This window comes from Paenibacillus sp. RC334, from assembly GCF_030034735.1.
Taxonomy (GTDB): domain Bacteria; phylum Bacillota; class Bacilli; order Paenibacillales; family Paenibacillaceae; genus Paenibacillus; species Paenibacillus terrae_A.
Genome location: NZ_CP125370.1, coordinates 3,977,139 through 4,034,809 on the forward strand (window position 1 = coordinate 3,977,139; position 57,671 = coordinate 4,034,809).

Consider the following 57,671-nt stretch of genomic DNA (forward strand, 5'->3'; position numbering starts at 1 on the left):
AGCTGGATGGCCTCCAGCCCGGATTCTTTCAGATCCCCGCCAGCAGAAGGACGTAACGTATTCAAATTCCCTTTTAGCTTGCTCTTATCCGCTGTAAAATCAAAATACTCCAAATCTTTATCTGCTGTTAAATTAATGTCCCGAAACGCAACGACGGCAAATTGGGAGCCTGATGGAACCGAATCAACAAAGCCCTTAACCTTCTGTCTTACATAATCCAGCGTTCCTGTCATACTACTCGTAACATCAATAACGAAAACGATATTAGAAGATTTGGTGATGGTACTGGATATATTGTTCAGTATGGTAGGCTTCGATTGTGGCTCAGTGTTGCCCTCGTCTTCATCCATTAATTGTTCACTTTCATTTGTTGTTAAAATCTGTTGCGGGGCAAGAAAGATCACAACACTCTGAGCGGCAATATTCCATTTCACCTTGGCTCCCAGAGCCTCACTTACAAATCGAATAGGAACCATCACTTTGCCGTTAATTAATCTCGGCGCCGCATTGAGACGCACTAACTTACCATTGATATAGGCATCTCTGGAGCCTACGGTTAACTTAATCGTTGTATTCCCTTTGGTCGCGGTAACGGTCTTCGTAGCACCATCCCATTTCACCTTCGCTCCAAGCGCCTCAAAAACAGCACGAAACGGCACCAGCATGCTTCCGCTAATCGAAGTCGCAGGCTGCTCATATTGTTGCAGCTTCCCATCAATAAACACCAAAACCTGAGCTTTATTATTATTTACGGGAATAAACTGGGGCACAGACGCTGCCGAATTGCCCGACTGATCCATCATTTTAATATAAAAGTAGTACCCGCCCGTAGACAAGTTCAGGTTACTCAAAGGGTAGCTAAACGTTGTTGCCGGATCGAACTGGATGCGTTTAACCAATTGTTCTTCCGAATTTTTCACCATAACGTAGGAAGTGTACGTGGGCTGAATATTTTTCATCTTCAAACGAATCGTAAACGAAGTACCCGAAGAATTGATCGTAAACGTACCCGGAAAGTGTTCTCCAGACGGTATAGACAAAGGAATCTCGGGCGATTCATCTACAGCTTGATCCTCTTTAGACTCGATAACGGGCTGCGTTACTTTCGTCTCATCAACAGATGGAGCAGCCACTGGTTCACTGACCGTTGGAGCCATTTTGGATTCCGCTTCAAGCTGAATGATTCTTGGATCACGGAAAAATGATATTATTGAGAATTTATCGGATGGCTCTGTGTCGATGGTTTCCAATTTATTGTAGTAAAATTCAATTTTCGCCCCAAAAGGAGGTGCTGGTGCTTTATTTTCAATCGTTAGTGTTTTGTTCACGTAATCAACTGTGAAATTAGAGGGAGAAATGTGCGTATTGTCAATAATTAAATGGGTCTTGGTGCCCTCTTTAATCACGTTGAGGGTCTTTATTTTAAAAGTACGACTCAGACCATCTCCATTAGGAAGAGCTACACCCCACATTTTTCCAGCAGACCATTCCATGTCTGGTTCAATCGGAAACTCAATATAATTCTTTGATCCTGGATAAGGTGCTGCGTGAGTATCCGAAATTGTTATCGTAGAATTAGCATAATCAACCGAAAAATCTCCGGGGAAAATTTCAGTAAGATTGCTGTACAAACGAATTGGAGTACCTTGCTTAATACTATAGTCCATATTAAATTTAAACTCTTTGTTGATCCCGTTACCATCATCAAGAATAAGTATAAGCTTGTTTCCATCTCTTAGTACCATAGAATTGTCTGCATGTGCTCTTTCTGTTCCTACAGCAAACAAACCCATGAGCATCGTTGAAAACATAAATAAAAATATAGTCCTTCTGAACTTCATCCTTATTTCCCCTTTTTGAATCTTTCTTTTTGGTAAATCATAGCATAGGGTTAGATGAAGTTCATTCCATCTGATGACAATTATGGATATGGAACCTTACTTTTTTCACTGTTGTTCCATATTCATATTTAGCTCCTTGAATTGATTCTCATGCCTGAGTAGCCATTCCTTTCTCCATAAGCCCCCCGCATAACCCGTTAATTTCTGGTTGGAACCAATAATTCGGTGGCATGGAATCACGATACTCAGCTTGTTTTTCCCATTGGCGCTGCCTACAGCTCTAATGGCTTTTTCATTTCCAATCGAAAAGGCAATGTCTTTATAGGCCGCTGTTTCACCGTAGCCTACTTTCACCAAAGCATCCCATACATTTTTCTGAAAATCTGTGCCCTCAAAAGCATAAGGAAACGTAAACTCATAGCGCGTACCTTTAAAATACTCGTCAAGCTGACTAGCGCACGCCTCTAAAACGGGGTGTGAAGTCTCGTCCAGCATCGTGGTAGTTGATGTATCCCGATCAGAGAACATGATAGAATGGACGGCCTCATCTGTGCCCCATATTTCTATCTCTCCAATCGGGGATGCATAATTCAATAAATATAGCCTGCTCATAAAAGGATAACAACCTCCTGTGTGTATAGATCTACAGCATCTATTCACCTGTTCAGCTTCCTGTATTCACTAGGGGAACACTGCTTCAAACAGCGAAATGCCTTATAAAAATTCGAAGGACTTTGAAAGCCCGTCTCATAGCAAATCTCAAGATTGGTACAATCCGTGCTTTTAAGCAGATATGCTGCTTTATCCACTCTTATTTTTTCCAGATAGGTACGCGGGGTTTCTGAGGTTTCCTGTTTAAAGATTCGATCCAGATAAAAGGGACTTGCTCCAGCATAATCCGCAATATTCTGCAATACCAATCTTTCCTTATAGTGATTGACCAGAAAGGTAACCACAGTCTGGACAAGCCTGATATACGGTGAATGATCAATATGAGGCTGACATCTTTTACAGGCACGAAACCCCGCCTTTTCCACAGTGTCGATGTCATCATAAAACTCAACATTTACTTTTTTCGGCTTTTTGGATCGACAGGAAGGTCGGCAGTATATTCGGGTTGTTTTCACCGCGGTAAAAAACAACCCGTCATATTTACGATCACACGCCATAATTTTCTCCCACATTTCTTCAAAAGAAAGATTGATTTCAGCCATGAGCGAATATCCTGTCCTTTCCTTTCTAAAGTTCATCATCCCCCATATAAATGCGAAGTATCTTGTAGCTCTATTAACTGCTCGGCGTTCTTTTGCAAAGCAACCATGATATGATCCGAAAAGGCATTGCCAAAGCTAAACCGTTTCACTCCCAATTGCTGAAGCTTACTGACATTCGTCAGACCCGGCAAGGATAAAATATTAAGCGGAGCACGTACCTGATATACCACTTCCCTGATCTCATCGTCAACCCTCAAACCCGGAACAAAAATTCCGCTGACTCCACTCTCCACATACGCATTTGCTCGTTCGATCGTTTCCAAAAGCGGGGTATCCTTTTGCAAATATGTATCCGTTCTTGCATTTATAAAAAAATCGTTAAATCCATGAGCATCCAGTGCTGCTCTAATCTTGGACAGAAGGTTACTATGCAGAACCACTTCTCGAAGTCCCTTTTGCTGTTTTAATGAATCTTCAATATTAATCCCTGCGACTCCCACATCTGCTGTCCTTAAAACATGCTCGACAATCGTTGCTGTGTCCTCCCCATACCCTGCCTCAATATCTGCCGACACCGGAATCTGGACATGATCTGCAATCGTCTGAATAATCCTTATATGCTGGTCAAAATCAATAAGCTCACCGTCGGACAATCCAAGCGTATTTGCAATCCCCCAGCTCGTCGTGCCAATCGCCTGAAAGCCTGCCTTCTCCAAAGCCACGGCAGATAACAAGTCCCACGCATTCCCCAAAAACAAAAGTTCCTCTGATGTATGAAGTGCTTTAAATTGCTGTATTTTATTCATAAATATAGCCTCCTGATATGTGATGTAACTCATTTTATCAAGAGGCTGTATTTGTTTCGTCCTCATTCTTGCGCTTATGGTCTGTGGGAATCTTATTTGCTCCGAATCCATTAAGCAAATTGAAAATATTTTCGGCATTCTGTCTTCGGAGGTTGCGAAGCATCTTATGCTAATTGCTCAAAGGATGCTGGCTCAGAGCGGAAAAGACTGCCCTGGAAGCCCGAAACTTGCAAGCTCCTGAAACAGTCTTGTAAAATGTTCCTTAAGTCGAAAGGGAGGTCGTTAGATCAAACGATAGCCGGATGGAAGTTTCCCGGTACTGCGGATATTACGGATTTGCTGCAACGTCAAACGTTGATTGGTAGAGATAAGAGATTCTACATCATTTCCACGAATCAGATCATCCAGGTCGGCGAAGCGGCGATTGCCTCTAAAGACTTGAAAATTACCTTTAAAGCGCGTGCGGGTAAAGAGTACCAGTGTAGCATCGCTGCTTGTAGAAAAGAAACGCAGGCTCTCTATGCCATCGAGAACGGTTTCCGTATCACGAATACCTGAATTTCCCGTATATACTCTGCTGGCCCCCCGAAAATTTTCTTCACCAAAGACAGTAAGACGCGGATACGTTTGAGATACAAATGCTTTGCAGATCATGTTGTAATCCCTCCTTTTCAATTCTAGCTTATGTCCACTGGAAGAATTGGTTTGGGCCTGGGATTACCATTTCACAAAATCATTCTATGATTTCATAAACACGTGACAGACTTGAAAAAGGAACATACGTTCTGTATAATCTAGCTTAGCACATTGTATAATCCTGAACTAACGGAGATGCGGACATGGACACTAGATTTATTGAGGAACTGCGTGAAATTAGCAGAAATGACAAGCGGAGATCCGAATTTCTCATCAAGGGAATGAAGGAAACACTTCAGGAAAGAAAAGAAAAAAACTTTATCGAAAGATGGATTTGGCGTCAAAAGAATAAGAAGCGTATAGCGCAGAAGTTCAAATCCTGATAGATTCAACAAGCTTTCTCACTAACTGTTTGCAGCCTTCATCCAATCAAGTTTATAAGGATTTATCGAGGGTGGTAAAATTACTGCTAAGTCAAAGAGGGCCTCCAAACCACCTCCATGGCCGGGTCCCCTCTTTTCTACTTACCAATAAACCTTATTCCGTAACACTCACTTGCGTTTGAACTGAGGATCTCCGTGAGAGCAAATACGTAGCCACAATGGCGATAGCGACCCCTGCTGCTCCAAACCAGGTGATAGAAGCCAGCGAAACCTGACCTACAACCACGCCACCAATTCCGGCTCCAGCTGCCATTGCAAGCTGCATCGTAGACTGATTAAGACTCAGCATCACGCCAGAAGACTCTGGTACAAGAGTGACCAGATTATATTGTTGAGTCGGCCCCGATGTCCAGGCTGCGAACGACCATAGGATCAGTAAAGCGAATACTGCGATCAGGGAGTGAGCTGCAAAAGGAAGTAAGAGTAACGAAATCATATGCAGCACCATGCCTCCGAATAACGTAAAGGGAATGCCCTTTTTATCTGCACTGTATCCACCGATTTTCGACCCGATCAGACTGGCAATCCCGAAGGCGAGTAATACGATGCTCAGCATATCCTCTCCTACACCTGATACATCCAGTAAGTATGGTGAGATATAGGTATACGCGAGGGAATAACCCCCAAGCCAAAAGAAGGTAATGCCTAATCCCAAAGCGACTTCGGGCTTTTTTAGAAGAGAAAACTGTTGCAGTAAGGGAACGGGTTTATCACCTTTTATACGGGGAATCGTCATAGCGATAACAATCAGGGCGATAATCCCTGCCAAAGCGATGCCGACAAATACGGTTTTCCATCCATATGCCGAAGATATCATTCTGCCAAGCGGAATACCGATAATTAGCGAGGCTGTAAAACCCATGGTGACCGTAGCAATGGAGCTGGCCTGCTTCCCGGCTGGAGCAATTTTCGCTGCAATACTCAGTGCTGTAACCACGACCATCCCCGCCCCGAGTGCCATGAGAATACGTGCGGCAATAAACATGCCAAAACCCGGCAAAACAAAGGAGAGCAGATTGGCAACTACGAACAATCCGAGGGAATACAGGAGCAGTTTACGTCTGTCCATTTTAGCAGTGACTGCCATCAGAATCGGCGTGCCAATCGCGTAGGCAAGGGAGAACACTGTAATTAACTGACCTGCGGCAGCCACCGTAATTCCCATTGTAGTTGCAATTTGATCCAGAATTCCTGAGATAATATATTCAGACGTGCCTACCAAAAAACTGATTATTGCCAAAATGTATACTTTCCACGTGCTCTGCATTTTATATAACGCCTCTTTCCTATTATATTTTTATATTTTTATATTTTTATATTTTTACAAATATCGAAATTAAAACTAAAAAAATTATGTCATCAGGTATGGGGCATATTTCTTCGCTACTTCAACATCCAGGCTGTAGTAAATAAAGGTTCCCTCTTTACGGAACGTCAGCAGTCCGGATTCTGCCATTTGCTTCAGGTGATGCGATAACGTTGAAATTGCAACACTGTTCAGCTTCTCACCCAGAACAGAGCAGCACTGGTCATTTTCCTCTTTCAGCAAAAATGCTATTTTGAGACGAGTCGGTTCTCCAAGCGCTTTATATATTTTTACAGCTTGCTGCATATCTGTAGCATCTTTCACCCTGTTCAGCCCCCTTCTGCTTCCAGTCTTAATTTCGATGTTTGTCGAAATAAAATTATCATAAACGTTTATGAAAGTAAACCACTATTTTTTTAATCCTACTTTTTTCACACTCCGCTGCCGTAAATACGATCTTTCTGATTACACCATAAAATAATCCCCCATTCACAAGGGATGGAGGATAAGTCACATGGAAGGCCCATGCTAGCACAATTGCGTTGCGGCCAGCAGCAGTGCAGTACAAGCTACAGAAACGGACATGATACTTTGTGACATGACCTAACATTCCTTTTACAGAAAAAAAATAAAAATCTCTCTGCTCAATCACGTCCAACCATAGGCTTGCGGATCACGGACACGCTCGATTCCCTGACGATCAGACGAGGCTCGAATTGCACACGCTCGTAATCGCCCGGTGTCTGCTCCTGAATCCGCTTGAGCAGCAGCTCCGCAGCCAATCGTGCCACCTCTTCTCCCATAATGGAAACAGAGCTGATCTGCGGCGTCGTTACCGTAGCCCATAAATTGTTATCAATGCCGACCACAGCAACTTCTTCCGGCACCTTTACACCCAAAGCCTTAAATCGGTTGACGATTCCTATCGCTACCATATCGTTAACTGCATAAATGGCATCCGGCATGTGCTTCAAGCTATAAAAATAATCGGCTGCACGCAGCCCTGTCTCAAAAGAGAAATCATCGCCAAAATAAACAAGGGAAGGGTCCACATGCTGGAGAGACTGCTCATAAGCGAAGTATCTATCCTCGATTTTATCCTTCGCAGCGCCTGCGTAGGCAATTCTCGTTCTCCCGATTTTAAGCAAATGCTCCATCACAAGCCGCCCCTCTTGTCGGGCCAAGCTGACGATATCGGCTTTGACGTCTTCGCCCAGCTTTTTACCATAGTTAATAATGGACACCGGAACGCTGGCTTTGTTGATCAGATCGACCAGCATTTTGGGATACGCCAGCGGCATAATAATTAGCCCGTCCACATGCAGCTTCTTGACCTCACGTACCGTTTCAAGCTCCATTCTCGCGTTCCCGGCGGTATTAATTTGCACGACACGGTAACCATGCTGCTTCGCGGCCTGCTCCACAGACCAAGCGATCTCGGGAATAATCGCATTACGAATATCCGGCACAGCCAGCGCAATTTGGAATGTCTGACGCACCTTCAGGCTCTGAGCCGAGGTGTTGGGCGTAAAGCCCATTTCTTCAATCACTTGCAAAATCAATGCTTTCGTTCTCGGGCTGATGCCCTCACTATCGTTAATAGCCCTGGAGACAGTCGCAATACCGACCCCTGCTCGCTTGGCTACATCCTCTATGGTTACTTTTTTTTGATCTGGCACACCCAAAATCCTTTCACGGTCGGAATCGTTTTCTGACTTTCAAAAATAAAGTCTCTATATTGATATTATACCATAGAATGAGTATCTAAAAATTGAAGTAGTTTTCTCCTCATCGCCGCTTCACTAAAAAAAATATAAAATCTCTTTATTCAAAGCGATAAGCCAAATATAGCACTGTAGTAACAAGTGATTATATTCACACAAAAATCAAGTGCTTTTTGTATGAATTTGGTTTGACAATGTGTAAAAATTGTGACATATTATTTTTCGGAAACGTTTCCTAATTCATTCGCTTTTATAGCAATTAAGGATCATATATTCGTCAAGGAGATGACAGACATGCAAGCATTGAGATGGCATGGAGTAAAAGATTTACGTTTGGAAAACATTGAGCAGCCCGCTGCTCTGGCAGGAAAAGTAAAAATCAAAGTAGAATGGTGCGGCATTTGCGGAAGTGATCTTCATGAATATGTAGCAGGACCTATTTTCATTCCCCAAGATGCTACTCATCCTTTGACTGGAGAAAAAGCGCCTATCGTAATGGGACATGAATTCTCTGGACAAGTAGTCGAAATCGGTGAAGGTGTAACCAAGATTCAGGTTGGCGACCGTGTTGTCGTAGAACCGATTTTTGCGTGTGGAGAATGTGCTGCATGTAAACAAGGCAGCTATAACCTTTGCGATCAATTGGGCTTCCTCGGTCTGGCAGGCGGCGGCGGTGGATTTTCTGAATATGTCGCAGCTGATGAGCATATGGTACACAAAATTCCGGAAAGTGTGTCTTTCGAGCAAGGCGCTTTGGTAGAGCCTTCGGCCGTTGCTTTGTACGCTGTTCGTCAAAGCCAGCTGAAAGTCGGCGACAAAGCCGTAGTATTTGGCGCTGGTCCTATCGGATTGCTGGTTATTGAAGCTTTGAAAGCTTCCGGAGCATCTGAGATTTATGCAGTAGAGCTTTCCGAGGAACGTAAAGCTAAAGCTGAAGAGCTGGGTGCTATCGTGATTGATCCTAAAACATATGATGTTGTGCAAGAGCTGCACAAACGGACTAACGGCGGCGTAGATGTAGCCTATGAAGTCACTGGAGTACCTCCTGTGCTGGCTCAAGCTATTGAATCCACTAAAATCAGCGGACAAATCATGATCGTCAGCATTTTTGAAAAAGAAGCTCCGATCAAACCGAACAATATTGTCATGAAGGAACGCAATCTGACCGGCATTATCGGCTACCGAGATGTATTCCCGGCTGTAATCAGCTTGATGGAAAAAGGATATTTCCCTGCTGACAAGCTCGTTACCAAACGTATTAAGCTCGAAGAAGTGATTGAGCAAGGTTTTGAAGGTCTGCTGAAAGAAAAAAATCAGGTTAAAATCCTGGTATCTCCAAAAGCCTAATTTAGAATGAAAAATCAGATGTCTGCCATATGCAGGCATCTTTTATTATAAAACCGGGCAGCAAGGCAAGAATACATGCGAAGTTAAAAAGACAAAACAAACAGCGCTCCCCTTCTGCGGCATCTGCCGTTAAGTGGAGTAGCGCTGTTTGTTTGCAATCCATATTATTGAGTTACACTTTTCAGGACATCATCAATCATTTGTCCATTTGCGATGGTCCCCGTATACAACCAGCTGGAATCTTTCCCAAAATCGTATACATGTCCTGCTTTTACGGCCGAAATCCCTTCCCAGACCGGATCTTTAATGATTTCGTCCTTGCTTACACCTTTGCTGTTCACGATAAAAATATAATCCGCATCCAGCTTCGCCAGTTTCTCCAGGGATAAGTTGCTCCAATTCGCCTTGGCTGTTTTGGAAATCTCCTGTACGACTTGCGGAATCTTGAATCCCAAATCTTTATATAATACATCACCGCTGGATAAATGCTGGTTCACGACATACACGTTTTTATCCGTTACCCACAAGGCTGCTGCGGTTTTTTGTCCAACAGTCTGGATCAGCTTGGCTTTAGCTTCTGCTGCTTTTTTGTCATAAGTGCTCAATGCCTGCTTCGCTTCACTGCTCTTGTTCAGCACCTCACCCACGGTCAGCAACTCTTGCCGCCAATCGTTGTTCAGATTACTGCCTACGACATAGGTTGGAGCGATTTTAGAGTATTGATTATATTTGTCACCCTCCACCATACTCGCACTGTCCATAATGATTAAATCCGGCTTAAAGTTCAGGACCGCTTCAAATGGAAGGTCAGAGGCGATGGTAGGAACGTCCTTCAGCTCTTTTTGCAGGTAACCTTGAACCGAATTTTTACCTACCGACCATTGAGCTACAGGCTTAACACCCAGTGCAACCAAATGATCCTCCAGATAAGAAGCAATCACACGCTGAGGCTGAGCCGGAACCTTCACCTCATGCCCAAGTACATCCTTCAGCACCCGCTCCTGTGATGCCTGTTCCGCCGATGTATTGTTGCTCCCTTGTGCAGTGCTGTCCGTCGCTGCAGGATTGGATGTGCCCGAGCACGCACTGACCAGCAGGATAAAACTAAGCAATAAAATAAATGCCATGGAATGCCTTGCGTTTCTATTCATTCGTAAAATCCCTTCATCGTAATTTTGATAATGATTATTATCCTCAATACCAGTATGCAGGGCGCCACTTATCGAATCAATGGAACATTCGGACAGGCTTAATGGATTATCCAGACCTATATCTCTCACAAAAGCAGATGAATATAAGCTGTCCCGGTAATGAACCGGGGATACGCCAGTATATTTTTTGAATGCCCGGCTAAAGAAATAGACATCCGGGTACCCCACACTGGCAGCGATATCCTGTAAAGTGCCATCTGTCTTCCGCAGTAGCTCCTTCGCCTTGTCCATTCGCAGCCGGATCAGAAACATAATCGGACTGCAATCTGTTTGTTTTTTAAATAACCGGGTCAAGTGCCTTGGACTGCATTCCAACAATCTAGCCAATCGTTCCAGCGTTATGGACTCCGCATAATGTACCTGCATAAATCGAATCGCCTGTGTCACCATATCCCGTGAAGGCATTCGAGTCTTCTGCTCCTGCCATTGCCGCATATATTCATATGCAAAATCATAGAACCTGCCCTGAGCCTGCAACCTGGACAACGTATCCTTATCATACCATGCCTGCTCCAGCAGTTGCAGCTTTTGATACAACATAACCGGATACGGCGGCACAAAGCCATGAGCTACAGGGGCAAGGTTATACACCGTATGTCCGGATAGAGAAGCCACTTTATATAGTACAAGAATATATTCGATCCCTCGTTCCGAGGCTGTCATATTCAGTTCCAGGCCTTTGCTGCCATGCAGCACGTACCATGAATGTCTTATATCATCCTGATCCTTAGTAGGCAAGCGTACACTTCCCTGTAACACAAATACGAAAGCCTGCGCCGGAAGACGATACGGTTGAAGCCGCTCTTCCCGCTCCAGCCGAATATGTCGGACATCCATAACACGGATCGACGAATGGAGCCATGCGGAAAGCAGCTTGTTCAGCTCATCAGCCTCATGCTTCTTGCCCGTCCCGGTTTGGGAACCTGTCCGCTTTTTCCGTTCCTGCTTCACTTGTCAAAGCCTCCGCTTCATAAATACCATCCTATTTTTCAAAACCAACCTCATTATATATCATCTTCTACTATGTCTACCATGAGACAAAAATTCCTGCTCGAAATAAGGCGAATAAACGATTTCCATGGTACAATTTGTATAAATATAACGATTTTGAAATACATAGGAGGTAGACAGCATGAATGGTTCAAAAATGGTATTAAGTACAGGAGCTAATGCACCTTTAGGTAAGGAGGATACAGTACGGATCACAATTACATGGGAGCATGCGCCAGCCGAGCTGGATGTTAGCTGTTTTATGGTAGGCCAAGATGGTAAAGTCGCTTCGGATGACTATTTCATTTTTTACAATCAACCAGCTGATCCGCATGACCATGTACGGTTACAGCGTCCGAATGACAAAACTGCTGAATTCACTGTAGCCTTAAGGGCTTTGCAAGGAACTGGAGTTGATAAATGTGTATTTGCCGCCACTCTGGATGGTCCAGGTACTTTTGCCGATGTGATTGGCTGCACATTGACCGTTCAGGGCAGGCAGGTACATATCGCCTATAGCATTACCGAGGCCACCAAAGAAACGTCCCTCGTATTCGCTGAAATATACCGCCATACGTCAGGCTTCAAACTTCGCGCAGTTGGACGTGGCTTCAACGGGGGCCTGAAACCGCTTGCCGAGGCTCATGGCGTCACCGTGGAAGAAGAGGAGCCGTCAGCAGCGCCGACGAATACTGTGAATGCCAAAGCGGAGGCGAATGCTTCCTTTCCCGGTAGCGGAAAAATTAATTTACTTAAGCAGAGTGTGCAAATTTCACTGAAAAAGAAACAGATAGACCGTGAAAAGGCACGAGTAGCGGTTGTATTAGACGCTTCTGGTTCCATGGGGAAGCTGTACTCACTGGGAACCGTGCAAAAAGCCTTCGAACGTGTGTTGGCTGTAGCCGCCTGCATGGATGATGACGGTGAAATGGACGTATGGTTTTTTGCAGACAAAGCCCAACGCGCTCCAAGCGTCACGGAACGGAATTACGAGAATTACGTAAAACGAACTTTCCCAGAACCTGGATATGGGAAAATAGGAATAGGTAACAATGAGCCTGAAGTGATGACGGATATCATTTTAAAATATACAAAAGAAGTACCTAATGAAACAATCCCAACCTACATTATCTTTTTCAGTGATGGCGGCGTGTATGAAACGAAAAAAATATCAAAGTTGCTGATCAAGTACTCGAAAGTTCCGATTTTCTGGCAATTCGTCGGACTCGGTAATGCCGATTATGGAGTCCTTCAAAAGTTGGATGATCTGCGCGGTCGCGTAGTGGATAATGCAGATTTTTTTGCCTTGGATGACATCGACTCCGTGACAGACGCAGAATTGTACGACCGTCTGCTAAACGAATTTCCTGGTTGGCTTAAGCAAGTGCGGGCCAAAGGAATATTGCGCAGCTAATCCTTCACCACAATGCGATACCCCTGCATGATCACTTAAATATCCGCTGAGAGTAGTAATAAAAGGCAGAATGACCGCAGACAAATCAATCGTCAGCACCATCATTCTGCCTCTAAACTGCTCTTCTACACATTTCTCATCAGTATCCCTCCCATTTTAGTCATCGTAGAATAATATATGGTTAATTCCTTGCCAAATCCTATTTCTTTCATTTCCTAATTGGATATTTTCATGTAGTATAAATCTAATTGAAGCAACCCTGTTTGGGCTTGCTGAAGATCGACTTGATGAAGGAGGATTTCGGATTGAAATCAAATGAAGCAACTTTGCACAAAAAGCTGCTCCCTAGGCATATTACCTTTATGGCTATGGGTGGAGTTATCGGTACCGGCATTTTTAAAGGAAGTACCGAAACGATCAGCTTGGCGGGGCCTGGAGTTATTTTATCCTATGTCTTCGCGGGACTTCTACTCCTGGTCGTCATGGGCGCGATTGCCGAGATGGCTACCGTCTATCCCAACATGAATATGAAGGATTTTATTCGCAAAGCTTTTGGAGAACGGCTTTCCTTTATCATCGGCTGGTTGTATTGCTTCATGTGGCTGGCCGTCTGTATCATTGAGGTTATCGCAGCGGGAAGCTTCCTGCAATACTGGTTACCGGACGTTCCCCTATGGGTACTCAGTTTAGCGAGTGCAGCCTTCATTATTGTGGTCAACATGCTGAGTGTCGGCGGTTTCGGGGAACTGGAATTTTGGCTTGCGGGTATTAAAATTGCCATGATTATCATCTTTATTGCATTGGGTGGCTGTATCCTGTTCGGCATTATCCCAACTGAAACTCCGCCTTATCTGAGCAATTACTTACAGCATGGCGGATTTCTCCCCAATGGCTGGCTGGCTATTTTCTCAGCGCTGCTGGTGGTTACCTTTTCCTACGGAGGCTCTGAGCTGATTGGCCTGACGTTAACAGAAACAGAGAATCCGGAAAAGGTACTTCCCAAGGTGGTTAAAAGCTTTATTTTTCGCGTTGTGTTGTTCTATACGCTGCCGATTCTCATCATTTGCGGCTTGATTCCCTGGAATCAGCTGGATGCGAATACCAGCCCGTTCGTACAGGTGCTGTCTTCGGCAGGACTTCAAGGCTCGGCCCATGTCATGAACTTCATTTTGATTACCGCCGTACTGTCTGCCGCCAATTCGGGGATTTACGGGGCTACACGCATGCTGCATTCGCTAGCAGTCAACGGAGAAGGTCCTAAATCACTCGCCCGGGTATCCTCGAATGGGGTTCCGGTGAATAGTCTCAAATGGTGTGCCGTGATCCTGATTGTCGGTTCGATGGTCGCTTATATCGCTCAAGACGGACTGTTCCGTATTCTGATGGCAGTACCGGGCTTTGTCGTTTTGCTTGTCTGGAGCTGTATTTGCCTGTCCCAGTTAAAGCTGCGCAAATCTTACCCGATAGAGCCAAGCTTCAAAATATGGGGATTTCCTTATATCACAGCGTTAACTGTCGGATGCCTGTGGGTGATTGCATTCCTGTTCTTGCTTGATCCGCAAAATCGGATCAGTATCAGCGTATGCGTGGCTTTCATGGCGTTCCTGATTATCTGGTCTTTGGTGAAGTTCCGGGGAAAGCAGGCGTAAGCAGCTCATGATTCAAGCGTATTTATTTCCTGTTTCTTACGCCTTTCTTGCCTTTCCTTTTGCCGCGTTGCTGTTTACGCTGCCTTTTCTAATCGTACAGTACCGCAGGCATGGTTATATCCATAAAACGAGAGCATTGCTGCTTTACCTGTTGCTTTTATACTTGATGAATGCTTTCTTTCTGGTAATTTTGCCACTTCCGGCATCGCGTCATAATACGGCGTTAACCGGAGGCGCATTGCAGCTAATGCCCTTACAGTTTATTCACGACATTATAAGGGAGACATCCCTCTCTCCCTCCCAACCCTCCAGCTATCTGCATTTGCTGAAGGAACGCGCTTTTCTCCAGGTCGTTTTTAACGTTCTTATGACTGCGCCTTTCGGTATGTTCTTACGTTATTATTTCCGTGCACGGTGGGGATGGTGTCTGGTCCTGTCCTTTGGCCTTTCCCTCTTCTTTGAGGTGACGCAGCTAACAGGACTGTACGGATTTTTTGACCATGCGTATCGTGTGTTCGATGTGGACGATCTGATGGCAAATACATTGGGCGGCATGCTGGGCTTTCTTTTGGGCGAGTGGTTTTCGCGTTTTCTCCCGCGTCTGGAGCATCTGGACAAGCATTTGGACATCACAACCAAGCGGGTATCCTATACCAGACGGGGCGTAGCCTTTTTCGTGGATTCCATTATCTGGGCAGGTTTGCTTGGTGTTATGGAATACCTCCGTGTACCCGCCGCCTTCTGGGTATCCAGTGGAGTATACTTCGTGCTGATTCCTTACCTGACGAATGGACGAACCCCGGGTAAATGGCTGGTGCGGATACATCTTGCGGGGACAGGAAAACGTATTTCCCTGTGGGAGCTCATGAAGCGCTACAGCCTCTTGTACTGGGTGTATTTTGGCATTAATTACGTACTGGGTGGACCCGTGTTTTGGCCTCAAGTCCCTCCATGGGCGAGTGTTCTGATCAGCCTGATATTGTTGGTCATCAATACGTGGTTCTTTTTCCATCTGGTTATACGTCTGTTCAGGAAAGACCTGTTATTTTATGAGGAGCTTAGCCATACTACCCACCGAATTACATGGCCCAAGCGACTTCACAGCCCTCTGCCTGACCCTGTTGACCCTGCCGATGTGTCGGAAAGTTAATACGAGAACTCGATGATCATAGGATTAAAATAAGTTTTATTGCACTCCAGCAGCACAAAAACAGGCGAAGCAAAGGATTGTTCCTTTGTCCGCCTGTTTTTTTTATATATAGGTATTAATTCGTTTCTATTATTTCCACTGTGCGATTTGGTCAATCGGCAGACGAGTGGATGGATGGCCTTCATTGGTTCCTTTACCTATGGAAATGAGCATTACAGGTACATAACGATCTTTATCAAGACCAAAGGCTTCAGCGATTCTGCTCTTGTCATATCCACCGATTGGATTCGTATCGTAACCGTGAGCACGTGCCACCAGCATCAACTGCATGGATACCAGACCACCGTCGATCAGGACGGTTTCTTTGTTCACGACTGGATCAAGCGCTGCAAAATGGGCTGCCACTTTCTCCTGCTGCATTTCTTTAATATCTTTTGGCATATAGCCCAATTCTACAGCTTCTCCGAAAATTTGCTCGAAATTTTCAAAGTTGTCCAAATCTCCGAACACGGCAATAACTGCCGAAGATGTCTCGACTTGACGTTGATTAAAGCTGGCGAGCGGTGCCAAGGTTGCTTTACCTTCCGGGCTGTCAATCACAAGAAAACGCCAAGGTTGTAGGTTAATGGACGATGGAGCGCGTGTCGCTTCAGTCAGAATCTCTGTCATTTCCTCGCGGCTGATTTTCACGGACGGATCGTATACTTTGACAGAACGGCGACCCAGTGTGATTTCTTTAAAATCATTTGTTTTAACGATATTGGATGGGTTCGTATTACTCATTCAAATCTCTCCTTATTTCCCCTATGGGTGTAATATAATTGGGGTCAGTCCATCTCGGACATATGACCATTCATAACTTGCAGCATATCGGCTAATTGGTGTCGCTGGGCCTCGTCGAAGCTTTGGAGCAGCCGGGCCACAAACTGCGAGCGTTCCTGTCTAAAGGTAATAATACGCTCACGTCCAAAATCGGACAGGCTAACCAGCGTAACCCTGTTGTCCTCCGGCTTGGTGCGTCGTGTGACCATGGCTGCCAGTTCAAGCTGCTTCAAATGGCGGGTTACGGCTGCACCGTCGATGCCAACCTCTTTTTGCAGCAAGGTTTGACTAATCTCCTTCACCTGATACAACTTGCACAACAGCTGTAATCTGGATGCGCTGATTCCTGCACAACGCTCAAACTTGGAGCTAATCTGCTTGTTCAACAGCAATAGCGCGTCAAAAATATAGTCAGCCTCGGGTGATGTCTGGGTGATCGTAATCTCTCCTCCCTTAAGCATGTCACTGGGCATGACGATCCAACCTTTGATCCATCAATTATTGATCCATCAAGTAATATACATCTTCTTTAAAAATAAATCAAGACCCTGTGAAAAATAAAGTGACCCTATCAAATAAAAGCTGAGCACCCCTGCAAGGGCACCCAGCTTCTTCTTGTATAACTACTTATGAGATCACGTATAAACTACATTCATACGATAGCAGATCAGGAGAGCCATACAGACAACGCTGTACAGCTTTCTTGCCCTCTCCAGCCCGTTTGTATTATCCCCGATTAAATGATCCCGTGAGACAGCATAGCGTCAGCCACACGGACAAATCCGGCGATGTTCGCCCCTACAACCAGATTCCCAGGCACGCCGTATTCCTCAGCCGCCTTCACGCTGTTCGCATAAATATTCTTCATAATATCATGCAGCTTGGTGTCCACTTCCTCGAAGGTCCATGACAGGCGCATGCTGTTCTGTGACATTTCGAGCGCAGAAACCGCAACCCCGCCTGCATTGGCCGCTTTGGCTGGTCCAAACAGAACCCCATTGCCCAAAAATACTTCAATAGCCTGCAGCGTGGATGGCATATTCGCACCTTCACCCACAGCTTTTACGCCATTACTTACCAGCAATTGTGCTGCTTGTTCGTCAATTTCGTTCTGTGTGGCACACGGCAGTGCGATATCGCATGGAATCGACCAGATACCGGAACAGCCCTCCGTATAAATTGCGCCTGGACGCTCTTTGGTATACTCGCTAATGCGCAGACGATTGGCTTCTTTAAGCTGCTTCACCAGATTCAGATCAATGCCGTCCGGATCATAGATGTAGCCATTCGAGTCACTACAGGCAACGACTGTAGCGCCAAGCTGCTGTGCTTTTTCAATCGCATAAATGGATACATTCCCCGAACCCGACACGACCACACGTTTACCCTCAAAGGATGAGCCTTGAGCATACAGCATTTCATTTACAAAATACACGCAACCATATCCAGTCGCTTCTGTACGTGTAAGACTGCCCCCGTAATGAATTCCTTTACCTGTGAGGACGCCACCTTCATGTCCCCCGCGAATCCGTTTGTACTGCCCGAACATGTAACCAATCTCACGCCCGCCTACACCAATATCCCCTGCCGGAACATCGGTATCCGGGCCAATATATTTGTACAGCTCGGTCATGAAGCTTTGTGTAAAGCGCATAACTTCGTTATCTGACTTCCCTTTGGGATCAAAATCGGAGCCGCCTTTGCCGCCGCCAATTGGAAGACCTGTCAGCGCATTTTTGAAAATTTGCTCAAAGCCCAAAAATTTGACAATTCCCAGATACACCGACGGATGAAAACGGATTCCGCCTTTATAAGGACCGATGGCACTATTAAATTGCACCCGGAAGCCACGATTGACCTGTACGTTCCCTGCGTCGTCTACCCAAGGCACACGGAAGGTAATGACCCGTTCCGGCTCCACAAGCCGTTCCAAAAGCCCCTGCTGCATATACTTGGGATGCTTGGCCAGTACCGGAACCAGCGAATCCAATATTTCCTTGACGGCTTGATGAAATTCATTCTCATGAGGATTGCGCGCGATAACCTTCTCAAAAACGGACTGCACATATTCGGCTGCTGCCTGTTGACTCTGCTCTGAACGGATAATGGTCACTTTTCTAAAACACTCCTTTATATTTAACTCCTCTACTAGAGAACGGAACGGATTTATTCCGTGTTCTTGAGAGTAGGGTTTTATGTATTCATAAAATTTAGTTAACTATACATGATTTTTTATAAAAATACATCTAATTTGCTCATAAAAAAATTTTGGCCCCTTCATCAAATATCTCTATGAATCTATCATTTCTTGTCATATTACCAAGCCAAAATCCTTTGTTCTACGGGGATTTTTACGATGAAACGAGGTATTTATACCTTACTCCACATGGTACAATAATGTGAACAAAATGAGATTTACATCTATAATCCAGAATGGACGTTACATGGATAGTTTATCCAAAAGTATGAAAATAATTAAAAGAAGGCTACACACGGAGCATAGCCTTCTTGGGGTTCAATCGTATCATGATGTCCTGGCACCCGTTCTTAGCGTGATTGTCTTCTACACATAGAAGGCTTCAAGCTGACGTACAATTTCCGCTTCGTCATGCTCTACCACCTGCTGTTGCTGCGATTTAGAGAACAATTGCTCAATCTGCGCTGGGAACTCCTGCTTAATGTCCACCAGACGGATCGCTTCATCGAATTTGGCCGGGTGCGCTGTTGCAAAGGTCACACATACTTCTCCCTCGCCATTATACGCCTCATACGCGGCGATACCGCAAGCCGTATGCGGGTCCAGCAAATAGTCATATTCGGCTTTGTATTTGCTAATCAGTTCCAGACACTTTTCGTTCGAAGCGCCCAGGGCTTCAAAATCCTGCTGTACGCGTTTTAAATCTTCCGCACTGATCACAATCCGTCCTTCGGTTTTGAGGGTATTCATGTATTCAGTGACCTTCGCTGCATCTTCTCCAAGGAAATAGTACAGATATCTTTCGAAATTGCTCGCCACCTGAATGTCCATGGAAGGACTATACGTGCTTTTGAAGCCGCCTGGTTTGTATTCGCCGGTCTTCACGAAGCGCTCCAAAATATTATTTTCATTCGTCGCAATGATCAGCTTATGAATCGGCAAGCCCATTTTCTTCGCGAGAAAGCCGGAAAAGATATTGCCAAAGTTGCCAGATGGCACGCTGATATTGATTTTTTTCGTACCCGCAGTCTCCTGTGCCCGGAAATAAGCATAGAAGTAATATACAGTTTGCGCCAAAATACGCACAAAGTTGATCGAGTTAATCGCCCGCAGATGATGTTTACCTTTGAAATCCAGATCGGCAAACAGGTCCTTAATGACCTTCTGACAATCGTCAAAGTTCCCTTTTACGGACAGGTTTAGTACATTTTTATCATCAACGGTCGTCATTTGCAGCTCTTGTACCTTGCTCACCTTTTGGTGTGGGTGCAAAATACAGATTTTAATGCCTTCCTTGCCACGCACGCCCTGAATCGCTGCCGCCCCGGTATCGCCCGAGGTTGCGCCCAAAATGTGAATGATCTCATTCTGTTTCTTGGACACGTAGGAATAAAATTCACCCATAAATTGCAGCGCCACATCCTTGAACGCGAACGTAGGCCCGTGGAACAGCTCCAAAATATATAGAGAATCGTTGATCTTCTTCACTGGCGTGACTTCGGGATGACGGAAGCTCGCATAGCTACGCTCCACCAGTTGCTCCAAATCTTCACGAGGAATTTCATCATTGATATACAGCGCAAAAACTTCCAGCAGCAGCTCTCTGTAGCTCAATGTTGCCCATTGCTCCAGCGTAGCTGCCGACACCACCGGAATTTGCTCCGGTACCATCAGGCCACCATCATCAGCTAACCCCATGAGCACGGTATCAATAAATCCTTTGGCTTCTACTCCACCTCTAGTGCTTATATATCTCATATCCATCCCCCAATAAAAATTCAATTCGAAATTTTTGTCGAATATATTATTGTCTATAATACCCTGTCGCGGTGCTGTAACCAAGCCCTTTTTAAATATTTTAAGAACTTTCTCCTACTTTACCATACCCCGATGTCCCAAACACCTGTAATCCGCAGGCAATCGGGGCATCAGTAACAGGCTGTGAGTATGGAAAAAGAGGAGGTTGCTCCTGTGATTATGACCCTGAAATCGAGAGTGCAGCCAGCTTGAGCGAAGGTGAAGTGCAGCTTCCCGTAAAACGCAAATCGTTGCCAACTTCCTCTACCTGCTGCAGCACGTCAAAGAAGTTGCCCGATACGGTAATTTGATTGACTGCTCTGACCACTTTCCCCTGCTCAATCAAGTATCCCAGACAAGCCAGCGAAAAATTACCAGACGCCGTATTCGTACCTGCATGCAATCCTTGCAGCTCCACAATCATCACCCCGCGATCCATCTTGCGAATCATGTCCTCCAAGGTAGAAGAACCGGGAGCCACATACAGATTATGATAAGAGACGCCGATTTTACCGTTGTAGCCGCCTTTAGAAGCATTGGAGGTACTTTGTACTCCGGCTTTGCGGGCTGTCTTGCGGTTATGGAAGTATGTCCGTAGTACCCCGTCCTTGATAATCTCGTTGCGACGTGTAGCACTACCTTCAGCATCGAATGTGCTACCTGCCGGAACATTTTCCATCAGCGGATCATCCACCAGCGTGAGCTTGGTGTTTGCCACCTTTTCCCCTAATTTCCCTGCTAAACGTGAGAAGCCTTTATCCACTGACTCCGCTGAAAATACCGACGTATACGCAGCCAGCAATTGCGCTGCTGCATCATGACGGAAAATGACGGGATAGTTATCCGATTGAATCGTGTGCGCACCCAGCTTGGAAACAGCCTCTTTTACGGCTTTATGCGCCACATCTGCAATATTGATTTCTTCCACACTCCGCAGGGAATAATCATGCCAGCCCCTGGTAACCGTCTCGTCATTTTCTTTGGCAATCACGTAGACATAAGCGGTCGCCAGACTTTTGCGGCGATGACAGTGCAGCCCCTTCGTGTTCACAATCAGGACTTCATTTTCACGAATGCTGACCGAGCAATGTCGAGCCATTACAATCCGTGGATCTGCGGCAAGCGCTGTACGCTCCATCTCCATTGCAGCCTCAATGAGAATTTCAGGAGCCGTGTCAGCTAACGCGGCGGCATGGGCAGCCTGCTCGGGATAGCTTGCAGAGCCTTCGAACAGTTCATCCTGTTCCTCGCTCTCCAATATGTCCGCGTTGCTGCGTGCTTCCTCCAATAAAAAGTTGATCACGTCCGGCTCCAGCTTCTCCGTAGAGGCATAGCCCATTTTCCCGTTCATGACGCCCCGGAAGGAAAGTCCGCCATTCTCAACGATTGTATATTGTTCAATTTCTCCCTTCAGTACCTTTACCGAGGTAGAACGTCCATTTACATAGTAGATTTCCATATCCGCGTAGCCGATTTCCCGACCTTTCGTGAACAACGCTTCCTGAAATTGCTGAATATTCATCGCCTATTCCCCCTTCCGTCCGCCGACGGTCATTTCGGACACTCGAATCGTCGGCTGTCCGCAGTTGACCGGAAGACTTCCGCTGACCGAGCCGCACATCCCCTGACCATGATCCAGATTGTTACCGACCATATCAATATTTTGGAGTGTTTCAATCCCTTTTCCGATCAGCGTTGCGCCTTTGACCGGCTCGGCAATCTTGCCGTTGCGAATCATGTACGCCTCTTCGACCGCAAAATTGAACTCGCTCGTCGAGGTGTTCACTGAACCGCCGCCCAGCGATTTGGCATAGATCCCGTACTCCGTATTCGCAATGATCTCTTCACGGGTCGAATCTCCGTTAGCAATAAACGTATTATTCATGCGGGAAGCAGGCGCGAATTTATAGGACTGTCTTCGTCCCGATCCTGTCGCAGGTACACCCATCTGGCGCGAGCCCATGCGGTCGATCAGATATCCTTTTAAAATACCGTTCTCAATCAGTACGTTGCGCTGTGTCGGCGCTCCTTCATCATCTATATTGAGCGATCCCCACGCGTTCTGAATGGTTCCGTCATCCACAGCCGTGACGAGCGGCGAAGCCACCTGCTGCCCGATCTTATTCGCAAACACGGAAGTTCCATGTGCCACCGCCGTAGATTCCAGCCCGTGACCACACGCCTCGTGAAAAAGAACACCACCGAAGCCGTTCTCAATCACCACGGGCAGTCTGCCGCTAGGCGCATATCCTGCTGTTACCATTATGGTAGCAATACGGGCCGCATCTCTCGCATTTTCTTCGATATTCAGATTCTCCAGGAATTCAGTCCCCGCATAAGCTCCCGGCCCGCGAAAACCGGATTGTCTATGCTCCCCAGCGGTCGCAATGGCGCTTATTCTCATCCGAGTATACGTGCGGGTATCCTCCACCAGCAGTCCGTTGCTATTGGCGATCAGCACGTTCTGGAACGAGTTGCTAATCCCAATGGAGGTTTGCGTGATAGAAGGATCGTATTGGCTTGCCGCCTCATGCGCACGTCTCATCATGTCGATCTTGGCGCGTTTCTGTGAGCCGTCGGGAATGATAGCAATCGGATGGTGATTAAGGATCGCGTGGGGATGGAGTGTGATCGGTTGTGTACCTGACGCTCCACCCCCGCGAATGGCCTTGGCAGCCGATTTGGCCAGTCGAATCAGGCTCTGCTGGCTCATGTCACTGGTGTAGGCGTACACCGAAAAATGTTCCTTCATGATCCGAATACCAATCCCGAAATCCCGGCCTGACAGCGCCGTATCGACGACTCCCCCGGTCATACCTAATTGTCCATTGGTGCGGTCCTCGACGAACACCTCTGCAAAATCTCCGCCCGTCTCCAGCGCGGCTTGCAGCATATCCTGAATCTGTGTTGGATGTATCATCACGTTCCTCCTCGTTTTTGCATTTTTGCATTATAGAAATAGTACGGTTAAGCATAGTGGTCTGCGGGTTCATGTTCATTTCCCATAACTTTACTATACATGATGTTGGGAGTGGGTGTAACTATCTGGGTGTCGGCGTTGGGAGGGGCGTGAAGATCTATGCGCGGGGATCGGGAGAGGGATAATGGGAAAACCCGATTAGACCGTGAAGGGTCATATCGGGTTATTTGACGCATTTTGATTACGGGCTGGATTGAGAAAGTATGTGCATCTAAGGCCGCTACGTGGACGGATCATTCTTTCGATCGCTGTTGCCCCCAGGTTTTTTATTATATTTTAACGGTAAAAATCCGGTGAAGGTTTATGCTTACGAAGCAGTTTTCCTACGGAAAGCTTTCAGCCGAACGCTCCGCTTCTTTGACCGTTTCCATGTGCAGTACGCTCGCTTTCTGCGAAATAATAGCCAGCGCATCCAAAATGAGCTTTGTGCAAGTTTTAAGTCTCTCTATGTGTTCGTCTTCCTGCTGCACCAAGCTTTCATATTGATCAGCCGTATTTTCGGATGGCTTCGTATGTTCCTCGCTCTTTGGCTGTTTCGGTTGAGTATCCAAGTTATCATCTCCTTTATATAAGCAGTGTAGCAAAGGATGGTACTAGATGTGGTACGTGGATACGTAGCAATGGTAGGAAAATAATAGTGACCTAGATGAATTAATTCTGGAAGATGTAGGCCGAAAAATATCGGAAGACATTAAAATAAACTTATGATACTCTAAACCCTTGTATAGCAAACATGCAATACACTCCACATGTGTCGAGACAGTGAAAGGGATATATTCCTTTTTATTATATATATTACCTATAATATCAAAAGCCGCTCCTTCTCACAACACCCCCTTTTCCCAGATGATGCCTGTTCCCCCTTCACTTCTGTCGATCCTACTAATTCCATATGAGCCTGTATTTAATTTACCCGAATCCATAATCACAATTAAATCAGCCCCCTTCCTGACTTTGAAAAGCAATTGCTCAAAATTACTATCAGCTTTCTCTATTCCCATACCTCTCCCTTCCAAAAATACACATAGTAAATACACCAACCAATGGGTCATTCTGTAAACTAAATCCCTCTTTCAACCGATAAATACATATGCTGGGTTCGTAATTAAATATCTTCTGCTGTCCTTTTGTTTCTTGAATGAAATCTTACTTGGAACTCCTGTATCTGATTAAGAACGTTTTTGTACCCAATAAACTCAGTGATACATATCTATCTCGACTCAAATTTGTACCATCCATTTCTTCTATTCGTCAGACTCGAATTAAACATGCTGCACTTTACTTTTGAAATCAGCCATCACATCTGGAAGGGAGACATGAACTCAATTGAGCTTACTATCAGATGGAATCGGGTATGAAAGCCTACGCTTTTATGGTCCCTTTCAGCCACAACATATTGAACAACTTCAAATAACACGTACCATTAATGATCATACCTTTTTACATATCAGTGGTATGCTCTCCGAAGAACAGGGAGCCGCTTGTATCGGACAAAATATGGAGCAAGAGCCGATTGTGATTCGTCAGTTGGATAATCAGGGACAATCGCTGAGAAGACTGTTCCACGGGATCGTTACGCAAATGTCCGTACATTGTATACGTGGAGTATATACCTTTGAACTGAAGGCTGCTTCGCATTCCTATCAAATGGATATCAAGCTAAAAAAACGTTCCTATCAGGATATTCACCGTACCTATGATGATCTGGTCACCGCGATGGTTCGTAAATATGAGTATGGAGACGCCATTGATACCGTAACTAATTATGCCAAACTGGATACTTTTGTTTTACAATATGAGGAGACCGATTGGGCATTTTTAAAACGCCTCGCTTCTCGCTTTGGTTCAATACTTGTGCCTGAGGTAACCGCAGCTTCACCCAAGGTCTTCTTTGGGATGCCAGAAGGCAAGCAGTATAAGGTGGAACGAGATGTATTTTATCGGGTACGAAAAACGTTTCATGAGCTGGATGCGGAAAAGCCCGGAGAACAACGTGCTGGCTCGTATGTCACCTATACAATTGAAAGTTTGCAATACTATGCGCTGGGTGACCTCATCACGTTACCCATTGGACAAGGTAAAGAACTGGTCGTGGTTCGGGCAGTGACACGGTTAGAGGATGGCTTACTGCGTACCCGTTATGATCTCCAAGCGGAACAGAATATTCGCTATGCCCGGTATGAAAATGATCAGGCCACCGGGATTTCGTTGACAGGAACGGTACTGAAGGTACAGCAGGATTTTGTGCAGCTTCAACTGGACATCGACCCGAAGCAAGATCCTGCCAAAGCCTGCTGGTTTCCCGTGGCGACTCGATATGTAGCCGAAGAACACAGCGGTTGGTACGATATGCCTGAAATCGGGGAACAAGTCGAACTGTATCTGCCTACACACCGCGAACAGGATGCCTATGTAACGGATTCGCTACGACAACAACGCCACGCTCATGGACAGCCGAATGTGAAGGCTTGGCAACATGTGCAAGGTAGCGGCGTAGAAATGTCTGAGCATGAATTGACCCTGTCCACCTCGGATGGATTTTCCATTACACTAAATGAAGATGGTGGCATCACCATCAACAGTCCGGGGGATGTACAGATTCAGGGTGGTCATGTGAAGCTCGATGCAGGTGAGGAACTGTCGTTAGAAGCTGGAACAGCCCTTCATCTAAAAGGTGGGGCCAGTAGCATGGTGCTGGATGGTGAGACAGATACCAAAGCTCCAGTGATTTATCAGGAAGGTACGGTGAAAGCACCCGTTTTCGTGGCTGACCTCCCTCCTGTACCTGAACCGCCGTTAATGAGTATCAAAGCATATGAAGCAGCTCAATCAGCAGCTAAGAGCAGCCAAGCCTCTACTCCTAAAGCAAAAGTTACAACTCCAGCAGCACTTCAACAGGCAAATGCCTTGATGGGAACGGTATCCAAGCTATTAGGTTCCATTCCCGTAGTTGGGAACGTAGCCAGTGTGATGTTGAATACGGTGGGTGGGCCAGCAGGTAAAGTGGCGGCAACGGTGTTACAAGCAACTGGAGCCATCCCTATTCGTAGTAAAGGAACGCCCACGGTTGGAGGCAGTAAAGAAACGGGGTTGCACCCGCTCAAACACTTGGCTGGCTTAGCACTCCAAGGACTAATCAGTCAATATGAGCATGAGCAAGCGAGACAAGCTTACTATAGCAAGTGGATCTTAGGAAAAGCATATACAAGTGCGCGTCATATAGCTAATTCCGGCGGCCCACTGGAGCTGGTGCAGAACCTACTGAAAGAATCAAATGCTATGGCTCATGCCTATCAGCAGATTCCTGTAGATCTGAGACAACGTTGGAAGGACAAGCACGATAGCTACATGGCAGCTGAAAAAGCCAAAGTATCCTATAATTTTGATGAGTATGATAAAAAAATAGTAGGAACTATGTGGGTTCTCAGCAAAAATGGGGTTACCGATCAGAAAGCTGCCCAAGCCACTCTCGCCTATAACGAAGCTATCAAAAATGGAGAAATCAAATTACATCACGAACCAGAAAATGTGGATATTTTCGTAGAACAGATTAAAGCAGCTAAAGAAGGAAAGAACTATTGGACAGGCGAAGAAATACCAAAATGGCAGGCAAATGCGATTATTGTAAGTAGCGTATTTTCTGAATTTCAGATGGTAGGAAGTTTATACGGTGCTAAATTTGGTGGGAATATAAAGATACCTTCTAAATCAATTAAAGTTCCAAAGTCTACCGTTAAAGAACCGCCAATCGGAAAGCCTGCTCCTTCCAAACCTATTGAAGCACCGAAAACTGAGGGAACAGCTAGTGGTAAGCCTAAGTTACCTTCTGATAAAAAATTACTTGATGCTGCAACTGAATGGTCAAGTATGCAGAAAAAGCTTGCTCCTTCAAAAAGAAAAATGGATAATTTCAATACAGCTGCTGTTGCCTATGACGCAAGAACAGGAAAATATTATTATGGAATGAATAAAGGTATACAGCTTAGTGGAGATAAGAAGAATACAATTTTATTTGGAAGCAAAGACAAACCAGGATTATTACCAAAAGATTCTCTTAATGAATATGCAGTAGGAAATTGTGCAGAAGTAGATGCAGTGAATCAAGCGCTAAACCAAAAGGCTAATGTGAATGATTTATATATATACACTATTAAAACAACGCCAAACGAGTTTGGATCAGCAAAAATAGCTTGCGAAAACTGTACATTTACTTTTAAAGGAAATGTTGCTGACGCACTAACCGGGTGGTATAAAGGAGACTAGTGATAATGGATATGGAAAAATTTAAGCATATTTCAATGAGAGGTAGAGTTGCATATGGAGTTAGCTGTTTTGAGAACGCTATAATAGCCTTGAAATATGATGTTAATGATTGGAGAATCGTTTTGAATTATTTATGGGAATTCACTAGTATCCAATACTTAGATGATTGGAATGATATAGTTGTTGAATTAATCCCTGAGAATTTAACGGAGTTTAAAACATATGAGGAGGAAGAGTTTGAGCGGCTGAGTAAAGATGAATTCATATATTTGTATAGCTTATATCAAAATATTGATGGATCAGTGGATGCCTTACTACGAGAAATTTATGATCTTGGTATCAGTCATACTTATACTGTAATCGAAGGATACGGCGAAAGCAGTTTGAAATCTTTGGAGAGAATTATTAAGTTCATGATAGATTACAACTTTCCATTGCCAAGCATCGATCCATTCCTAAAATTTTCTATAGAAGAAAATAGAGGATGGGGTCACAAGTTTGATGGTACAAAATTATCTAAAATTCTGTAACATAGAAATTGAATAGGTTTATGTGTACCTTAATATTAAAATTTCAAAAGCTTATTCCAACTTGAATCATGAGTAGGGATGAGCTTTTTTCCACACTCAAAAACAAAATGACTTGCCATCCCTCCCCATCAGAGTTAACATACACACACTCAAACAGCGGGAGGGAAATGTGTTATGTCAGATTGGCCAGATTGGTTTCAGGAAGCATTACGCCAACGTTTTTATCAATTAGAACTTGTTAGTGAACAACAGGCTTCAAATTTATCAGAGGATGAACATCTATTTACTCAAATGGATCAATTCAAAACCAACCAAAACGAAGATATTCAGCAACTGCTATCCGAATGGGAAGAAGCCATAGGTTATCAGCTAAGTCAGGATAAGCAATCTATCTATATGGAAGGAGTAAAAGACGGGATTGGATTAATTCTTCCCGTCGTACAACCCACAGTTACTCGTTAGCTTTTGGTTACTTTAGTCTATGATTTTTTTAGTCCAATATTTCATCTATGCTCATTCCACTTTTCAAAGTAAATACAAAATGCGTTGGTGAGAGAACGGTTATCTTCTCCACCAACGCATTAATAGGTTATCATCAGCGGCCCATAAAAACGGTCAATTTCCATTATTGTTTACTGTTTTTCTTACGAATCATACCAAATAAAAAAATTAATAATAAAACAGAGAACAAGAATGTATACCCTATTAACAAAGATTTTAAATTAAATTCTCCTATATTGGTATATATTCTTCCTAGTAGAATAAGAAGCATTACCAATGATAACCCAAAATTCTCACGGTTATATTTCCTTATCTTATATTTAAAAATTCTATAAATCAGAAAAAATAGTAGCAAGAAAGATACTATTGAGATGATAACGAAAATCATATTTGCATGTCCCCCTTTAAAATAAAATTAGCAAAGGTTTAATATCACCTTTGCTAATTTTATTACTCTTCATTCGAAAATTACATACGTTGAATATAGTTATATGCTTGCTTAAGACTAGATCTAGCTTGTGAACGATCATTAACTACACCAGCGGCCGATGCCGCTCCAACAAGTCCAGAACCGACTAATCCCACTACTGTTTCCCATGTAACAGCCGCTACACCAAGAGCAATCAAAGTTTGAGCCAAATTATATTTCATACTGGCGTGAGAAGTAGCAAACGCGTTTATGTTACTTATAGCCAGGGATGTATACGGGCCTGAGATAGAGACATTTGTTTTGGAAACATGGCTTCCATCTGGTCCCCAACTAGTCCATATTTTGAAATCATTATAACTAAAAAAGTTATATGTTTTATAGTTACCATAATAATGACTTATTTCAGGTATACCACCTGAATCATTTGCTGCTGCAAGAATAATAGATTGAGGTGCACTAAATGATTGCGGGGTATCTAAACTTTCTTGAGTAATCGGTTGTTTCAACTCTTCCTCTGTTAATTTTTCACCATCAATGTAATATTCATCTCCCTTGATTTTAATATCAAAGGAATTTTCAGAATCTTTAAAGGCTTCTTTTTGTTCTATAGATGCAGATGGCAAAAAATCAAAATGTTCCTTCGAAATGACTTTAGTATTTATAGTATCTTCTGTAACTTCTCGATACGTTGAGATATCAACTGTTCTTATAGCAATTGTTTTTCCTCCCACCACAACATCATACTTACTAGTATTTGAATCTGTAAGGGCTTTAGGGCTTGCAGAAGCAGGGCTTACAAAAGCGGTGCTTGTTACAACAAGAGCAACTACCACAACTGATGAGATCATTTTCTTTAACTTATTTTTCATTTCAAACCTCCTATTAATATTTTATGTCCTTATTGTAAATTATTATCATATTGAATTCATATCGTCCAAATCAACTATATATATTCCAATATGCGACAAAATGTTACAAAACAAGTTGCATATTAATCTCTATTTTTTCATATTTCGTTTTATAAAATGCCTATATATACAGTTAACCTTCCATTGCCGTTCTTCTAAAAGTACTACCTCCAAGCCCCATTTCCAGTAAAATGATATAGCCAAACTCCCCTAATAACTTGATTATGAAAATTCTTAAACTTTTAAAGGCTTATTCCAACTTGGATCATGAGTTAGGAGTGAGCCTTTTTACACAAAACAATGACTTGCCATCCCTCCCCATCAGAGTTAACATACACACACTTCAACCACGGGAGGGAAATGTGTCATGTCAGATTGGCCAGATTGGTTTCTCGAAGCATTACGTCAACGTTTTTATCAATTAGAACTAGCTAGTGAACAACAAGCTTCATGTTCATCAGAGGACAACAATCTATTCACTCAAATGGCTCAATTCAAAATGAATCAAAACAAGGATATTCAGCAACTGCTATCCGAATGGGAAGAAGCCATAGGTTATCAGCTAAGTCAGGACAAACAATCCATCTATATGGAAGGAGTTAAAGACGGGATTCGATTGATTCTTCCCGTCATGCACTCCACAAATATTCTCTAGCCTATTGATCGTTTCAGCCTATGGTTTCGTTAGTCCAGTATTTCGTCTATGTCCATTCCACTTTTCAAGGTAAAAACAAAATGCGCTGGTGAGAGAATGGTTATCTTCTCCACCAACGCATTAAATAGGTTATCATCAAATTGTTCCAGTATATCTTGCCGTGTGCTTAAAATTTGAATGATTTCATCGACACGTTCCTTGAGTTGTGCCTTTTGCTCATGCTCCTGCTCCAGTGTCAGCTTCTGTTGTCGCAGCTCGTTGAGTTCACTTGAAAGCCTGTTTGTTTCTTCTTCATATACAATTTCATCAATCTGATTCCGTAGCTTGAGATTCACTAATTCCTTCAAGTCGGATTTCAATTGTTGCATCTGTCCTTCGATGTCCAATAGCGGTTCTTGCCCTACTTTGCTGGAATGCACCGATTCAATATTGGCTTTCAACGTCTTCATGAATACTTTCTTATTCTCATACATCCGGTTGAACAATCGTACAAACGCGGAATGTAAAATGGGTTCATCGACTGATTTGGCATCACAGGCTACTTTACCTTTATTGACATACGTTTTGCATTGCCATACTACTTTTTTGGATGGATTATTGCTGTTCCAGGTTCGGCGTTTAAAAATAGCTCCGCAGCATCCACAATATACTTTGCTACTGAGTGCATATTTACTGGAGTATCTTTTACTCTCCCCCATCACACTCCCTTTCAGCATGGCCCTCCGTTCCTTTTCCTTTTGTACCGCTTCAAATAGTTCCTTGGATACAATCGGCTCATGGTTGTCCTCAATTAAATATTGCTGTTCTTGTCCTTTATTTCTTATTCGTTTGTGGGTTAGAAAATCTACCGTTACCGTCTTTTGCTGAAGCAAAGCTCCGTAATATTTCTCATTCGTCAGAATTAAGGTAATGGAGGAATCCCACCACGTATCGCCACCCGTGACTGTTTTGATCTTATCTCGCATCAATCCTCTGGCAATCGCCTGATAGCTTTTTCCATCCAAGTACTCCTCATATATCCTGCGTACAATCTCAGCTTCTGGCTCGTTAATCACCAGTTCACCATGTTCATCCTTATCATAGCCGAGGAAGCGGTTCGTGTTGCAAAAGACTTTGCCGTTTTGGAAGCCACGCAGTATTCCCCAGCGACTATTTTCAGAAATATTCCGACTCTCATCTTGTGCAAGGGAACTCAGGATGGTCAGCAATACTTCACCTGTGGTATCCAGCGTATTAATATTCTCCCGTTCAAAGAATACAGCGACTCCGAGACTTTTGAGTTCCCGTACATATTTCAATAAATCCAATGTATTTCTGGCGAATCTCGAAATCGACTTGACAAGAATCAGATCCAGTTTACCGTTTCGAGCATCCTGTATCATCCGATTAAAATGTGTTCTATTTTTGGTACTGGTTCCGGTGATCCCTTCATCGGCATAGATATCCGCCATTTCCCATTCCAAGTTGTTTTGAATGTACTTTGTATAATGATTGACCTGATTGGTATAGCTCTCCTTTTGCTCCTCGGAATCGGTACTGACCCGACAATAGGCAGCGACTTTCTTCTTTTGAATCGATTGAATTCCCTCTACAATGTCCATCGTTTTAATGGGAACGACGACGACTTTTTTTGCGATTGCGGCTTGTGCCATAGGTATTTCTCCCTTCCATATCTTCTTTATACGGTCACATGGTATAATGCTTGCGGCACATCATCAAGTCCATTTCTGCCCATGTGATAGCTACTTGAAAGATTTTTTATTAAGCTGGTCAATGGCTATAAATTCTTCTTCTGTAATGACATTTTGTGATCTCAATTGTTTTAACAGGCTTAGACTCAGTAGATAATCAATAGATTTTCGTTGCATATGTATGTGCTCCTTTGAAATAAAAAATGGCTCACCTCTAAGGCAAGCCGGTAGATATAAAGCTCAGAATAAATTTTTAAGGCTAATGGTCTTTTCTATGGTCATGCTAGGATCACTTGCTAAGGTGGCTGTTAATATTAATGCTTTGTTGCTAGACCCACTACTGCTTCCTGCTTTCACCGTCACGCTTTTTCCTGTGCTGGCTGTTATGCTTCCCATGATAGGAGTTGAATCATCTTGATTCCGTAAGCTCCACTCTACAGACTGGTCAAACACTTCCACTCCATGATCATAGATATGACTGACATATGAGGCGCTTTGACCTGTTTTGAGCATGGGATTACCAGTAATGGCTATCGAATAGATATGCGTTCCCGTTTCGACGACTCTCATTTCAATCGTACTCAGTATCGTAGGGTGATATGTTAATTTTACGGTGATACTTGCTTGGCCCAAAGCGATGCCCATAACCCGACCTTGCTGATCTACACTAATCACACTCGGATCACTGGATGTATAGGTAATCAGCGGATTGGCTATCTCATCCCCATTATCCGTAGCCGTTACTTCCAAAGATAACGTTTCGTTGAGCTGCACATGAGCTATCGTTCCCTGATTGATATGTAATGCGTAGGTATGAGCAATCTCATATTTCCATCTGTCTGCAATGTTATGTTCCACATCATCATAAGCTGTATTTATGCTATCTAATGTGCAGCTTAACTGGATGATGCCATTCAATGTATGATTTATTCCAGTCACTTTAAACGGCTGATGAGTAATGTAGAATCGTTGGCTTAATGTAATGCCCCTCGTATCTGTATTGTCTTGTACGGTAATCAGGATGTTGCCCTCCGGCATGGAGATAACTTTACCTGTTTCTGTTGAAAACGTTCTGGATTCCACCACAGCATCAAACCATTTCACCTGTCCACTCCAGTTCAAAGCCAGCCGTTGGTTACACTTTTTCATTCTGCCTCGACAAGACTGTTCATTTCGATCCACCTGACTGGTGATCAGATACCGTTCATCACGATAATCCACGATATCTCCTGTATGTAAAGGTGTCGCTGCCCGAATGATTTTTTCATCGGTCATCCGAATGGTATCTGTCGCATCCCGGATCAGAGCAAGCTGCTTTACACTATTAATTTGCACAAGCTCTCCCTTCTCTCTCAGAAAGAAATCCAGCATCGACTCTAGGCTCCTTGTCACTCCTCCACCTCCAATGCAAAATCTGGCTTACAGCGATATAGATACAATTCCACATAATCACTCCATTCCTTCATGTCCAAAATGATAAAGATATCCTCACCAATTCGGACATAGCCATTCGACTGCAATAAGGATTCCAATGGACAGAAAGCTCGATGTATCGTCTCCAGTGTATATCCATCTTCAAAGGAAAAGCTTTTGCGATAAGGTTGTACATCTGCCATGATTAACTGGACAGGAGTGAAATTGATATTATCCAAAATTTCCAACTTCGTATCATAGAACATTAATCTGTCCCGACCTTGATTTTAGGCAGAGGAAGAGCAAGTTGAATACTTGTCGGAATCCCCGTTTCATAGGTGGCTGAGCGTTCACCTTCCTGCTTATTGGTTAAAGCAACCGAATCCCGATTTTTATAGAGATACACCGCATAATCGACCATGACTTCATCATATTCCACTGGCAGTGTTACCACATTACAATAGCCAAAAATATTTCCTCTAGCTTTATTCAAATAGTGGATCAGGATATCATCCTTCGATATGTCTGTTGGTTCAATGCCTAATAACCGTTTAAGTAAATTCAATGAATCACTCATGTGCTGCCTCCTGTTCCTCCTTTATCTGTGCCTTCTCGTTACGCTTCATATTTCTTACAGTTTGGGCTTTCGTTTGGGTTGCTTCTTGCTTAGTCTCATCTGGTTGAGGTTCCTCCACTTGCTCATAATGCCCACTAGCCTGTAAACGCAGCATTAACTCCTGATCTGTGATTTCCCATGTGCAGCCTGTTTCTTGATTCAAAAACCACATCTTATCACCCTCCAAAAAATAAAATAGGGCATCCAAAACGGACACCCCGAACGTGTTTCTTCTATTATAATGTGTTTTCATAATCATACATTTTCAATTATGACTTATTGGCTGTAAGTACAGCAATGGCTTCGGGCTTAATACATTTGGCTCCGAATACTTGCAACCCTTTCACTGCATCCGAAAATTGTTTCTCTGGTCTGAATGCTTCGACCGAATCCACTTGACCTGCAAAGGAAATGGCACTTTTATGACCTGCAATAATTTTATACTTAGCTCCTGCGGTATTCGGCACATTATTGGATTTATACACCGTCATCCCATCAATATCTCCGACATAGCCTGTGCGGATAATATTCGAGTCTTTGGTGAAACGAGCATCTTTCAGTAGCAAGCCATAATACCATGCAGGAACCACCACAAATCGTTCCGATTCAGGTGCATTATTTTCGTCCAATAGTACGCCTAAATCAATCAGCAAATCATAGGCTGTATCTTTCGTTGGGACAATAGGTGCTGTATCATTGCCCATCGTATTCTCAGCTTTGACCTCTGTGTAGAATCCAGCAAGATACTGATCCACCACATTGGCTAGTCCATAGGAAGCTTCCACGATCCCACCATCCAATAAGTTTACATTCGCTTGCGCAGCATCTACATCATCCACTTGAAAATTGAAATACTTCGCTTGATCGATCACCAACGTTTTTTGCGTAGCATCCAACTCCTGCGGATTACCAATCCCAATTACCTTGTCATAATTGCCAATGCTTACTGCACCAATCGAATTGATTTTTACTGTGGAGCCTTGCCCTTGAATCTCACCTTCATAATCGGTGTTGACTACGTTCCCATACACCAGATTCTTCTTCAAACTTTCATTTAAACGTGCGCTCCAAATTGTAGGAATAAAATGTTGTACTGTCATATCTATTCACCTTGTCCTTTTCTATTGATTATTATTTGTTTTGTAATGCTTGTTTGACTTGATCCCAATGCTGATTAATCTCGTTTGGCGACATGCCTTTAATCGAATCCAATGTAAATGTGTTACTTGTTGAACCAGCCGGAGGTGTGTAGCCATCTCCTTTGAGTCGTTGCTCGACTTGCTGTTGAATTGCCAGTTGTAACGATTGTTCCAACATACCTAAATTCACTGTCGTCGCTTCTTCATCTGCGCCAATAAAAAAATCCACTAACGGGAGTGGAAGTTTCTTCTCGGATGCTATTTTTACCGCTTGGCTGGTTAATCGTTCACGCTGCTTCTCTAGCTTCATATTTTCGACTTCGGCACGTAGCTTCTCGACTTCGATTTCTTTCTCATCCTTCGCCGGGAATCGCTTCTTGATCTCAGCATCCACTGCACTTTCCAAATGATTGGCTTTCCACGTTTCCAGTGATTTAGCGGATCGTTTGTCCACCGTGCTATCGAACCAACTTTTTGCTCGCTGATTAGATTGGATATATTGCTCCATCCCCTGCACGCTATACGGATTCAAACCCTGAAGATACATTTGCCATTCCTCTTTGGTTTGGTTTTCTTCAATCAACTGCTTCATTTGTTCTAAATTCATTTTAGATAATCTCCTTTATTGCCCATTCGACTACGCAGAACCGAACACGCTTATATATGTATGGAGCCGTTTAATGTCATGCTCAGGACAGTAATGTAACGCATTAGAAATCACAAAAACGAGGAAAAGGTACAAACATACCAACTCCCCACTTTTAGGTATTTTTAACCCTTATTTCATTTGGATTTTTGACAGCCTAAAGCGTAACAACGAGTCTGTTTGTGGTCGAGCTTTCAAACACGTATATGTATGTTCAATTCGTTTAACGTCATATCTGCTACAATGATGTTACGCATTAGAAAACGTAAAAACGAGAAATAGATACAAACATACCAACTCCTCATTTTGGGTTGTTTTTCATCCTTAGTTTATTAGACTTTTTAAACCTCTAAAGCGTAACATCAAGCCTGTTTTTTCCTCATCTGACGCATCCGTAATTTCGACTTTTCGTTTGCATTCTTATCCTTACACTTCTCACAATATTTCTGCCGATTCGAATTCGCTGAAAAAGTAGCCTTACATTTCTGACAGTTCACCCTCGGTTTCGCTGTATTAAACCCAACCTCTACATTACGTTCAGACTTATATTCTCGTTCTAACTTTTCATCTATGGGTAAAACCCCATTTTCAAAATAGCTACAACGGGGCAGATCATCATCTTGAGCGAAAAATACACATGGGCCATCTTGTAAACAGCAATAGTTTGGGATACCGTGCTTTGCTCCGAGATAACCAGCACAGCTATTCTTCACGAGCCGCTTGATCCTATTTTTATTATGCATTCGATTTCTCCTTACTCACATCTGTTAATCGTTGCTGCTCCGAATGAAATTTATTGAATTCCAACTTTGGATTCTCCACAAACGGAAGCAACGTGAGCAACGTTTCCTGAGAAACGACTTGCTGCAATTTAACGATTACATCTGCCATCCCCACTAAATCTGTCGGTAAGTTGCGAGTAAACTTCACAGCGATATCACGGTAATCATATTTCACGCCTTCTTTAATGTGCAGAAAGGTGAAGAAGTTACGCAGACGTTGCTTGATTGCCTTTTCCATTAACGCTTCACGCATCGCCACTCGATTCTCCAGATTAAGCAGCTTATTTCGCAGAGCCAAGGATGAGGTATTACTGGCCCAGTTTTCATTAAAATTAACCTGATCCATCATGTCGAAAATTTTGCGCTCAATATTGTCTAGCTCGTTCTTCACAAAAGAATCGTTTATCTCCTTCGTAAGCCAGCTTACCTTTCCTCCAGCCGGAACCTGAATAATGCCCATCTTCTTCATATTCAACAAGTCTTCGACTTCCAGCTTGGCATTCTCAATCACCAGATAGGCGTTGCGATGATCTGCAATTTCATTGACCAGATCGGAATTCAATTCGTTATAGGCATCAAATAAAGAAATCACATCATGAAAGCCACTTTTTCTCTCCGTATTGGCTGGACAGGAGATAAGCGGGACTCTTCCAAAGATGTGATTATGTTTGCCGATATATTTTAATTCAGGTGATTGATTTTGCTTCATTTGATTGCCTTTATCATCGTTGCCGATAGTATAATGTAGAATTTCATGGTCGGTATACACGTCAAGGTACACTTGCTTATCAAACCGCTTCGTAAATTTATGTAGGCCAAGTAATACGTTTCTTTCTGCTGTTCCGTCCTCCAACACATACGCATTCAAAGGGGATAATACAGTGGCTGAAAACTGACCATCCGAGTCGATATAGTTCAATTCAATACTTTCACCGAATATTTCAGATTGTTTCCGAAGCTGTAGATTATGCTCTTTGTCCCAATGACTCATATGTACGTCTATGTTATGTATGGCTTCATCCTGATCCGACTTGGACACATAGTTTACTGGCTTACCGAGCAGGTAGCCGACTTCATTATCTACGAACTTACGTGGAAAGTTGAAAATGAGCTTTTGATTGCTTCGGCTTTCTTGCATCGCATAGGTCTTGAAAATGGCATGCTGACCATTGTAGTAATCTGAATATTTCTGTTTGGCTAATGCAGCCGATTGGAGTTCATTTAGACACTCTAATATGATTTGTTCCGTTATTTGCAAATAGGTTCTTCCTTTCAAAATGGGCTACGTAATTGTTGCTTAAATAAAGAAAAGAACCACCTTTAATAAGGTAGTTCCTTGTTGAACTAACGTTCTCCGTTAGCGTAATCAGAAGTTCTTGTTTCTCAATAAGCGGGATTTGCTTTATGATAATGACTTGAACAAACAAGGTGTGTTTTACTATATTTCTTGGATGTTCATGATTTTTTTTACTGAGGCGAAGGCTCTAATGTTAATCATTACAAATGCAATTTGATTTGTAATGGCAATTATCGTTAGGAACCATAGAGAGCTATCATTATTCTTAACATAGGAAAACATTAACATTATTACACTGGAAACCACGAAGAATGCGATTGACCTAAAGTCATTATTAAGATCTTCTCGAAATGTCTTGAATTGCTGCTTGTGCTTATAGAAAATTGCTGCTAAACCTGCAAATAATGCAATATATCCAAGGGCAATTGTGATAAAGACCTGTGCGAGCACCTTACACAACTCCGACAGTGAATTATAATCCTTTTGACACCATAAGATCTCATAACCAACTATAAGTACAACTATAATGTAAAGTATTAAATAAATTTTTGGCAGATGAAGTTTAAACCAATTAGACTTTTTTTTATTTCCCATTCTTGAAAACCACCTTTGTTTTATTAATTATATTTAAATTAGCAGATTTCAAGATAGATGTCAGTAGCTTACACGTTCTATAGAAACGTACGTTCGTAAATTAGATCAAAATAAAGAATGAATATCTAGCATAAGTCTCAAAATAACAAACTGCGATCATAAAATTTCAGACTCTTTACCGATTGAATCAATTGAACAGCCCCATATAAACTATCTGGCGCATCGTCGTATGTACAGTTTCGATTGTAGTCCTTCACTTGATGATTATATCGAAGGTTATCTGAATTGAACAGAATATGACCCTTCTTCACTTCCGGCTCCAAGCTAATAATACGTTCATGCTTCTGCCCCTTGGAATGGACACTTTCTACGGGCGTATGTATATTTGCTTTCCATAACTCTTCTTCAAATTTTTGCTTCATATAGCTTTGTGCCTGATTGACTTCAAATCCCAGCTTATCTACAGGATAAAGCTTTAATTTTTCAATAGCTACTTGAAACAAATCATCCGGCAATAGTTTATAGATATTTCCATCCACCACATACATTTGCTTCGTCTTCTTGTGTTGTCCAATAATCGAAATAGCCGAATAGTCATTTTTCTTCCCTGCTTTAATCGCTGGATCAATGTACATGGCAAGTTCCATCTCCTCAAACTCAGGCAACCTGCCCCAATACATGATATTCTGGAATATGTATTCATCGGTTGAACGCGGATCGTTTTGTAATTCTTTATAGAAACTTTTCTCGCCCATCGCTTGCTTCTTGCACATCAAATAATAGTAGTCTAAATACTCGCTCCACAGAATTTCCGTACCCTCTAACATTTCCTCCTCATTCGCTATAAAAAAAGACAAAGCCGTATTGATCCTGTCCTCATCCTGCAAGTTATTATATTGTCGTTCCCACTCTAACCACAAATCATCACGCTCTGAAAATTGAAGCACGGCTGCTTTACGGACACTTCGCACACCAGGGATTTTACCCTTGAGCAGATCAGCCATGATATCTTCTTCGTTCAAAATCGTTCCGCAGATCAGAATATTCGTATCCCTTGTTCCAATAGGAAGAATCACATCCGTAAATGTATTTTTAATCTGTTCTCGTTTGGCTTCGGATCGTGCGGTATCTTCCTTGAGCAAGTCATCCATTAAAACTAGCGTAGGACGGTGATGCTTGTAATGAATACCTCGAAGTGAACCGTCAATTCCACGAATCATAATGCATGAATCTAATCCACCTTTACTTTTCAACCATATCTCATTGTTGTTCCAGCGACTACCTTTACGAATACCGAAATCCTCAATCAACATCGTATTCGTTTCTAACTCATCTTTGATCATATCAAGGAACGGGAGAGCAATTTGCTCTGTCGCTGATATAATCAATGTAAACTGTGATTTATCATATAAAGTCGCATACAGCGGAAATAGAAAAGAACTGATCGTGGACTTTCCATGCTCCCTTGGGAGTCCGAAAGCTGTAATCAGTCCTGTATGGGCAAGCATATGTCTTAATTCCGTGAATAGCTCTTTGTGAAACTGTCCAAACGCTCGATCAAAATATTTAGGGAAATAGGCTAAAGCGAAAAACTCAATGTCCATCTCACCAATAAGCTTGCGTAATTCGGAGAAAGAGAACGTTTCGATCAATTGTTTCATTTTGGGCGGCTTAAAATGCTTCTCCATATACTGCTTCAGCAACTCAGCCTGACGCTCAGCTTCTTGCTTTATTGTTTCAATAGTAGTGGCTCCTTTCTCATATGTACCGTAAAATCATCACAAAAATGTCTGCACCCTTTGCTGGCGGCTCTGTTTCTACATATAGAAGACCCCCTCCATCCACGACAAAAAGAGTGGCTGCTCACCACTCGATATTTGCCAAGGCTAGTTCCATATCCTGCTGTGTCGTCAGCGTATAGATATTGGTTGTCGCTACGTGATCATGTCCAAGGATTTGCTGGATGGTCGTCAAAGGAGTCGTCTTCACCAGCTTATAGCCAAGCGTATGTCTGAGCATATGTGGTGTGACCTTTACATTGACCCGATTTCCGTATTTGTTCAAGATCAAGTTGACCGCATTCCGCTCCAAGGCTCCGCGCTGCCCAATAAACAAGTGTTCCGATTCAACTTGTGGCCTGACTTCGAGATATCGGGTGATGGCTTTACGTACATCCTTATTTGTGGGTATCGTTCGGAAGGAGTTTCCTTTACCAAGCACCTTCAATATCCCCTTACGTTCCGTCATTTCGATATCCTTCAACTGGATGCCAACCAATTCGCTTACTCGTATGCCAGTCCCAATCAATAATTCGATCATACAAATGTGCATTCGATTACCCATACGGTGAATTTCATTCCGCAACTTCCACAAATCCTTTTCCGCTAACCCTTTGTATTGGCGAACAACCTTGTTCCTGACCGCTTCGATATGTGTTTCTTCCTTAATATACCCTTGTTGATGCATCCATTGTGCAAATACGTTGATACTGGCAATCTTACGGTTAATGGTGAGTACAGCTTGATTGGTGCTTTGCAGATATTTCTTGTACTCTACCCCATCCAATTCAATCCACTTGTCCAGTCCATATTCCGTCTTGCCCCGATACCACGCTATGAACTGTAACACGTCCCGAATGTAGCACGAAACTGTGTTCTCACTTCGATCCTTACTCCGTAAATGCACTTCAAATCCTTGAATATACTCCATATTCGCCCCACCCTTCGCTTTGTGTGTCACATCATACCGTTGATGTGGGGCAAAGTCCACCATTTGCATAACCTATCTTATGCACTGATTTTGGGCAATTTACAGGCTAATTCAGGGCTGAAACTGGCGTTTATCTATACAAATACTGACGGCATAACGTTATGGATGCGAATCATCTGGCTCCACATATCCTTCTTCAATCTCGACCGATTCCTCAATAGCCTCATAGTCGGCATCCACTACATCAGCTTCAATCATATCCAGAAATAGCTGCTTCCGCTCCTGTTCCAGTGCTTTCGTATTCACCACCAGCTCACGCCGATCATTCCACTCGTTAGGTGCGCGATTCTTTAAGTAGAAGATCATCGCTGTCGGATTCGGGGGCTGATATCGTTTTACTTTTTCGATGCGTGTCTTCTTTTTTCCATTTTTGTCCTCTTCAATAATCGTTTTTATTTCTTCATATTCATACCCCGTTGCAGCTTTCAAAAGTGAATTTTCCACGTGGGATATGGGGACAGATCTGCTCCATTTGACTAGTTCAGCCAGCATCGGATGTTTATCAATATATTCGTACCAAGTGGTTTTACCAATGTCGAGTTCCTGATGATGTCCTCTGCATTCACGCCTTCTTCGAACCATTGCTGAATCTCCGCTAGTCTAGGATATACATGGGTTTCCCACTTGGTTGGACGTTCCAATACTTCAGCAAATTTGGGATGTTTCCTTCGATAGTCACCTAGTGTCCAAATATGAATATTTAGCCGTTTCGCAATCTCCTCATCTGTGGCTCCTTCACGTACCCAAACGGGAATATCCTTCAGTCTTGGCACAACGAATTGATCATATTTAGTCAGTATTTTTGGTTTATTTCTTTTGGGCTTGTCACTATTTTTGCTCATTCTGCTCACCTCCATCACGAAAAAAGGGAACAGCCAACTATCGACCATTCCCTATATGTATTCTAGCTTACCCTTCCAATTCAGCCTCGTAAAACAATTCGATATCCTCAATCACCTTTTGAATCAACTCATTGTCCTCTTGAGCTTCCTCAGCCCCTAGCACAGTTACCTTCTCGGCTTGCATGCCCTTTAGGAATCGAATCACCATATTCACTTTTGTCTTACCCACTTGAATCACCCTTTCGGTTTAGTCAGCACATGATACCTCTGATCTTGCTGGCTCAGCAACAACTTCTGAATAGCCCATCTTCACTCCATCCCGAATCAAATATACATCACTATCGCTTCCAACGTGGGCAATATACCGCTTCACAATCACATCTACATATTTGGGATCAAGCTCACTGGTATAGCAAATCCGATCCGTTTCCTCACAAGCAATCAACGTTGAACCTGAACCACCAAATGGATCAAATACGATATCACCAAGCTTACTAGAATTTTTAATCGGATAGCTAATCAAGGGAATCGGCTTCATCGTGGGATGGTACTCATTCCTAAAGGGGCGATCAAATTGCCATAAGGTTGTCTGCTTCCGATCACTGTTCCAGTAGTGTCCACCTGTCGGCTTCCAACCGTATAATACGGGTTCGTGCATCCAGTGATAATCTTGTCTACCCATAACCATCGCTTGCTTAGCCCATATACAGCATTGTGCCAGTTTGAATCCGGCTTCAATAAATGCCTTCCTAAAATTCAAACCTTCACTATCCGCATGGAATACATAAATACTTGCTCCATCATCAGCTACTTCATACATCCGAGTATAGGCAGCTAATAGGAAATCATAAAATTGGTCGTCATCCATCTTATCGTTTTCAATTTTCAATGCAGCCTTCGTCTTGCCCGTATAGTCCACGTTGTAAGGTGGATCGGTCACAATAAGCTGAGCCTTCTTGCCATCCATCAATGTTGCGATATCCTGAGGATTAGTCGAGTCTCCGCAGATTAGCCTATGCTTCCCAAGTAGCCAGATGTCACCTTTACGAGTGATCGGATGTTCAGGCAATGCTTCTTCCACATTAAAATTATCCTCCTCATCCACGGATTCTTCATGTAATGTATCCAGCAACTTCTCCGCTTCAGACCAATCAAAGCCCGTTAGCTCAATATTATATTCTACTTCTTTCAACTCATCCAATAATGCAGCCAATGCTTCAAAATCCCACTCCCCTGTAATTTTGTTAAGCGCTATGTTCAGGGCTTTCTCTTTTGACTTGTTCACATCGACTATAACACAATCAACTTCATCGTATCCGAGTGCCTTCAAAACTTTGGCACGTTGATGGCCTCCCACGATGGTATAATCGCTATTACAAATAATTGGTTCACAATAACCGAATTCCATTACGCTATTCCTAATCTTTTCAAACTCTGGATCACCCGCTTTTAAATCCTTCCTTGGATTATATTCGGCATGTACCAGTTGATCGATCTTCAATTTCATCCATTTCATTTATAGAATTTGCTCCTTTATGTCTACAGCTTTCTCATTGTTTCTGGCGTTTTTTATGTATGGTATGGGCATTTCTACGTTTACGAATTCGATTTCCAATCCGGCTCATTCTCCTCTCACTCAGAATTACAGTGAAGAATATGCTAAGCCAAATACAGATTTCTATAGCTAATGCTAGTAACAATATAATCATCCTAATTGCTCCTCTCTAAATGAAAAAGGAACCCTAGCTGGTAGCCAGAATCCCCATGTATGATATGTATTTTTAAATTTTTCATATTTCAATCATTATTCAACTTGCTAAATTTCTTGTCGTAAAACTACAAATTTTAAATCGTGACTCAGCTGCTTCTACAATTCAATTTGATCGCTTATATCACTAATGACCTCTCGCCAACATTGCTCCCGTTGGTTGTCCAGTACATGATATACTTCCTCATCCAATACCTTGTATCGTTCACTTAATTCAGGCGAAAGGTGAAGCATTCGCTGACGTACACGTTCTTCCCAATGGGCTTCACGTAGAATTTCCTTCATTATTTTTTGCTCGACACGTTGTTGAATGCTTTGTTCCAAGCTACGAGTAAGCGTTTCTAAATCTGGAATGACCTTGCCTTTATCATACTCAGACATCTTCCTTTCCAGCCAAGAAACAAATAACTCAGAATCCATAGCGTTCAACTCGACTCGATTCGTTTGTAGCCAATCTTTCCATTCGCCAGCTACATAACCCGCTACAGGTTTCTCGTCTCTCTTCCTTTCTAACTTTTCTACTTCTAGACCCATATGAACAGCTTCCTCTGGATCAAGTCCCAAATTAATCACTCGTACTTTTCGACCTGGGCGAGCTTTCGTCTCCTCAACCAATGTCTCATAGATTTTAGTTCCAGCAGCATCAGCGTCATGGATACAGAAGAATTGCAGTTCCTCCTCGGTTTCCCCTAACATATCCAGCAAATCCTTAACGGCTCGACTGGCATATCCCTTCGACGTGACCAATGCACAATCATACCGTTCAGGAAATTTGGCCTGTTTTAATAATGGGAATAAACCTTCCTTTTCGCAATATAGGATTTTATTAAATGTCCAATTCGGTCGACTATAGTTCTGAACCGTCAATGTACCAATAGGAATCTCCTCACCTGTATGAGGGTGATACAATACACCTCGATTATCCCGATACAAATTTGGAATCTCTCCACATTCATTTTCATAGTTGGTAATGATTCCACAAAAATGTCCATATTCAAGCTGCCGACCTAACTCTGAAATGATGTAAGGACGAATGGCATAATACAGTTGGCGTAAGCTGAAGGGATACTTACCGTTACCACTTGCTTTGTCGATGGCTGCTTGCAAATGAATCAGGATGATATCCTTCTGTGACTTCTTCTTATCCGTTTTGCTTATATGTTTCTTCGCTCGTTTTGCTGCCTTCTGAATAGCTTCTTTAATTTCATTCTTCATCCAATTTAAATCAGGCTCCTTACCATCACTCACAATCGGCATATAAGGAGTCGTGATATTCAGAATAATGTGGCAAGGCTTTATTGCAAATTTTTCATAGAAGCCACTTGCGAATACAGTAACTGATTTTTTATCTACGCTAAGTTGGTTCCATCCTGTAGTTGGAGATTTATTGACGAGGATATCCAGTCCAGAAGACTTATTGAAATCAACCCAAGCTTCAACTGTAAACGGGATTTCGGCGTCATATATTCCTCTACCACTTTTCACTGTAAATTCACCGCTGGACTTGTAATATTCATAACCCGTTATTCCATTCATACTACTGTAACGAGATCCATTGACCTGTTTACTGTGATTCCGAATCGCACCAAGCAATAATTCCGTTTCATCAAACAAAAGCGATTGAACCAATTTGTTTTTATAGTCGCTTGCCACTTTTCCAGCTTTCGTCCCTGTGCAACCATCAAACTCTGCAACCAACTCGCGTACACTACCTGTATAACCTTGGCACAATTCATAAAATGCTTCTGACGTGTACCAATAGCCAGATGTTCTCCCCTTATACTCTTCGCCTTGATTATACTGAATGGCTAATTCTGCCCAATGTAGGTCTGGCGTTAACGAATGACCAAATTGAATCTCAATCTTCGTTCCCGTATGAGGAGAATCGCCTACTTGCTTAACCGTAGAAGTTCCATCTGCTTGGAAATGAATCTGATATCGGTGTCCTTGTGTGGATACGTATAAACTCCCACCTGAAGCGATAACAGCACCCGATACGACACGAAGTCCATTTCCCAATGCACCCCGAGTTGGCATCCGTAATATTTTACTGGACAGAAACGGACGATTAATGGAGAATAGCTTGGGCAATAATTCAGGATTGATCCCCTCACCCTGATCCTTCACATAGAATCCATTCGGTTCCACATATCCCACTTCACAGTATCCACAATGATCCAGAGCGTTATCTGCCAACTCTTTCGCAACCAATAGTCCAAGTTTGTCCCGGCTGACCCCGGCTTTCTGTGGTAGTGTTTCTAAATTTCTAAATTTTGTCCAATCCTGAGTTGTGATCAAATCCAAGTTTAAAATCTCTCCCTTTTCGATTTTTTTGAGCAAGATTAATTTCAATATGAAACATGAAAATTTTAAAGCGATAATCTATAGCTCTATTAAATTCGCCGTTGAATAGAACGTGTATTCACATCACGACCTCTCTACGGGCTGACAAGCCCTGTGCGAAGCACACTACTACATCAATAGTCTATTTAATAAATTCTCTAATCATTATGTAAAATTAGTTTTAATGGAACTTTATATTATTCATCTACTCGTGGGATAGGGGAAACTCAAAACCGCGATAAAACCACTTCGCTGCGCTTCGTAAACGGTAGTATCGCCTGCCCCCGTTTCCCCTCCCACACCCAACCCCTTTGTGGCTAATTAAGTTCACTTTTTCGTAATTTTCTAAGTTTCCTTAATTCATAAAACGGTTGATTTTATTGACTTTACTATCATCTGGACAGCAAATCATGGATACATGTATATATATAGCATTACTCCACAATTTGCTGTCCGAGATTAAAAAATCCTTATATATACTACCTTTTTGGCAATATCGGAAATGAGAAAAATTTGATTTTTTTGTTACAACCGACTATTCGTTAAATTTGCTGACTAACCAATATCGCTTCCCTTTATGGGGATTGTTGCTTCCATCTTCTAACTTTTTTCGGTTATCTGGAAAACTAGCAATCGCATATTTTAATTGATTCGATTGGAGGTAGGACTGTAATTGGCTAATATCCTTTTGTAATCTGCCTCGATAATCCTTGATATCAAATTTCTCAATGACTTGATTTTTACCGTCTTTGTATATTCTTTTACCGACTATCGTGTCTAAATAGCTACATAATTCTTCTTGCTCAAATCGTTTCTCAATCAACATGATTTTATTTTTATGTAATAAGTTCGAAATGTACATCATATAGGCATCGCTTTCCTTTCTCCCTCCAGTTTCTTCCCTAAAATTATTGGTTTCTCTGTTCTGATCCAGCATTGCTTTGATCCGATCTCTCATAGCTACAGCTTGAAGATATTTAACTCTAGACACTGTCTTCTTTGATATATATTTGCCATCACTTATTGCGTTGTCTTTAATGATGTAATTGGATTCCCTCGAAAATTTCCCCACTAGCTTTTTCCATTCTTGAACTCCACCTTTGATAAAAGCGTCAGCCTCATCCAGTTTCTTCTGGACAGTTCTCAAGTAATTATTCAAATTCCTATTGTTTCTATTCAGCAACACCACATGAACCTTATCCTGGTCATTCTTGAATCTCTTTCGCCCAATACACTGTAGCATCGTATCCACGTCAAATATATCGCATACAATTAATTTTATGTGCTCATCCTTCAAATCAAAACCATTATCAAGCACCGTCGTCGTGAATAGATATTTACAGTCAAACCTATTTTGCTTGACCATGGACTCCACTTGATCATTGTCTACATGTTTGAGATACTTTCTGTTTTTGCTGCCGCTTTGGCTACATACGAATAATGAATCGTCATACTTCTGGTAAAGCTCAAAAGCCTTTTGGATCGTGTCTGCAAAATATATAATTTTATCGTTAGCTTTATTGAATTTGCGCTCAATCCATTTTTCTACTGCATAAAAGTCTGTATAAAAGGATAACGATGCAATTTGATTGAATTTCCTTGGAATGGTATACGTCCATATCTTATTCCCGGTTCGTTTGAGCTTACGTCTGTATTGATCCTTTATGTAAGAGAATAACACATGACCCGTTGCGGACATAAAAATCCTAATTTGAGATTGTAGACCGAGTATAGCTTGAAGGGAATCATCCGAATTATCATTAAATCCACTGTCCGTAGTAAAGTAATGTGATTCATCACACACGATGTATGTATATGGAGAAAAATCGTACTCCTCGTCATTGTTTAGCTGGTTCTCAATCGTTTGATATAATTCAACTTTGATTCTTGAGAATAATGAATTGTCGATAGCTTCTTTATTCTGTTTATACAGGTTCTTTCGATTAACTAATAAAAGTATGTTCACATTTTGCTGATCCGCTAGTTGTTCCAGCTTGTGTCGAATAAAATAGGATTTACCTGATGCTGTCCCACTGCTAATTAAAACGATATCTCCATTTTTCCATTCAACCTCCTCCCCGTTTATCTTCTCAGTTACATTTTGCTTTGGCTTATACTCATCAATTCTCATCAAATGCTCCTCACATCATTTCTAACATCTACATTTTAATGATTCGTTGCTTCCCATTCATCAATGGCTACAGATAGTTCTGGTGTTTTCAGATACATGGAAAATAAAACATTCGCCTTATAGTGTCGTGCCTTCGTTATAAACGAAAATCCCTTACTCGTCAGATAATTAAACAAATGGATATCATAACAATAAAAGTAGCTCATTCAGATTTACTCCTGTCATTGTGGAATTGCACCCATAAAGCAGGTGTCACCTAAGCGCCCGTGTTAACAGGCGCCTATCATGACAGACCTATGATTTAATTTATTCGATATGGACTATCGCCTTAAAGCTTGATTTCGCGACTTTCTCAATAGTTAAAAATTCAATTGCTGCTCCATCAAAATCCAGTAAGGATAATCCCTCATCTCGGCGAATCACCTGATCTCTTGGAATTATACATTTCCTTTCTCCATGCTCATCTACAATATGAACATAGCAATGCTCGACCACCTGAATCTGTAATTTTTTGCCCAATACCTGGTCAGCTACCGACTGCGATTCTTCCTCCGATTTTTTCAATGTGCTGAAGCCGAGCGAATAATTCCTCAATATTCGTCTTGTACTTTTCTCGTCCAACAGGGAAGGCGTATTACTGGTTTGTACTACGGTTTCCCGTTCAGCTTCGTACCCAATAAAAAATTGTCCCATAATCTCAAATAATGAATACACACCATCCCGCACATGGAATGGAAACTCCAGATCATCTATTATAGCCATGCCAGCTTGAATGGTAAGCTCTTTGCCTTCTACAATTCGATTCGTAAGCCGGTTCACCTTTCGTACTTCCTTTTTCATCACATTTTCATGCTGCTTTAGATTTTCCAGTAGTCCATCTACAAACGGCCATGCAAAGGAGTATGTTCTGTAGTTTTGATAAGCGATCTCGACAGCAACACTGGCAAGTATCGAAGGATAAGGACAGATCTCTTCACACCGAGTTTTGTATTCCTCTCTTAACCTGGCGTATTCAGTACTGATCGCTTTCCGAGTATCATTATCTCGTTCCCATTTTTTTAGCTCATTAAATTGCATACGTCGATAATCAATTGGTGTTTTCTGCTCATTGTATTCTGTATACAACGGTTCAATACGAGCCAGATAATCCAGAAACTTGCACTGGCTAACCTTCCTCATATCCTGTAACAGTTGTCTCGTACTCTCGATGCCCAAAATCGACTGATCCAGTTTGCCATCTTTCATGTTAAACTTGTCATCTATGTACTTCTCTGCCACAACGCAAAACTGGTTAAACGGTGATTTTTTCGAGTACTGATAATCATCCGCTTTGCCACCATTAACGAAACGAAAGAAATACGGCATTTGGGTAGCCAGACGATCCAACACAAATGGAATCTCTACCTCTAGCCCATTTTTGGTCGCATCAATGATTTGGCCTTGGAGGAATTTGAGGACAGAGTTTTCCAAAACCCGTGCTTGCAGGTTTCCTTCCTCCAAGGCTAAATTCTGAAAATACGTATTCACATTCGTACATCTACCCGTCAGGTTATGTAGACTTTTCAGCTCCATCTTGACGATACTGTCCATATTATTCGGTACTGGAGCAGCTACTTTTTTATCATCCTCATTGATGATGGTAGGAGCATCAATCACGACTGAGAGTATGGTGGGATCGTTGGTACAGAGAGCCGTATCTCCATCCACATCTCCGAGTCCAAGTCTTGCCAGTGTTAAATCACAACAGTTCAGCACAATCATATTATCTAAATGACGTATATATCGGTTATGTACTTGTACAAAATCTAGCTTGCCAACTTCATTAAATATGGTTAGCGGTGACCGAAATAGCGCATGCATTCCACGTTTCCGATTCATAAAAGCCTGGTTCTTCTTCAATATACCTGTTACTGGTTTTCCACTGGCATGCTCCATAAACGCAATCGGATCGTTGGTTAGATAAAAGTAGCTACCTCGAATCGGGATACGACCTTTCAACATATCCTGTACTTTCAGCATGGCTTGCTTCACGATGAATTTACGGACATTACCGTCATACAGCATCAATTCATTCAAATCGATAGCTTGGATAATTTCATTTATAAACTCTTTCTTCTGTCCCCGTTCTATTTCATCTTCCTGTTCGTCGGGTTCCTCGTCAACATCTTTAGGTTCATCATCTTCTTGGACTAGCATATGTAGGAACGCTTTCGTGTAAGCAATATCTCGAAGCCACTTTCCATGGGTGTCATTTTTTTGTCCATGTAGTACACGTTTGATGACATCCATGAGAGGCGTAGCTAATTGAAATAAATCGTTCAGCGTGAGATTAAGCGCATGAATATATTGGTATGTCAGTGGTGTGTAGGCGTTCATTTGGTATTATGGCTTCGCATAGTTCGCTACCCAAAAGTGATTATGATTATGTACTTTCAGTAATGCTTCGTATTCCGTTATATTTTCAAACAAACACTTAGGCTTTGCTTCTCCCTCACTGTATTGATGCCAAGCTTTGAAGCAGGATTTGGTGAGGATGAGATCAATAAGACGACCCTGTTTGTCGATGATCGGCTGTAATTCACCAAAAACATCCTTTATCTCGGTCACGTTGTTTTCCTTGAACCATTTCATCAGATCGAATCGGATAAAGTTACCTTTAATATATGGAAGTCTTCCTTGAACTGCATTGGGTGAATAGGATAGGTTCAGACGTTGTCCAATACAATCGGCAAACTGAAAACTCATTAAACCTTGACCATCGAAAAATTGAACATTCTTATTTTCATACTGTGGATATTCGACTCGCTTAAAGCCGATGGATTGTTCATTGATTGCTATGATTGGGATTTCTTCCGTCTGCTCGATGGAATAGCAAGGGTATAGTTCGTCATTATACGTAACTGAACGAGCAGGAAAAGAAATTGCTTCTAGCTTCACACGACGATTCTTTTTATTCCATCCATTGAAGGTTTTGAAATCTGATTGATCAGGATTAGACTTCGTGCGACCATTCCACGAGATCGTTTTATTCGGTATACGTTCTAACTTATGTAATTGTTCCTTAGATGGTTTCAATTCTTTCTTCGCTTTGAAATATTCACGTTGCTTCATCTTTTCATCGAATATCAACTTCTGTTGCTCCAAATCTTCAGCACACTTTTCCACTTTCCATACATCCTCAATGATCGTATCTTTTTCATAATCGGGAATGACGACAATACGAGGGATATAAGGCACTCGCTGTGCTGCTGAACGACTCACACCAAGTGCAGCTTCCCACTTATGGATATTGGTGAGTGGTGGCATTTTGCCGAGTGTAATGCGTCGATACAGATCAGCAACATATTCTTCTTGGATGAATTCTGTTCTCTGAGTACGTCCCATCGCAGGTGACTTAATCGAACGGACATATTTCTCTCCATTACAGTAGATGCCCTCTCGTAGCATACGTTCAAACAAAGCAAGTTGGGATGGATCATCTTCGTCAATTTGATCAGCTTTGAGCATAAAGATGACATCAGTAACATCGGTGGAAGGATCACATTCTGCTACGACTCGTTTGAGTTGATCGAGATAGATGCTGTTCGATACGGTGATGAGACGAGTGCTGGATTGCGGAGCACAAAGTTGGTCGCCTACATGAGTGATTTCGTTAAAGTGGAACAGTTTGATTTGGTATTGATTTCGTGTTGGATTAGTGGACAAATTTTGGCCTCCTGTTTATTGGTTTGAGTGATGTGATTGCGAACATTCTATCCTGATGTATTTTGTATCTACGCCAAAAACGGAAACAAACGTTCGTATTTAATTATAAGGAATATATGTGCGCATTACAAGAGCTAATTTCGAAGAATTGTTTATATAGAGAACAAGAATTCAAGAGAAACAAGAAAAGCCGAGAGTTCTAGGCTCTCAGCAGTCCATAACTTAGATGAAAAAAATTGAAATTATAGTACCTTATTTGCACGTTTTAATATTGTATATTTAAGACTTTACGTTTTTCATAGTGAATTGATCACATCAACAGACTGATCAGAATGTCTATTTGAAAAAGCATATAAATGATCATAATTCCTATAAAACTGAAATCAATCCAACGAAAAAATAGCCATTAAAATAGAAATGTGTTTCCTTCTTCTCCCAAATATTTCCCTGCACCCATCCAGGCGGGCTTCATCCAATCCGGTAAAAGCTGTCTCGGCAACAAAATCCCCTCCAAGGTAAATTGTTATTACCTTGGAGGGGAATAAGATTGCCAACAGTGTTATCAGCAAAAAATGTATTCAAGTCCCCATAGTCCCATTATCTCTTAAAATTTTGCAACTGCTCTTTATAATATGACGATGGAGCAATTTGCCTATATTGATTAAGCACTTTGCGGAAGTTACATGCCCCCAATCTCTTTCCACACTTGCAGGGACATGGTTGCTTATTCGCCAGCCGCTTGTTTACTCCCAGTAACCTTAGTGCATATACGACTTGCTCCCAAGTCCCTAGCCCCAGTAACTGAGTGTAATCATCGATTATTCCTTTTTGACCATGAGCAAGCTCACCGAATATAAAGCTTCCACCATTTTGAAGCTTAAACGAAACTGCATACAAATATGGAACGAGACATTCTTCAGCAAATACATTAATAGTTGGGTTTTTATTTAGTTTCTTCAAAAGTTGAAGGGGAGAACCGAGACACAATGTATTGTCTGGATTAATATGATAATTATGATCCCTAGGTATTTTCCCGCCAACTTCTTCTACTATTGGTATATGAAAAGGAAATCTGTTGGGAACTAGGATCGATAGGCTATAAGAATCCTCAATCTCTGGTAGTCCTTTAACTTTTGCTTTAAATTTAAATATTCCTTGCAAAATAATGTGATTTTCTCGCGACGGTCCAATTGTCATTCCAGGGTAATCCCTTAGAAAATCTAAAATGCCATATTTATGCATGAACTTAGGCTCCTATACACCGTTAATCCAAGGCTTAGGCGGATCGTTGATTATATGTTGCTTTGAAGAAACTGTTGCCATTAACTCCTTGTTTACTCCCATACTTTTTGCCAATTTATCTTCATTAATATTAAGCGCGAATTTTAGTTGAGCTTGTTCTGCAATAAAAGTAGTATCACTTGTGGATGTTATATGTGTCAAATCAATTTGTGCTTGATAGAGCCAACTTTTGAAATTCTGTTCTAGATTTAAATGTTGACATTCCGGCATATTCCAACGATCAGCAAAATCTTCTGCGGGATTCACAGGATTGGGCACTCTAGGAGTATTTGCATTAATATGATTAGCCATTGTTGCTAAAATATTGTTAAGTGCTGTCACTAAATCCTTTTCACCATTATACGCTCTTGCTGCAAGGGTGGTAATTATAATAGAAATAGGCTTTGATTCGTTATCACCAAACAATTTATCACGATGTCGCTTTAATATTTGAATACAACGTTGGAGTGGGGTTTTGCGGCTATGAGCAGGAACCCGATCTACTTGTGCTTTCTCCATGAGAATTTGTTCATCAGTGCTTTTCATACGATGCTCAAACCATTTTCCATATCCTTCTGGATTACTAATATTCCAGTCATCGCATATTTTATTGTAACTTTGATGTCTATCATCGGTTATTGCTACAGAAAACTGTGATGCACGTTGTGCCACTATTCGGTCAAGACCGGAGTTTACCATTGATTCCAAAAGAATTTTCTGCTCAGTATCTTCTTCTGGAATACACGGTACAATATCCATATGAAAGCTGATATCATCTTGATATTCCAATCTCCAACAACGGTGTTTAGTAATTAGCTCTTCCTTAATATTACGGGCTTTTCTGTAAGCTTCCAGTTCGTGACCAATGAGTTTTTTTAGTGATTCCTGAGAATGGGATCGTTTTGTAACCCTAGCCCTAAGTTTACATGCCAAATCCAAATCATACTCTTCCTCTTCATTTAAAGGTCTTATTGTTGTTCCTAACATAAATGAACCTTGAGGGAAGATATGTACCTCATTGTCCTTTAATGACGATTCATCTCGGTTAAACCATTCACCTAAGTCTTCGTAACGCTTAATCGCTCGGTCATAGGCTGATTCGGGTAAATCCAACGATTCTATCATTTCTTTAAGAATGAGTTCTTTCTGCTCTCTTGTGATCATGTTTACACCCCTCCAATTTTCAATGCTTCAATAAAAGAACCAACATCACTATTTTGATCGAAAATTATCCAGGGCATATCTGCTTTTTGCATTCTTGCTCTTCCCATTTCAATCGCTAACGAAACAGCCATGGCAGGAAATATGCTTAGTGGTGTTTCAAAACCATGTTTTTCCTTTATCTTAATCATCAATTTTCGTATTATAGTTCTCATTAAAGACAACTGTGCTTTTGCACGAATAGTATCGTTGCCTATAAACTTGTCCGCTACTGTCAGTTCCCAGACACATACATCTCTGCCCAGTACTTTATGAATTCTATCGAATGATATTTTATCTGACAGTGAGATAACTAGTACAGGAGGATTATTATATGAAGACGGTTCCTTAATAATAAATTCAAATCCGTCGGGGAAATCCTGCCACTTCCAGGTTTTAGGCTCCCTTATTGGCTGATAAGTATCAACATCAATTTTATCTGTAAATAATGTGCCTAATTTAATTAGCAATGGCATTGGGGCAAGAGCAAATACAGAGAAGTGGGCAGAAGTGAGCTCATCTTCAATCCGACGATTCACTTCTCTAGAAAACATTTTTTCCAAGTGGTTACATTCAGTAACCCAAAATTCTGGCGATTTATCTTGATGGGAACATGCCATTGACATAGTAATAGGTCTTTCCTCAGCGGGGTAACGTTCGGGAAACATCGCTTCAATTGCATCTGATTTCTGAATAACTGACCTTTGTTCACCGATATTACTACCATAAAAAACAACATGTGATTTTCTGTTAGAAGCAATTCCTGTTACAGTCAAAACTCTATATTCGTGATTTTGTTTCCATTGTTGCAATAAACTCGCTGAATACTTTGGTCCCTTCTTATCCTGATCAATGGTTGTATGACATCCATTGCACATTAGCATCAAGTTATCTATACTGTTCAATTCCTCAGGATTTTTCTTAAATGGTCCCCAGCCTCTAGGACCAGATTCTGAGAATGAATATATATGTGCTTTCTCTGAAATGTTTACTCTCTCCTGAGTAATTGGAGACTTATATAACAAATTATTACACCCTTGAAACTCACATCTGCCAGCGGATCTTGCCCACAATTCCCGTTCAACTTCTTTTTTGATATGTCTAGTAACTTCTTTTACTTGACCTTCTGATTGATCTTTCGCCACATCCTGCCCCCCATTCCATGCCATTATTAGCACTGTATCATGACGAGTGCTATTTTCAGTATATTACAACTTATTTGTCAAGTAAAGAGAAAGCAGAACGTATGTTTTTATTATTATCAATAAAAAAGCTCAGGTATAAAACCTGAACTCTTAGCCTATAAGTAGGTGCAAGTGTGACATCCTGTAAATCATTTATAGCGATGAACACCCATGAATAGTAGAGCACCACAATAATATAGTTTTAAATTGAAATAAGCGAACCTGCCACTTCTCATTTAGGAGCCATAATAATAATTACCATCTCTACCTGTACATTACGTAAAAGATACTATAATCACCGACGTTCAAATTTATCATTGTAATATTTAACTGTTTCTTCTCTGTTTTTTAATCATTTTCTTCATTTTTTTCTCGTTTTTCTTTTTTTTTCGTATTTGTTTTTTTCTCATTACTTCTCGCTTAAGGTAACTAATATTAAAAACATTCGGATCAACTGAATTCATACCTTGACTCACATAAAGAGTTTTTTCTGTTTGATAAAGCAATTCCCAAATATGAACTACAGTCTGAAAAATAGCTAAGCACTTTCCTGCAAACTGAACTAAATAGATTGATCGGATGTCTGACGGCTTGTTCTTCCCTATAGGATCATATCTAATTAGTTGGCTTACTCCGTCAAACTCATAGGTGTTATGTCCAATTGCATTTCGAATTTTATTATCAACAGCACCCTCAACAATTAGATCATCAAATACCTCAGTCCTATTGATGTACTCCACTTTCTTTCCCTTTGGGACTTCAAAAAACTTATCAAACTCATACTTAGGCTTTGTATCAGACATCTTTATAAAATCGCCGCGATACTTTAAATTATTATAACCAACAATGATCGGTAAGATCTCTGCCACTAATTCATACGTATCAATATAAAATTCTTTAATATCTTCAAATGCAGCAGTTGTCATACCCTTCTCTTCGAACAACTTTTCAGGTATCTCGTGGTAATAAGTAAGTCCATATGCAGGAATTAAAAATCTGAAGACTTCAGAAAAGTGTTCTATTGCACGTAATATTCGTTTATCATATCTTCTAAAATGGCCTTGGAAATACTTAGATAATTCTATTAGGTTTGCAGGATTTTGCTCAAAAATAGTCTTAACTTCTTTGAATATTAGTTCGTTATGCTCGTAATCAATAATATCTTGCAAGAAAAATCTCGTAACAAAATGAACCCCACGTAAATGTTCCAGTTTATTGTTCATTGGGAATTGCTTTTTAGGCAAGATCTTACGGATTTCTTGAGCTAAGTATTCATAATTCTCATTAATCCATAATTCATTTATTCTTCTTGTTCTTGGCCAATCATTTTCTGTTTTATAGAGAAAGCTAATTACATTTTGTTTAAATTTATCAAACTTCTCATAACTACTTTGCGGATCAGTTGGATCACCCATACCCCATAAACCCTGAAAAAAAGGGGGTGGTATAAACCAGT

General features: G+C 42.0%; 52 protein-coding genes (2 of these 52 cut by a window edge). 9 read left to right on the forward strand and 43 right to left on the reverse strand.

The genetic code is table 11. From position 1 onward, the window contains the following. From QMK20_RS18300 to QMK20_RS18320, 5 genes are all read right to left on the reverse strand, one after another. Nucleotides 1-1,841, reverse strand: partial view of a stalk domain-containing protein gene (locus QMK20_RS18300; RefSeq protein WP_283652740.1) — the 5' portion only. Its footprint begins 265 nt before the window's first position; only the first 1,841 of its 2,106 coding nucleotides appear in the window; it begins with the start codon at nucleotides 1,839-1,841; its stop codon lies off the left edge, out of view. A 105-nt stretch (nucleotides 1,842-1,946) separates the two neighbouring features. Further along, nucleotides 1,947-2,453, reverse strand: coding sequence for a methylated-DNA--[protein]-cysteine S-methyltransferase (locus tag QMK20_RS18305; RefSeq protein ID WP_283652741.1), 507 nt, complete (start codon nucleotides 2,451-2,453; stop codon nucleotides 1,947-1,949). A 44-nt stretch (nucleotides 2,454-2,497) separates the two neighbouring features. Then, on the reverse strand, nucleotides 2,498-3,055 hold the full coding sequence (locus QMK20_RS18310; RefSeq protein WP_283652742.1) for a bifunctional transcriptional activator/DNA repair enzyme AdaA: 558 nt from the start codon (nucleotides 3,053-3,055) through the stop codon (nucleotides 2,498-2,500). A gap of 35 nt (nucleotides 3,056-3,090) precedes the next feature. Then, a complete protein-coding gene (locus tag QMK20_RS18315; protein ID WP_283652743.1) occupies nucleotides 3,091-3,861 on the reverse strand; it encodes an isocitrate lyase/PEP mutase family protein in 771 nt (256 codons plus the stop codon). A 282-nt stretch (nucleotides 3,862-4,143) separates the two neighbouring features. Next, nucleotides 4,144-4,515, reverse strand: coding sequence for a hypothetical protein (locus QMK20_RS18320; protein WP_283652744.1), 372 nt, complete (start codon nucleotides 4,513-4,515; stop codon nucleotides 4,144-4,146). Between the two features lie 185 nt (nucleotides 4,516-4,700). On the opposite strand from QMK20_RS18320, the gene QMK20_RS18325 reads away from it, so the two are divergent. After that, nucleotides 4,701-4,880, forward strand: a complete 180-nt coding sequence (locus QMK20_RS18325) for a hypothetical protein (protein ID WP_283652745.1) — start codon at nucleotides 4,701-4,703, stop codon at nucleotides 4,878-4,880. A gap of 154 nt (nucleotides 4,881-5,034) precedes the next feature. Here the strand turns inward: QMK20_RS18325 and QMK20_RS18330 are convergent, their stop codons facing one another. The 3 genes from QMK20_RS18330 to QMK20_RS18340 form a co-directional block, all read right to left on the reverse strand. Further along, nucleotides 5,035-6,207 carry an MFS transporter gene (locus tag QMK20_RS18330; protein WP_283652746.1) on the reverse strand — a complete coding sequence of 391 codons (1,173 nt, stop codon included), beginning with the start codon at nucleotides 6,205-6,207 and terminating at the stop codon, nucleotides 5,035-5,037. 84 nt (nucleotides 6,208-6,291) lie between these two features. Then, complete coding sequence (locus tag QMK20_RS18335) at nucleotides 6,292-6,570, reverse strand: ArsR/SmtB family transcription factor (RefSeq protein ID WP_283652747.1); 279 nt, start codon at nucleotides 6,568-6,570, stop codon at nucleotides 6,292-6,294. 320 nt (nucleotides 6,571-6,890) lie between these two features. Further along, nucleotides 6,891-7,925, reverse strand: coding sequence for a LacI family DNA-binding transcriptional regulator (locus QMK20_RS18340; protein WP_283652748.1), 1,035 nt, complete (start codon nucleotides 7,923-7,925; stop codon nucleotides 6,891-6,893). Nucleotides 7,926-8,264: 339 nt separating this feature from the next. On the opposite strand from QMK20_RS18340, the gene QMK20_RS18345 reads away from it, so the two are divergent. After that, the gene (locus QMK20_RS18345) at nucleotides 8,265-9,317 is read left to right on the forward strand and encodes a 2,3-butanediol dehydrogenase (RefSeq protein ID WP_283652749.1); all 1,053 of its coding nucleotides are present in this window, start codon (nucleotides 8,265-8,267) and stop codon (nucleotides 9,315-9,317) included. A gap of 164 nt (nucleotides 9,318-9,481) precedes the next feature. Here the strand turns inward: QMK20_RS18345 and QMK20_RS18350 are convergent, their stop codons facing one another. Beyond that, a complete protein-coding gene (locus tag QMK20_RS18350; protein ID WP_283652750.1) occupies nucleotides 9,482-11,479 on the reverse strand; it encodes an AraC family transcriptional regulator in 1,998 nt (665 codons plus the stop codon). 181 nt (nucleotides 11,480-11,660) lie between these two features. On the opposite strand from QMK20_RS18350, the gene QMK20_RS18355 reads away from it, so the two are divergent. From QMK20_RS18355 to QMK20_RS18365, 3 genes are all read left to right on the forward strand, one after another. After that, on the forward strand, nucleotides 11,661-12,932 hold the full coding sequence (locus tag QMK20_RS18355) for a VWA domain-containing protein (protein WP_283652751.1): 1,272 nt from the start codon (nucleotides 11,661-11,663) through the stop codon (nucleotides 12,930-12,932). A gap of 305 nt (nucleotides 12,933-13,237) precedes the next feature. Further along, nucleotides 13,238-14,581, forward strand: a complete 1,344-nt coding sequence (locus QMK20_RS18360; protein WP_283652752.1) for an amino acid permease — start codon at nucleotides 13,238-13,240, stop codon at nucleotides 14,579-14,581. Nucleotides 14,582-14,588: 7 nt separating this feature from the next. Continuing rightward, entirely contained in the window at nucleotides 14,589-15,731 is a 1,143-nt protein-coding gene (locus tag QMK20_RS18365; RefSeq protein ID WP_283652753.1) for a VanZ family protein, read from the forward strand. 129 nt (nucleotides 15,732-15,860) lie between these two features. On the opposite strand, the gene QMK20_RS18370 is transcribed toward QMK20_RS18365, so the two are convergent. The 8 genes from QMK20_RS18370 to QMK20_RS18405 form a co-directional block, all read right to left on the reverse strand. Continuing rightward, entirely contained in the window at nucleotides 15,861-16,514 is a 654-nt protein-coding gene (locus QMK20_RS18370) for a nitroreductase family protein (protein ID WP_283652754.1), read from the reverse strand. 44 nt (nucleotides 16,515-16,558) lie between these two features. Next, entirely contained in the window at nucleotides 16,559-17,014 is a 456-nt protein-coding gene (locus QMK20_RS18375; RefSeq protein ID WP_283656306.1) for a MarR family winged helix-turn-helix transcriptional regulator, read from the reverse strand. Nucleotides 17,015-17,289: 275 nt separating this feature from the next. Beyond that, a complete protein-coding gene (gdhA, locus tag QMK20_RS18380) occupies nucleotides 17,290-18,666 on the reverse strand; it encodes an NADP-specific glutamate dehydrogenase (protein WP_283652755.1) in 1,377 nt (458 codons plus the stop codon). 450 nt (nucleotides 18,667-19,116) lie between these two features. Beyond that, nucleotides 19,117-20,508 carry a threonine synthase gene (gene thrC / locus QMK20_RS18385; RefSeq protein WP_283652756.1) on the reverse strand — a complete coding sequence of 464 codons (1,392 nt, stop codon included), beginning with the start codon at nucleotides 20,506-20,508 and terminating at the stop codon, nucleotides 19,117-19,119. Between the two features lie 217 nt (nucleotides 20,509-20,725). Next, complete coding sequence (locus QMK20_RS18390; RefSeq protein ID WP_283652757.1) at nucleotides 20,726-22,069, reverse strand: TldD/PmbA family protein; 1,344 nt, start codon at nucleotides 22,067-22,069, stop codon at nucleotides 20,726-20,728. Nucleotides 22,070-22,072: 3 nt separating this feature from the next. After that, complete coding sequence (locus QMK20_RS18395) at nucleotides 22,073-23,467, reverse strand: TldD/PmbA family protein (RefSeq protein ID WP_283652758.1); 1,395 nt, start codon at nucleotides 23,465-23,467, stop codon at nucleotides 22,073-22,075. 383 nt (nucleotides 23,468-23,850) lie between these two features. After that, nucleotides 23,851-24,078, reverse strand: coding sequence for a hypothetical protein (locus tag QMK20_RS18400; protein WP_283652759.1), 228 nt, complete (start codon nucleotides 24,076-24,078; stop codon nucleotides 23,851-23,853). A gap of 273 nt (nucleotides 24,079-24,351) precedes the next feature. Next, entirely contained in the window at nucleotides 24,352-24,528 is a 177-nt protein-coding gene (locus tag QMK20_RS18405; RefSeq protein WP_283652760.1) for a hypothetical protein, read from the reverse strand. Between the two features lie 325 nt (nucleotides 24,529-24,853). Between QMK20_RS18405 and QMK20_RS18410 the strand changes: the two genes are divergently transcribed. From QMK20_RS18410 to QMK20_RS18420, 3 genes are all read left to right on the forward strand, one after another. Next, a complete protein-coding gene (locus QMK20_RS18410) occupies nucleotides 24,854-27,790 on the forward strand; it encodes a contractile injection system protein, VgrG/Pvc8 family (protein ID WP_283652761.1) in 2,937 nt (978 codons plus the stop codon). 5 nt (nucleotides 27,791-27,795) lie between these two features. Further along, nucleotides 27,796-28,320: a hypothetical protein gene (locus QMK20_RS18415; RefSeq protein ID WP_283652762.1), complete on the forward strand. Its 525-nt coding sequence runs from the start codon at nucleotides 27,796-27,798 to the stop codon at nucleotides 28,318-28,320. A gap of 174 nt (nucleotides 28,321-28,494) precedes the next feature. Beyond that, the gene (locus QMK20_RS18420) at nucleotides 28,495-28,782 is read left to right on the forward strand and encodes a hypothetical protein (protein ID WP_283652763.1); all 288 of its coding nucleotides are present in this window, start codon (nucleotides 28,495-28,497) and stop codon (nucleotides 28,780-28,782) included. Between the two features lie 507 nt (nucleotides 28,783-29,289). On the opposite strand, the gene QMK20_RS18425 is transcribed toward QMK20_RS18420, so the two are convergent. Beyond that, nucleotides 29,290-30,120 carry a hypothetical protein gene (locus QMK20_RS18425; protein ID WP_283652764.1) on the reverse strand — a complete coding sequence of 277 codons (831 nt, stop codon included), beginning with the start codon at nucleotides 30,118-30,120 and terminating at the stop codon, nucleotides 29,290-29,292. A 406-nt stretch (nucleotides 30,121-30,526) separates the two neighbouring features. Between QMK20_RS18425 and QMK20_RS18430 the strand changes: the two genes are divergently transcribed. Continuing rightward, on the forward strand, nucleotides 30,527-30,814 hold the full coding sequence (locus QMK20_RS18430) for a hypothetical protein (protein ID WP_283652765.1): 288 nt from the start codon (nucleotides 30,527-30,529) through the stop codon (nucleotides 30,812-30,814). A 29-nt stretch (nucleotides 30,815-30,843) separates the two neighbouring features. On the opposite strand, the gene QMK20_RS18435 is transcribed toward QMK20_RS18430, so the two are convergent. The 25 genes from QMK20_RS18435 to QMK20_RS18550 all read right to left on the reverse strand — a co-directional run. After that, on the reverse strand, nucleotides 30,844-32,466 hold the full coding sequence (locus tag QMK20_RS18435) for a recombinase family protein (RefSeq protein WP_283652766.1): 1,623 nt from the start codon (nucleotides 32,464-32,466) through the stop codon (nucleotides 30,844-30,846). Between the two features lie 90 nt (nucleotides 32,467-32,556). Next, nucleotides 32,557-32,682: an SHOCT domain-containing protein gene (locus QMK20_RS27425; protein ID WP_273043255.1), complete on the reverse strand. Its 126-nt coding sequence runs from the start codon at nucleotides 32,680-32,682 to the stop codon at nucleotides 32,557-32,559. A 63-nt stretch (nucleotides 32,683-32,745) separates the two neighbouring features. Then, nucleotides 32,746-33,897, reverse strand: coding sequence for an Ig-like domain-containing protein (locus QMK20_RS18440; protein ID WP_283652767.1), 1,152 nt, complete (start codon nucleotides 33,895-33,897; stop codon nucleotides 32,746-32,748). Then, nucleotides 33,894-34,184: a hypothetical protein gene (locus tag QMK20_RS18445; RefSeq protein WP_283652768.1), complete on the reverse strand. Its 291-nt coding sequence runs from the start codon at nucleotides 34,182-34,184 to the stop codon at nucleotides 33,894-33,896. Before QMK20_RS18445 ends, QMK20_RS18440 begins: the two co-directional genes overlap by 4 nt. After that, complete coding sequence (locus QMK20_RS18450) at nucleotides 34,184-34,495, reverse strand: phage head-tail connector protein (protein ID WP_283652769.1); 312 nt, start codon at nucleotides 34,493-34,495, stop codon at nucleotides 34,184-34,186. The genes QMK20_RS18445 and QMK20_RS18450 overlap by 1 nt, the downstream gene beginning before the upstream one ends. Further along, complete coding sequence (locus QMK20_RS18455) at nucleotides 34,488-34,706, reverse strand: hypothetical protein (protein WP_283652770.1); 219 nt, start codon at nucleotides 34,704-34,706, stop codon at nucleotides 34,488-34,490. The genes QMK20_RS18450 and QMK20_RS18455 overlap by 8 nt, the downstream gene beginning before the upstream one ends. A gap of 97 nt (nucleotides 34,707-34,803) precedes the next feature. Continuing rightward, nucleotides 34,804-35,634 carry a phage major capsid protein gene (locus tag QMK20_RS18460; protein WP_283652771.1) on the reverse strand — a complete coding sequence of 277 codons (831 nt, stop codon included), beginning with the start codon at nucleotides 35,632-35,634 and terminating at the stop codon, nucleotides 34,804-34,806. Nucleotides 35,635-35,665: 31 nt separating this feature from the next. Continuing rightward, on the reverse strand, nucleotides 35,666-36,280 hold the full coding sequence (locus tag QMK20_RS18465) for a DUF4355 domain-containing protein (protein ID WP_283652772.1): 615 nt from the start codon (nucleotides 36,278-36,280) through the stop codon (nucleotides 35,666-35,668). Nucleotides 36,281-36,681: 401 nt separating this feature from the next. Beyond that, nucleotides 36,682-37,062 carry a cysteine-rich VLP protein gene (locus QMK20_RS18470; protein WP_283652773.1) on the reverse strand — a complete coding sequence of 127 codons (381 nt, stop codon included), beginning with the start codon at nucleotides 37,060-37,062 and terminating at the stop codon, nucleotides 36,682-36,684. Next, nucleotides 37,055-38,359 carry a phage portal protein gene (locus QMK20_RS18475; protein WP_283652774.1) on the reverse strand — a complete coding sequence of 435 codons (1,305 nt, stop codon included), beginning with the start codon at nucleotides 38,357-38,359 and terminating at the stop codon, nucleotides 37,055-37,057. Before QMK20_RS18475 ends, QMK20_RS18470 begins: the two co-directional genes overlap by 8 nt. Nucleotides 38,360-39,129: 770 nt before the next feature. Beyond that, nucleotides 39,130-40,680, reverse strand: coding sequence for a phage terminase large subunit (gene terL, locus QMK20_RS18480; protein WP_283652775.1), 1,551 nt, complete (start codon nucleotides 40,678-40,680; stop codon nucleotides 39,130-39,132). Nucleotides 40,681-40,855: 175 nt separating this feature from the next. Further along, on the reverse strand, nucleotides 40,856-41,701 hold the full coding sequence (locus tag QMK20_RS18485; RefSeq protein WP_283652776.1) for a tyrosine-type recombinase/integrase: 846 nt from the start codon (nucleotides 41,699-41,701) through the stop codon (nucleotides 40,856-40,858). Nucleotides 41,702-41,860: 159 nt separating this feature from the next. Next, nucleotides 41,861-42,190, reverse strand: a complete 330-nt coding sequence (locus QMK20_RS18490) for a hypothetical protein (RefSeq protein WP_283652777.1) — start codon at nucleotides 42,188-42,190, stop codon at nucleotides 41,861-41,863. Nucleotides 42,191-42,237: 47 nt separating this feature from the next. Continuing rightward, nucleotides 42,238-42,603 (reverse strand): hypothetical protein, encoded by a 366-nt coding sequence (locus QMK20_RS18495; protein ID WP_283652778.1) that lies wholly within the window; start codon nucleotides 42,601-42,603, stop codon nucleotides 42,238-42,240. Nucleotides 42,604-42,670: 67 nt separating this feature from the next. Beyond that, on the reverse strand, nucleotides 42,671-42,832 hold the full coding sequence (locus QMK20_RS18500; protein WP_283652779.1) for a hypothetical protein: 162 nt from the start codon (nucleotides 42,830-42,832) through the stop codon (nucleotides 42,671-42,673). An 18-nt stretch (nucleotides 42,833-42,850) separates the two neighbouring features. Then, the gene (locus QMK20_RS18505) at nucleotides 42,851-44,119 is read right to left on the reverse strand and encodes a site-specific DNA-methyltransferase (RefSeq protein WP_283652780.1); all 1,269 of its coding nucleotides are present in this window, start codon (nucleotides 44,117-44,119) and stop codon (nucleotides 42,851-42,853) included. Between the two features lie 351 nt (nucleotides 44,120-44,470). Continuing rightward, nucleotides 44,471-46,675: an ATP-binding protein gene (locus tag QMK20_RS18510; RefSeq protein WP_283652781.1), complete on the reverse strand. Its 2,205-nt coding sequence runs from the start codon at nucleotides 46,673-46,675 to the stop codon at nucleotides 44,471-44,473. 574 nt (nucleotides 46,676-47,249) lie between these two features. Then, entirely contained in the window at nucleotides 47,250-48,845 is a 1,596-nt protein-coding gene (locus QMK20_RS18515) for a DEAD/DEAH box helicase (RefSeq protein ID WP_283652782.1), read from the reverse strand. A gap of 35 nt (nucleotides 48,846-48,880) precedes the next feature. After that, on the reverse strand, nucleotides 48,881-49,051 hold the full coding sequence (locus tag QMK20_RS18520; protein ID WP_283652783.1) for a hypothetical protein: 171 nt from the start codon (nucleotides 49,049-49,051) through the stop codon (nucleotides 48,881-48,883). A gap of 100 nt (nucleotides 49,052-49,151) precedes the next feature. Further along, on the reverse strand, nucleotides 49,152-51,221 hold the full coding sequence (locus tag QMK20_RS18525; protein WP_283652784.1) for an RNA dependent RNA polymerase: 2,070 nt from the start codon (nucleotides 51,219-51,221) through the stop codon (nucleotides 49,152-49,154). 6 nt (nucleotides 51,222-51,227) lie between these two features. Next, on the reverse strand, nucleotides 51,228-52,550 hold the full coding sequence (locus QMK20_RS18530; RefSeq protein ID WP_283652785.1) for a hypothetical protein: 1,323 nt from the start codon (nucleotides 52,548-52,550) through the stop codon (nucleotides 51,228-51,230). A 597-nt stretch (nucleotides 52,551-53,147) separates the two neighbouring features. Further along, nucleotides 53,148-53,792: a hypothetical protein gene (locus tag QMK20_RS18535; RefSeq protein WP_283652786.1), complete on the reverse strand. Its 645-nt coding sequence runs from the start codon at nucleotides 53,790-53,792 to the stop codon at nucleotides 53,148-53,150. A 12-nt stretch (nucleotides 53,793-53,804) separates the two neighbouring features. Continuing rightward, a complete protein-coding gene (locus tag QMK20_RS18540) occupies nucleotides 53,805-54,995 on the reverse strand; it encodes a nucleotidyltransferase domain-containing protein (RefSeq protein WP_283652787.1) in 1,191 nt (396 codons plus the stop codon). A gap of 2 nt (nucleotides 54,996-54,997) precedes the next feature. Continuing rightward, on the reverse strand, nucleotides 54,998-56,176 hold the full coding sequence (locus QMK20_RS18545) for an SAVED domain-containing protein (protein WP_283652788.1): 1,179 nt from the start codon (nucleotides 56,174-56,176) through the stop codon (nucleotides 54,998-55,000). 365 nt (nucleotides 56,177-56,541) lie between these two features. Then, nucleotides 56,542-57,671, reverse strand: the 3' portion of a protein-coding gene (locus QMK20_RS18550; protein ID WP_283652789.1) for a hypothetical protein. 280 nt of this gene lie beyond the right edge of the window; the window shows 1,130 of its 1,410 coding nt (coding positions 281-1,410); the start codon falls outside the window, past its right edge — the gene reads right to left on this strand; the stop codon is at nucleotides 56,542-56,544.

Bases quoted from the DNA above. Each gene is read 5' to 3' on its own strand.
- QMK20_RS18445 (WP_283652768.1), bottom strand. From the start codon at position 34,184: ATGTTCTATGATACGAAGTTGGAAATTTTGGATAATATCAATTTCACT.
- QMK20_RS18505 (WP_283652780.1), bottom strand. From the start codon at position 44,119: ATGAAATGGATGAAATTGAAGATCGATCAACTGGTACATGCCGAATAT.
- QMK20_RS18390 (WP_283652757.1), bottom strand. From the start codon at position 22,069: ATGAATATTCAGCAATTTCAGGAAGCGTTGTTCACGAAAGGTCGGGAA.
- QMK20_RS18465 (WP_283652772.1), bottom strand. From the start codon at position 36,280: ATGAATTTAGAACAAATGAAGCAGTTGATTGAAGAAAACCAAACCAAA.
- QMK20_RS18375 (WP_283656306.1), bottom strand. From the start codon at position 17,014: ATGCTTAAGGGAGGAGAGATTACGATCACCCAGACATCACCCGAGGCT.
- QMK20_RS18455 (WP_283652770.1), bottom strand. From the start codon at position 34,706: ATGTGGTTTTTGAATCAAGAAACAGGCTGCACATGGGAAATCACAGAT.
- QMK20_RS18310 (WP_283652742.1), bottom strand. From the start codon at position 3,055: ATGGCTGAAATCAATCTTTCTTTTGAAGAAATGTGGGAGAAAATTATG.
- terL (WP_283652775.1), bottom strand. From the start codon at position 40,680: ATGGAGAAGCATTTTAAGCCGCCCAAAATGAAACAATTGATCGAAACG.
- QMK20_RS18525 (WP_283652784.1), bottom strand. From the start codon at position 51,221: ATGAACGCCTACACACCACTGACATACCAATATATTCATGCGCTTAAT.
- QMK20_RS18355 (WP_283652751.1), top strand. From the start codon at position 11,661: ATGAATGGTTCAAAAATGGTATTAAGTACAGGAGCTAATGCACCTTTA.
- QMK20_RS18540 (WP_283652787.1), bottom strand. From the start codon at position 54,995: ATGATCACAAGAGAGCAGAAAGAACTCATTCTTAAAGAAATGATAGAA.
- QMK20_RS18435 (WP_283652766.1), bottom strand. From the start codon at position 32,466: ATGGCACAAGCCGCAATCGCAAAAAAAGTCGTCGTCGTTCCCATTAAA.
- QMK20_RS18420 (WP_283652763.1), top strand. From the start codon at position 28,495: ATGTCAGATTGGCCAGATTGGTTTCAGGAAGCATTACGCCAACGTTTT.
- QMK20_RS18515 (WP_283652782.1), bottom strand. From the start codon at position 48,845: ATGAGAATTGATGAGTATAAGCCAAAGCAAAATGTAACTGAGAAGATA.
- QMK20_RS18320 (WP_283652744.1), bottom strand. From the start codon at position 4,515: ATGATCTGCAAAGCATTTGTATCTCAAACGTATCCGCGTCTTACTGTC.
- QMK20_RS18330 (WP_283652746.1), bottom strand. From the start codon at position 6,207: ATGCAGAGCACGTGGAAAGTATACATTTTGGCAATAATCAGTTTTTTG.
- QMK20_RS18470 (WP_283652773.1), bottom strand. From the start codon at position 37,062: ATGCATAATAAAAATAGGATCAAGCGGCTCGTGAAGAATAGCTGTGCT.
- QMK20_RS18305 (WP_283652741.1), bottom strand. From the start codon at position 2,453: ATGAGCAGGCTATATTTATTGAATTATGCATCCCCGATTGGAGAGATA.
- QMK20_RS18460 (WP_283652771.1), bottom strand. From the start codon at position 35,634: ATGACAGTACAACATTTTATTCCTACAATTTGGAGCGCACGTTTAAAT.
- QMK20_RS18535 (WP_283652786.1), bottom strand. From the start codon at position 53,792: ATGCATAAATATGGCATTTTAGATTTTCTAAGGGATTACCCTGGAATG.
- QMK20_RS18405 (WP_283652760.1), bottom strand. From the start codon at position 24,528: ATGGGAATAGAGAAAGCTGATAGTAATTTTGAGCAATTGCTTTTCAAA.
- QMK20_RS18395 (WP_283652758.1), bottom strand. From the start codon at position 23,467: ATGATACATCCAACACAGATTCAGGATATGCTGCAAGCCGCGCTGGAG.
- QMK20_RS18485 (WP_283652776.1), bottom strand. From the start codon at position 41,701: ATGGAGTATATTCAAGGATTTGAAGTGCATTTACGGAGTAAGGATCGA.
- QMK20_RS18425 (WP_283652764.1), bottom strand. From the start codon at position 30,120: ATGAAAAATAAGTTAAAGAAAATGATCTCATCAGTTGTGGTAGTTGCT.
- QMK20_RS18365 (WP_283652753.1), top strand. From the start codon at position 14,589: ATGATTCAAGCGTATTTATTTCCTGTTTCTTACGCCTTTCTTGCCTTT.
- thrC (WP_283652756.1), bottom strand. From the start codon at position 20,508: ATGAGATATATAAGCACTAGAGGTGGAGTAGAAGCCAAAGGATTTATT.
- QMK20_RS18325 (WP_283652745.1), top strand. From the start codon at position 4,701: ATGGACACTAGATTTATTGAGGAACTGCGTGAAATTAGCAGAAATGAC.
- QMK20_RS18450 (WP_283652769.1), bottom strand. From the start codon at position 34,495: ATGAGTGATTCATTGAATTTACTTAAACGGTTATTAGGCATTGAACCA.
- QMK20_RS18415 (WP_283652762.1), top strand. From the start codon at position 27,796: ATGGATATGGAAAAATTTAAGCATATTTCAATGAGAGGTAGAGTTGCA.
- QMK20_RS18430 (WP_283652765.1), top strand. From the start codon at position 30,527: ATGTCAGATTGGCCAGATTGGTTTCTCGAAGCATTACGTCAACGTTTT.
- QMK20_RS18315 (WP_283652743.1), bottom strand. From the start codon at position 3,861: ATGAATAAAATACAGCAATTTAAAGCACTTCATACATCAGAGGAACTT.
- QMK20_RS18370 (WP_283652754.1), bottom strand. From the start codon at position 16,514: ATGAGTAATACGAACCCATCCAATATCGTTAAAACAAATGATTTTAAA.
- QMK20_RS18345 (WP_283652749.1), top strand. From the start codon at position 8,265: ATGCAAGCATTGAGATGGCATGGAGTAAAAGATTTACGTTTGGAAAAC.
- QMK20_RS18495 (WP_283652778.1), bottom strand. From the start codon at position 42,603: ATGAGCAAAAATAGTGACAAGCCCAAAAGAAATAAACCAAAAATACTG.
- QMK20_RS27425 (WP_273043255.1), bottom strand. From the start codon at position 32,682: ATGCAACGAAAATCTATTGATTATCTACTGAGTCTAAGCCTGTTAAAA.
- QMK20_RS18520 (WP_283652783.1), bottom strand. From the start codon at position 49,051: ATGAGCTACTTTTATTGTTATGATATCCATTTGTTTAATTATCTGACG.